Annotated in this window: 12 protein-coding genes (2 of these 12 cut by a window edge); all 12 read right to left on the reverse strand. The window is 45.1% G+C overall.

The features are described from left to right. Positions 1 to 10084 carry the start of an SDR family NAD(P)-dependent oxidoreductase gene (locus tag KIH87_RS10445; RefSeq protein WP_232357836.1) on the reverse strand. It extends 16295 nt beyond the left edge of the window, so the window shows 10084 of its 26379 coding nt (coding positions 1-10084); it begins with the start codon at positions 10082 to 10084; its stop codon lies off the left edge, out of view. A 141-nt stretch (positions 10085 to 10225) separates the two neighbouring features. Next, positions 10226 to 40927 (reverse strand): SDR family NAD(P)-dependent oxidoreductase, encoded by a 30702-nt coding sequence (locus tag KIH87_RS10450; RefSeq protein ID WP_232357837.1) that lies wholly within the window; start codon positions 40925 to 40927, stop codon positions 10226 to 10228. 113 nt (positions 40928 to 41040) lie between these two features. Next, complete coding sequence (locus KIH87_RS10455) at positions 41041 to 43734, reverse strand: thioesterase domain-containing protein (RefSeq protein WP_232357838.1); 2694 nt, start codon at positions 43732 to 43734, stop codon at positions 41041 to 41043. A gap of 247 nt (positions 43735 to 43981) precedes the next feature. Further along, positions 43982 to 44950 carry a hypothetical protein gene (locus tag KIH87_RS10460; RefSeq protein WP_232357839.1) on the reverse strand — a complete coding sequence of 323 codons (969 nt, stop codon included), beginning with the start codon at positions 44948 to 44950 and terminating at the stop codon, positions 43982 to 43984. A 352-nt stretch (positions 44951 to 45302) separates the two neighbouring features. After that, positions 45303 to 46052: a polyketide synthase gene (locus KIH87_RS10465; protein WP_232357840.1), complete on the reverse strand. Its 750-nt coding sequence runs from the start codon at positions 46050 to 46052 to the stop codon at positions 45303 to 45305. A 2-nt stretch (positions 46053 to 46054) separates the two neighbouring features. Then, positions 46055 to 46846 carry an enoyl-CoA hydratase/isomerase gene (locus tag KIH87_RS10470; RefSeq protein ID WP_232357841.1) on the reverse strand — a complete coding sequence of 264 codons (792 nt, stop codon included), beginning with the start codon at positions 46844 to 46846 and terminating at the stop codon, positions 46055 to 46057. Beyond that, complete coding sequence (locus KIH87_RS10475) at positions 46834 to 48093, reverse strand: hydroxymethylglutaryl-CoA synthase family protein (protein ID WP_232357842.1); 1260 nt, start codon at positions 48091 to 48093, stop codon at positions 46834 to 46836. The genes KIH87_RS10470 and KIH87_RS10475 overlap by 13 nt, the downstream gene beginning before the upstream one ends. Before the next feature lie 39 nt (positions 48094 to 48132). Further along, the gene (locus KIH87_RS10480) at positions 48133 to 49572 is read right to left on the reverse strand and encodes a PfaD family polyunsaturated fatty acid/polyketide biosynthesis protein (RefSeq protein ID WP_232357843.1); all 1440 of its coding nucleotides are present in this window, start codon (positions 49570 to 49572) and stop codon (positions 48133 to 48135) included. A gap of 239 nt (positions 49573 to 49811) precedes the next feature. Then, a complete protein-coding gene (fabD, locus tag KIH87_RS10485) occupies positions 49812 to 50987 on the reverse strand; it encodes an ACP S-malonyltransferase (protein WP_232357844.1) in 1176 nt (391 codons plus the stop codon). A gap of 163 nt (positions 50988 to 51150) precedes the next feature. Then, positions 51151 to 51720 (reverse strand): YdeI/OmpD-associated family protein, encoded by a 570-nt coding sequence (locus KIH87_RS10490; RefSeq protein WP_232357845.1) that lies wholly within the window; start codon positions 51718 to 51720, stop codon positions 51151 to 51153. Between the two features lie 1293 nt (positions 51721 to 53013). Further along, complete coding sequence (locus KIH87_RS10495) at positions 53014 to 54684, reverse strand: cyclic peptide export ABC transporter (RefSeq protein WP_232357846.1); 1671 nt, start codon at positions 54682 to 54684, stop codon at positions 53014 to 53016. Continuing rightward, a protein-coding gene (locus tag KIH87_RS10500; protein WP_232357847.1) for a non-ribosomal peptide synthase/polyketide synthase crosses the window boundary here: on the reverse strand, positions 54671 to 57671 show its 3' portion. 29306 nt of this gene lie beyond the right edge of the window; 3001 of the gene's 32307 nt are visible here — the last part of the coding sequence; its start codon lies beyond the right edge, outside the window; the stop codon is at positions 54671 to 54673. Before KIH87_RS10500 ends, KIH87_RS10495 begins: the two co-directional genes overlap by 14 nt.

The following is a 57671-nucleotide window of genomic DNA, read 5'->3' on the forward strand; positions in this document are numbered from 1 at the left end:
CTTTCCAAAGCGGCCAATTGATGGACACAGTGCGCCCTTTACGCAACTCGGTGCTTACTAAATGATTACGGTAATGAGCAAACTGATCCATGAAAGCATTAGCAGCAGCATAATCAGCCTGCCCCACATTGCCCATGGCACTGGTTGACGAAAACAGCACGAAAAAGTCTAGTGGCAAGCCTTTGCTTGCCAGATCAAGGTTAACCACTCCCGCCACCTTCGGCGCGAGTACATGTTTGAATTCCTCTTCCGACTTATTCAGGATAAAGTTGTCGGCGATGACACCTGCACTATGAATAATGCCATTCAAACCGTTGCAGGTTTGTTGAATATGCTTAATCAAGTCGTTGACTTGCTCTGCCTGCGTTACATCAACACAGCGATATTCCACTTCACCATTTTGCGCGTTTAACGCATTGATGAGTGTTTGTTTTTCAGGTGTCAGCGGTGAACGCCCGGTAAGTATCAACTTAACATTGGCGGTATGGCTAAGAATATCGTTAGCCAATAACAACCCTATACCACCTAACCCACCAGTGATCAGATATACGCCGCCATCCTTGCAGGCATGGTTTGATTGCGATGCATCACTCTGAAGCTCTTCCCAGCCTTGCACCAGGCGTGTGTTATTTTGGTATTTCACAACCGAAAGACTGGGCTGCTGAGCACTTTGCTGCAACTGTTCCGCCACCGCTGCCGTGCTCGCTGTAGAATCAATGAGAATAATTTGTCCAAGAATATTCGGATTCTCTAACGCTGCCGCTTTCAATAACCCTGACAATCCTGAGAATATAGCGCCCGTTTGAGTATTCGGAACAAGAATTTGAACCAGCACTTTTGCCTTAGGTTTAGCCTGCATCAAGGCTTTAAGCTGAGCAAAACAGGCCACTGCGTATTCGCTATACTGGGCGGCAACGTCTTCCTCTGATGCCTGCGATAACAAGAGGTGAGACTGAATTAATGATGTTGCATCAGAAGATACCGGCTCTGAAGACAATAAACGTGATAACTCATTGGTGTCTATCGAGTCTATTCCACACAAAACAATGTGTCGCTCTGCGTAAGTTTGCAGCTCAGAAACAGCAGGCGCGGTCTGCCACACGGGTTTGGCGAGCAATGTACTGGTTTGCGTCTCGCCAATGGCATTGTCAAGAACGCGCGACGAGAATCCTCTCATTCGTACGCACACCTGCCCCAACTCATCGCACAAGTCGATATCCAGTTTTTGGACGCGCTTGGATTGTGTCGCTTTTACCGGCTTTGAAGAATCATTTGTAGACGCTAATTCTGCCTTACGTACCCATGCATACATAGTCTGTGTACAGGCCGACATCACCACTAACGAATCCAGTGCAAAAGGCAACCCTACGCCTTTGGTTACGTTGTAGCCAGCGTCTTTGTTCAGGATCAATCCAATGGACGATTGCAGCGCCGAGTCAATCAAAGCCGGATGTAACAGATAATCCTGCTGCGTATTTAGCACCGCTTGTGGCAATGCCAGTTTTGCCAATACCTGCCCTTCGCCCTGATAGACTTCCACTATGCCTCGGTGGCCTTCACCATAGTTCAAGCCCATGGCATCGAACGCCTGATAACAGGTCTCAGCATCCAAAACACCTTGCGTCATGTGCGCTTTAATACTGTCTACATCCAGTGGCGAAAGCGTTTCTTTTCTAGCAAACACCACCTCTCCCTGGGAATGAATGATTTCTTCACCCGCTGGAGTTTCACTGTAAATTTCGTAATGAAGCTGTTCATCAGCGGCTTCACCCAAGCCGATATTGACGGTTTTTGTATCATTAACCACTATGGGCTGTGCCCACACCACATTGTTGAGCGTAATGATGGTGTCTTGAGCAAGTTCACCGACAGATTGCTGAATAGCAGCGCGCGCCATCTCAAGGTAACCCACTCCCGGCAGGACTTTTTCACCTTTAACTCGATGATCCCGTAAGAAGAACTCATTACCGGTAAATATTGAGGTAAAGCGCTGTTCTGATAAGTCGGAGGTGTTCTTATGAAGCAGCGGATGAATATTGTTCTGTTGGCTAACCTGAGTTGTAGTTACTGTACTTGAAACCGGATACTTGTTCTGAATAAACGGATAAACAGGCAAGCTCGGGAGTCGTCTAACACTGCCGGTCTGATAAAGCGACTGGTTCAATGCTTGCCAATCAATGGCTACGCCTTCAACCCATAACTTGCTCAGTGTAATCAGATCTTGCGCGGCAATAGCGCTTTGAACCTGTTCACGGTTGTGATTACTGACAGCACCTGTTGATGTTTTACCTTTACGATACGGGTTGATCTCACCTGTAACAGTGGCATCTGAACTACCACCATTGATGGCAATGTTCAATGCTTCAAGTAATTGCGCCCGGCTTTGAACCACTATCGCCAAGCGGTGCTTCATGGCTTCGCGTCCAACCTGGAAGGTATACAGCAAGTTCGCGAGGTTCACCGTTGGGTGCTGTTCAACGTAGCAATGAATCGCTTCAAGATAGGGCTTTAACTGGCTTTTTGCCTTCGCCGATACCACCAACAACCCTTCTTGTTTCGGCTCATCAAGCAATTCATTGCCCAGGTATTCTTCAATAACTACATGAGCATTAGTGCCACTGCGTCCAAATGCACTGACCGCACCCATTCTTTTTTCGCCAGGATTGCGCTGCCAGTGTTTACTGGATTTGTTGACATAAAATGGGCTTGTCTGCCAATTGATATAATCACTTTCTTCCTGACAATGCAGGCTCGCAGGGATGGTTTTGTGCTTAATGGCACACAGCAAATTGATTACGCTGACTAACCCGGATGCCGCTAAGGTGTGACCCAGGTTGGTTTTGTTACTGGTTAAAGCGCAATATTGTTGTTTACTGGTTTGCCCTTTGAAAACCTCCATCAGGGCATTCACTTCAACCGGATCACCCAGATTAGTACCTGTTCCATGAGTAACAATGTAATCGAGTTGTTCAACATCAATGTTGTTTCTCAGATAAACGTCTTTAATTAACTCCGCTTGTGCTTCGCCATTGGGCGCAGTAACACCGTTGGTTTTACCGTCAAAGTTAATGCCGCTCGCTTTAACAAGGCCATAAACAGGGTCGTTGTTTGCCTCGGCGTCACTACGACGTTTGAGCACCAACACAGCCACCGATTCACCACCCACAATGCCATTAGCCTGATTAGAAAAGGTGTGGCATTTGCCGTCTTCTGACAACATTTTGCCTTGGCTCATCATGACATAGCTGGCTGAGCTTTGTAGCAAAGCAATACCGCCCACTAATGCCACATCGCTTTCTTTGTTTTGTAAGCTGGTGCAGGCTTGATGGAAGGCAACCAAACCCGAAGAACAAGCCGTATTAGTCGCGACTACCGGGCCCCTAAAGTTGAGGAAATAGGACAGGCGAGACGAGATCATAGCGCCGCCAGAGCTCGTTAGAGCAAGCCCGGTAGTACCAGCATCACCTTCGGTTTCATGTTCAAGTCTGGGCTGACCACCCTCTTCCATACCAACAAAAACACCCACTTTTTGCTTGCTCAACGCCGCAGGGTTGATGCCGCCGTCCTCCATGGCATGGTACGCTTCCATCAAGAACAGGCGCTCTTCTGGTGGCATATACTCAGCTTCACGAGGAGAGATTTCAAAGAACAAAGGATCGAATGTATCAATATCGGCAATCATTCCAGCCCATTTTGAATATGACTTATTGGGGTTTTTACCCGTTGCGTCATAGTAATCGCTGAGCCTTCCCCAACGAGATTCCGGAATGTCTTTTACGGCATTGGTTTCTGTTAGCAGAATGTCCCAGAAAGCATCGACTGTACGGGCATCAGGGAATTGACCACTCACGCCGACAATAGCGATATCTTCTTTGCTCCCCGCACCTGCAAAACCTTGTTTTCGGCTTCTTCGATGGGTCTGCGGTAATGCATTTGCTGGCTCTGCAACTCTGGCTGAGGCAGTAGAAACCTGTTGTACCTTAAATGTGGGGGCTTGATATAAATCAGCAAATTGCTCAGCGTAGGTAGCAAGCAGGTGATCACACAATTGACTCAAAGTAGTAAAACTGAAGAACACCGATGGCGTTATTTCTATGCCAAAGTCGCTGCTCATTGCTCGTGAGAATTTGGTCAGTCCGATGGAATCAAAACCAAAATCGGCAAAGTTAATGTCATCTTCAATTTGGTCAACAGGCACTTTTAAGATGCTTTCAACCATCTGTTTAACGTCAAGGCTGACACATTGAGCGATGTCGAGTCCTTTCAGGGCTTGACGCCAACGTTTGCCCGGTGCTTGTTGCGCTTCGACCAAGGTGTTGTTTAATGTGTTTTCGAGGGCTACAGGCGCTGTTTTCAGAGCCTCTGACGCATGTTCAAGCTCATCTTCAAGCTCTTGCCATTCAGGACGGTACTTGCGACTTAAGAAGTCGGCAATGCGAGCTTCATCACCGTTTAACACCAGAGTTTGAGCGTGACCCTTGGCTAAAATCGCTTCGAACGCCGCAATGCCTTGTTCTGTGGTTAACAAAGATTGACCACTGCTTTTTAAGTAGAACTCGGTGGCAGCTTCGTCACTCACTCCCATTCCACCGCTTTGCCACAATGGCCAATTAATGGCAATGTATTGCGGTTGTTCAGCTTGTTCTTGTCCTGTTTGCGCCTGGCGTTGACTTACCGCCATTTGGTAGCGCTTGCCTGCGGCGTAAGAACAACTACCCAAATCTCCTAAAATGGCTGAGGATGAACTGAAATAGCAAATCCATTCGCAGTGTTTAAAGGCCGCATTAATAGCATCAGTGCCTGCGATATTGGCAGATAACACACCGTTAAATTCATCCCAGGTAGCCTCGGTGATTTTTTTCTCAGGTTCAATGCCTGCCGAGTGAATCACACCATTAGGCATCCTGTTATTTTGCTCAAGCTCTATAGCTAAAGCTTGCAGTTTGCCGATATCGGTAATGGCGATGGCTTCATAACGTGCAGACGCCGCGCCTTCTGCTTTTAGGTTTTCTAAAATCTGTTGATGCTCTACAGTGGCGGCAGAGCGTCCTAATAGAATCAAGTTGGCGTGGTAATGTTTGGCTAGATAAGTCGCAAAGATCTTGCCCAAGCCCCCCATGCCGCCAGTGATCACATAAGTACCTTGTTGTTTCAAAGGCACACTGGCTGCCGGCTGGTATTGCACCGGTTTGATAGAAAGCTGCTGATGTTGCTGTTGGTTATAACGAAATACACCAACCCGTCCGATGCACTGGGCAATGGCCTCAGCCGACGGCACATCGTACACAATAGTGAAGCGCAATTTTGGTAATGCCAATGCCATCGAACGTTCAAAGCCGATCCAGGCTTGTTCATAGGCCGATTGACTGCTGCCCACTAAAATCAACTGCGATACGCTGGAGTTGCAAGATTGAATCAGTGTGAAAAGATTTTCTATGGTTTGAATGCTGTCTTTGCTCGAATGGTCTTTATTCGTTTCAGGACGGTAAATAACAGCAATTGAACCTTGTTCTTGCTCTTCACCAAGAGTCTGAAGTTGTTGTAATGCGTGCGACAACTCTTCTGTAGCTTGCCATTGTGTTACTTCCTGAATCATTTTTTCTTGTAATTCGTCTGCAATGGCATCGTTGACACCCACATACAGCACGCGGTCAAAACTCGCAGCAGGCTCTGCAACCGCAATATCTTGCCAATATTCTTGATACAGATTCAGGCTTGCCTCGACGTTGCGCTCACTCACAGGCGAGAAAGAAGGCTTAATGGAAGCTTTGACATGAGAATCATCCAGCCCCTGTTCAATCGCTTTTAGCACCACGGCACGCATCTTCACACATACCAGGCCTTGCTCGTCGGTAAGGTCAATATCGAGCATTGGTACGCTGGTGAGCACATTACCTGCATGAGTCTTATCTACATTAGTCTTGTCAGCATTGGTTTGAGGATTGCTATGACGTATCCACGCGTACATGTTTGAAGTACAAGGTGCGAAAATCTGCAACGACGACATGGCAGCTGGTACGAGTGCTTCACCAAGGGCTATAGCATTGGCCTGAAAGACAGAATCCAATAAACAAGGATGCAACACGTAACAGGATGTATGATTGCCAGCAGATTCAGGTAACGACAACCTGGCTAATATCTGATTATCACCTTGATACAGATCCTGTATGCTTTGGTACTCTGAGCTGTATTCATTGCCCATTTGCTTCAAGGCATGGTAGCAAGCTTCGGCACTCAAGCTGGAATGACGGGCTTGAGACTGAATCTGAGACTGGATCTCATTAATATTCAATACCGTCTGGACATCGGTCACTTTAAGCTGTGCGGAACCACTAAAATGCACCGTGGCATTGTCAGAAGAAGGTTCTGAACAGGTGTAAGTTTCAAACTGAATCTGACCACGTTGATCTTCAAACAACGCAATATGAATGTCTGATGTTTGTTCTTGATTTTTGCTGTTTTTACTCGCATCGGTCAAGACAACAGGTTGACCCCATACAAGGTGGTTCAATTGCATGGCAGCATGAGTTTTGGTCGCAATACCCGTAGCGTTAACAAGAGCTGCATGAGCCATTTCCAAATAGTTCACTTCTGCCATAACTGCCAGGTTGTGTCTCTGAGGGCAAGCCAATAGCGGTTCACTACCTGTAAAGCGAGAGGTATAACGCTGCTCGGTTAAATCCGAGGTGTTTTCATGTAATAACGGATGAAGCTTACTCGCGCCGTTACCAAACATACGACCACGGCTCTGCATTAGCGTTTCGGTTTTAGAAACGTAATAGTTTTCTTTAGCAAACGGATACACCGGCAAGTGAAGGCGCTGAACCGTTGTTTCGCCGTAGAACCCCTGCCAGTTTACTGAATAGCCTTGCATCCATAGCTCTGCGATTTTTTTCAACTTACCCTTTGCAATCCAGCGCGTTATCGCTTCTTGCAAATCGGGATCAGCATCAAACAGATCTGCTCCGCCTGTTTTTAAGTTAACTCGCGCATTCCAAACATTTTGTGTTTTGCCTTTAGCCAACCAGTTTTCTAGCTGTTGAATGGCTTGTTCGACACTGGTGGTAAGTAACATTAAGCGCTCTTCCATCGCCACTCGCCCGGTTTGCATTGTGAAGGCCAATGAACGCAAATCAGTATTTGGAAAGCGTTGTAAATGCGCCAAAAACGTTTGTGCATATTCTCGCAAACGTTCGCTGTTTTTTGCCGAAATAGGCAGTAGAACGGCTTGATTTTCCTGGGCTTTCTGCGCTATTGGCGAAATAGACGAAGAAGCAGACTGAGCAAGATATTCTTCTAAAATAACGTGAGCATTAGAGCCTGTAGCCCCAAAAGAGCTGATGCCAGCCCGTCGCGGTTGCCCGTTTGAGCTATGCCAGTCCTGAGTTTCTGTCTGCACATAAAACGGCGAAGATGGTAAGTCTAAATAAGGATTGATCACTTCTGAATGAAGCGATTTCACCAGGGTTTTATGGTGTAACTGCAAAATAGCTTTGGTTAAGCCACTAATGCCTGCTGCGCCTTCGGCGTGCCCCATATTAGATTTAACCGACCCTAAAGCACAGTATTGTTGCTTGTCGGTGAATTCTCTAAACGCTCTGTTCAATCCCTGAATTTCGATAGGATCGCCCAGTGACGTACCCGTACCATGAGCTTCGATATAACTGATAGTTTCCGGATTAATGCCTGTTTTTCGTAAGCACTCGGCAATCATTTCGCCTTGAGCAACTGGCGAAGGCACGGTAAAGCCACTCACTGTGCCAACATGGTTGATCGAGCTGCCTTTTAATACCGCATAAACCGCATCGCCATCAGCTTCAGCCTGCTGTAGAGGCTTGAGTAATATCACACCGACACCATCGGCAGAAACGTACCCGTCACCACCTGCACCGAAGGTATGGCAGTAGCCATCGCTCGAATGCATGTCGATCATGCCGTAAGACTGGTATTTATTGGGGTGCAGCGATAAGTTAACCCCACCCGCCAAAGCCACCTTGCTTTCGCCTTTAATCAAGCTTTCCATGGCAAGGTGAACGGCATTCAATGAAGAAGAACAAACCGTATCTATAACCAACGAGGGGCCATGAAAATCACAAAAATAAGACACCCGGTTGGCAATGGAGGCATAACTTAGGGTCAGCGGTATTTGATGACCTTCGTATACGGCTTCGTTTTGCAACAATGCATAGTCTTTATGCATGACACCAGCGAAGACTCCAACGGCTTTCCGCTTGTTTTTACCTTGAGGCACAACAAGATTGTTTGGCGTATAACCTGCATCTTCTATTGCCTCCCAGCTTACCTCTAGAAACAGGCGCTCTTGGGGATCCATCCATTCCGCTTCTTGAGGGGAAATTCTGAAAAAACGGGGATCGAAGCTGTAGGCATTATCAATAAAACCACCCCACTTCGATATAGGTTTACCTGACGGCGAGCTAAAGCCGTCAAACTGACGACTATCCCAACGATCCTCAGGTACTTCGGTGATGCAGTCTTTACCCGCTTTTAGATTGTCCCAAAATTCACTTAAATTTGACGCTTGAGGATAACGTCCCGACATACCAATAACAGCGATATCAGAACCTTGCACCTGAGTACCACCATTCACGCCTGCGCCTTGTTTCGCAGTATTAGCAAGGCGTGATGCATAAGGGTTATGTTGTCTGGTCGCGCGAGAAACTGGCGCACTATTTACAGCCTCGGTTTTGACTGGTTCGACTTTTACTGGTTCAGATGCCAGAGATGTTATTGATGCTGGTGCTGAATCTGGCAACGCAAAACATTCTTCCAAATGCTGCGCAAGGGAGGCAATAGTCGTGTATTCAAACAATAATGTGGGTGAAAGCGTTTCGCCCAGCACTGACTCGACGGTTTTCACCACTTCTAATAACATGGGTGAATCCAGCCCCAAGTCATAATAACCGCGATCTACCGCAATATCTTGCTCTTGCCGCCCTAACTTACTTGCAATAATGGACTGCAATAATGCGCTCATAGACTCAAGGGAGATATCGGCCTGCTCAGTTACAACAGATTGTGATGCTGGCTGACCTGCACTAATCAATCCGTCATGACGCACTAACTTGTTCTTAAAGTTCTTGAGTTCCCCAATCTTTTTACCGTCGGAATTAAAAAACTCCATGGTCACGCTGACCAGTTCTTCTTTAACCTGTACCGAATCTTGTTTTATGCGCACATAGCATTCACTGCCGAAGCTTTCGCTGGCGCTGAATGACTCATAAAACAAAGGTAAAAACAAACGCTGCTCGTCCGGTACATATTGCTCTAGCAATCTGCCAGTGCCCACGCCACTACCATCAATTAATGCCGGATGGAACATAAAATCATGAGCATTAAGTTCAGCTTGTTGATCAACGTTAATATGCATCCAGGTGTCGCCCTGTTCAGCAGACACCACACCACAGGCTTTCATTACGCCACTATGAATCAACCCTCGTTTGTGGCTGTTCTCATAGTATTTGGCAAGATCAATGGTTGGTACCTGACTACCAAGTACAGAGTCCAGGTCGATGGATTCTCTAAACGACACAGCCGAGGTAATGTGCATTTGCGCAGAAATATACAAAGCCGATGGAGTTGACTTCTCAACTGCGACTGACGCGTTAGCAATTTGAATATTGAAAACACCTTGTCGGATTTCTTCAGCATGCACTGACAACGTCACGGGCGCGTTGTCTGACACCATCAAGGGACGATATATAGATAGGTTTTTCAACACCATATGATGGTACGCATAACCCGCTTGCTCAAACCATTGATATAGAAAGTCAATCCATGCAAGGCCAGGAAATAATGCCTGCTCGAACACTTGATGCCCCGCTAAAATACGATGCTCGCAACCTAGCGTTAACTGCCAACACCCGGAGGGTTTAAAGGCATGATTCAGGGTTTTCAACACCGGTGCATGATTTTCCGGCGAAGCTCCGCCGTTGTCAGAAAATTGCAAGGTTCGAATGTCTACTCGGCGCATGGTTGGCCGAGACAACGGGGCTCGCTTACTCGTTGAAGGACTATCTGAAGCAGTATTTTTGCTTACCTGTGAACTGAGTTTATTGTTATCCATGTGTCTTTAAACCTGGTAATTTTGTACCACTGTTGACTGTTTTGATTGAGTCATTGGTCAAACGGCTTTCCTGCTGCTGAACGTGGTTTCAGCAACAGAAAAGAGGGTAAATTTAGAGAAAACTAACGTGAAAGACTGACGTTATTTCTGATCGGGTTTGCTCAAAATGACATGAGCGTTAGTGCCGCCATCTGCGAAGCAGTTCAAGCCAGCGTATTGCATGTCCAGAGCTTGTGCTTGCCTTGGGAAAGCAAACCCCGACTCTTCTACCGAATAGTGCTTGAGCGGTTCCTGACCCGACAAGAAAGGAACCAGTTGTTGGTGCTGCAACATCAAGGCAACTTTGATAAAGCTGGCGATGCCTTCGGCACATAATGGATGGCCGATATTGGGTTTCATCGAGCCCAAATACAGAGGTTTAGTCTGCTCTTTGCCGCCATAAACAGAAGCTATCGCTTTAATTTCAAGCAAGTCAGTTACTTCTGAGCCTGAGCCGTTGACATCCAAATAACTGAGATCCTGGCCTGAGCATTGCGTTTGTTTTAATACCGATTGCATTACGCTTGCTTGAGCGTCCATGTTTGGCGTGGCGGGGCCAGCGGTTCTGCCATCATTATTGATACCAATACCTTCAATAATGGCGTAAATGCTGTCGCCGTCCTGTCTGGCCTGTTCAAGGGGCTTCAAGTACACCATGCCGCAACCCTCACCTAGCACCACGCCTGACGCTCTTTGGTCAAGGATGTGGAATTCGCCATTGGGCTGCAACAAATTGCGCTTCTCAAATATTTCATGGGCTCCTGAGCTGGTTAGCAGGCTCACGCCGCCAACCAGAGCAGAATCAATGCTGCCAGCGCGCATTGCTTCCACCGCCATGTTCATACCAACCAGCGAGGAAGAGCAAGCGGTGTCAATCACCAGCGATGGGCCTTTAAGGTTGAAGAATTGCGAAATATTCGCAGCCAGATAGTTTTGCCCTACCGCCATAATGGGGTTACGGCAATGCTCAATGTTTGCCAGATTAGCCCCTTGACTGCGAGCACCTATGTATACGCCCACATTTTTACCTGCCAGTTCATTATGGGTGTAGCCTGCATGGTAGATAACATTCAAGCTTTCTTCTAATAACACCAGGGCTTGTGGATCCATCGCCAATACATCTTCAGGTGGCAGCATGAAAAATTCATGGTCGAATTCATAGGAGTCTTCAATGAGACCAGCGTAATAGTTTTTATCCAATCCCCAACGCTCTTTAGGCACAGCCGTAATAGCACGTCGTCCAGAGGATAATAGCGCCCAATACTCGTCGATATTCGAAGCTCCCGGAAAACGGCACGACATGCCCACGACGGCGATTTGACCAGTACCAACACCACGACGTGACACGCCTTTGGGTACTCTGACTTTTCGCGGCATTGCTTTAATTTCGGGTAAAACATGCTCTTTGGTGAGCGAATCAACCTCACTGGTAACAGATGCTGTTTCACTAGCTACGTTTTTATCCGTTGCCACTGATAACTTTTCAGCAACCAAGCCTGGATGAGTGTTTTGTACCCATTCAGAGAAGGCATATAAGGTGGAGTATTCCAATAATATCGATGGTGATAATTGCACCCCTAACTCTCGGATGAGCCTTTGTACTAACTGCGCAAGCAATATGGAGTCGACACCATAATCGGCAAACGAGATTTTGGCATCCAACTGCCCTGATTTCATTTTGAGCTCTGACTCAAATAATGAACGTAACCATTGCTGTGCAGCCTTTGTGTTTGTGGTAGCTGTTTGAGTAGACGTTGCTTCGTTAGGCTTTATTTGGTTTTTAAGCGTAGACACATGCTGCAATGCCTGCATCTCTTCTGTTCGCATTAATCGTGCAGAATCAAAACGCTCGGTATCAACAACTAAGGGCATAACAACCGGAGTATTGAGATTTGCCAAAACCCGATCTAGTAACGCACACCCTTCTTGATTGGTAATGCTTAATAATCCCGTGTTTTTATAGGCAGAGCCAACCGCTTCCCCCATGCCGGTTTCTTTCCAGCTTGGCCACTGAATGCTCACTACAGGCACAGCGTTGCGAGCACTGTAAGCACTGGCAAAATAGTCCATGTAGCTGTTCGCCATAGCGTAATCACTCTGGCCTACGCTTAAGCCTGGTATTGCCGCCGACACCGAGGAATACAGCAAAACAAACCTCAGCGATGCGCGATCTACCACTTGCATAAGGTTTTGCAAACCGCTGATTTTAGGCGCTAGCACTTTGGCAACGCTGTCAGGGGTTTTGCGAATAAAAGCAGGATTATCGCTGTCTGTAATACCGGCGGAATGGATGATCCCAGTAATTCGGCCGACTTTGGCTTGAATGGCATAGTATTGCTTAGCCAACTCCGGTAAATCGTCTAATGGAAACGGACAAACCTCAACTTGAGCACCCAAACTTTGTAGCTGCTGAATTTGGCTGATTTTATCCTGTATTGATTGCGGTAATTGAGAAATTTGCGCCGCATCATTCCATGTCTCCTGAGCTGGCAGGGTTTCCTTTCCTGTCAGCACCAAACGCTTAACGCCATGCTGTGTGACTAAATGACGAGCAGACAACAAGCCGATACCACGGGTTCCACCGGTTACCAATACGACATCAGCATCGTTAAAACTTACCGATGGCAACGTGTTGTATTGAGTTTCATGCAAATGGCTGACATATCGTTCACCTTGGCGATAACAACTTTCAACATCGTGAGTTTGACTTGAGACCTCTTGCAAAATTTGCTCAACCTGCTCAGCCAAGTTAGCTTCAGGAGAAGACTTAGGCTCCAAATCCACATGCCGAGATGTGATGCCAAGATATTCACTTTGCAGCATGCGGTACAATCCAACACGTTGCGCGCCATTAAGCTGTGTATCGGTCAGTGCAACCGTATCACCAACCAGACTTTCAAGCCCTTGGGTAATGTAGAATAGTTGCACTTTATTGGCTCGATTTTCCTCTATCACGGCCTGTAACAGCGACACCCATTGTGTGTTAGGTTCATGTTGTTCCAAACCAGTGAGATCTATCCAGACTTTGCAGGGCATTGCGACCTGCTTGAATTCGGATGTTGCGAGGTCGCGCTCCTGAATCAAACGGGTTTGTGCGACCTTGCTTTGTATTGCTTCTGCCAAGGCTTTGGTTGCGTTGTTATGTAGCACAAGCATTGGCGAAGGCACAGTTTGAGACGGTGGCAAAGAAGCAAGTCTCCAGTCTTTTTTAACAAAGGTCTGGCGCCTTAGTCCGCTGGCTTTGAATGCACTTTCATCGAATAAATCAAAATTTAAGTGCCTAAGTTTAATACACACATTTCCCTGATAATCACACAGGTCGACATCCAACGTGTAGGTATCTTTCGGGACAGTATTGTCGGAGACATTACGTAGCCAGGCATACATCTCTGCCTCTTTATGAATAGATTCAACAGGCGCGATAATTTCCAGAGAGTCTAAAGCAATAGGCACAACAATTTTCAGTTGTGAACCTTCGCAACTCGCTACCCAACCCCCAATGGCTTGTAACAGAGCTTCCATAAGGTCAGGATACATTGCATGGTCTTGCTCGGCAGTTATTTCAGGCAAAGACAGAACGGCTAGCCCTTGATTGTCATTTTTATAAAGGGCGTTAACCCCAAGCAGTCCAGCCTTCATTTCGACTGCAGTCATGGTTGATTGCAGTGCAGGAATATCCAGTGGCAACGATGCTGTTTGTGGCTGTTGTTCTTTGCCCTCTAAGCGGTTATCAGTAAATAGCGCCATACCTTCAAAGTGGATGATGCTTTCATTGCTACCATCACTGAGACCTTCTCTACCAACCATCTCACTATAAATTTCATAGTGCAGCGAACCATCATCTTGTTCAAACACCGTCGTGTATAGCGGAGTGTCGGCTGCATTGAGTTTAAACGCAGCCCCCCAGTTCATCTGTTTTAAAACAATGGAACGGGTCGGCTGGCGATTGCCTGTAGATTTTTCTAGCGCGATGCGTGCCATTTCAGGGTAGTTCATAGCAAACAGAGCGTTACCCAATGGCGCATTAAAGAAAGATTCAGTGCCATTAAATCGAGATACAAATCGTTGTTCTGATAAATCGGAAATATTCTCATGCAATAGCGGGTGGATCACCGAATGCACAAGCTCTGGTTTGGATGTGCTGGCTGATGTATCAGATGACTGCTCAGTTTTCGATTTAACTTGCGCTTCTATTTTTACATCACTCTGCACGTCGCTCGGTACTTTCGGTAGCCAATAACTCTCTTTGGCAAAGGGGTATGTCGGTAAGCTAATGCGTTTCGGTTTCACTTCACCATAGAGTTTGCGCCAGTCAAACTGAAAACCACGTACCCACAAATCCATGATGTTTGACAATTCACCACGGCTGATCCAATCATCGGTCACGTAGGCCATGTTAGAAAATAACTCCAAAAGCTCGTCGTTTTGCTGTACTTGCCCTTGGCGTACATTCTCGATAGATTCTTCTTTGAGTAGGTATAACTCCAGTTTTGCTAATAGCTGCGACAGGTCTTTTACCGCAAATGCTACTCTGGCATCCATAGCGGTGCGGCCTGTTTGCAAGGTATACGCCAGTTCCATTAACGATACATTCTGATTTCCAGACAAGAAGTCTTTTAATCGCTGCACGTAATCATACAGACGAGCAGTATTTTTCGCAGACACCGGAATGATATAGGTGCTACTGGATTGTACCGAAACCACATTTTGCGCTCTTTGGTGATGCGGGTATTCCTCTAGCACAAGGTGAGCATTCGTACCGCTAAACCCAAATGAACTCACCCCCGCTCTACGTAACGGATGCGAGGTACTTTGCCAGTGTTTTAGCTCGGTATTGACGTAAAACGGCGAGTTTTTGAAGTTAAAATGACTGTTCTCTTTGGTAAAGTGAAGACTCGGTGCTAACTGTTGATATTTCATCGACAACAAGACTTTTTGCACGCTCGCGACGCCCGCTGCGCCAGAGGTATGTCCAAGGTTGCTCTTTACCGATGCTAAGGCACAGTAGTTTTTGTTGTGAGTTTTCTCGCTGAACACCTCAGATAAGGCATCAAGTTCGATGGGATCGCCCAGTTTAGTACCAGTGCCATGAGCTTCGATGTAATTCACTGTGTCTGGGTGAATGTTGTATCGGGTGTAAATGTCTCGTAGCAGCTCCATTTGGCTGTTGGCACTTGGTGCCGTAATACCGTTGGTTTTACCATCCTGGTTAATGCCCGAACCAAGGATCACACCATAGATGTTGTCGCCATCTTTTTCAGCATCGCTCAAACGCTTCAATAATACAGCCCCAACGCCTTCTCCCGGAACAAAGCCATCGGCTGAATCATCAAAGGTTTTACATTGCCCTTCTGGTGACAACATACCCGACTGACACATAGACACATAAGCCTCCGGGATAAGGTATAAGGTCACCCCACCCGCCAATGCCATGTCAATTTCATGGTTGAGCAATGCCTGACTCGCCAGATGAATTGACACTAACGAAGAAGAACACGCCGTATCAACCGGGATCGCAGGCCCTTTTAAATTGAGGTAATAAGAAATTCTCGCCGCAGCAATAGCGTAACTGATCCCGGTTGCAGAGATCCCCATGTTGTGTTTAGGGAACATAAGGGAATATTCACCGCTCATGATCCCAAGGTAAACGCCACAATTCATGTTGTTTAAGGTTTCGCTGGCATAACCCGCATCTTCAAAGGCTTTATAGCTTTCTTGTAAGAACAGGCGTTGCTGAGGATCCATCAGCTCAGCTTCGACCGGAGTAATTTGGAAGAACATAGGGTCGAAGCAGTCGATGTCGTCGAGCATTCCCAACCATTTGCAATACACTTTGCCTTTGGCTGTGGGGTCTGGATCAAAATAGGCGTTTACATCCCAACGAGATGCAGGAATTTCACGTACCGAGTTCTTTCCCTGAGCCAGATTTTCCCAATATTCATCCAGATTTTCTGCTCCCGGATACCTGCCCGACATGCCGATAATCGCCACTTTTTCAGTTTTAACCTGACGTTCACGCACGGGGGCGAGAGAGGATGCAGGTTGTTGAACAGGAACCACTGCCTCAGGCTGATAAGCATGCGCTGGAGCCGATGCTGGTTTCAACGAAGGTGATACTTTGCGCTCAGCCTGTTCTGCTTGTTCATTAACAACCGGGGTTGAAGAACCTGCTTCAGATGGCTTGACCTTGTCAGCCAAAAAGCCCGCCAACTCAACAATGGTGGGATAATCATACAATCTGGTAGCTGCCAACGAGAGTCCGTACTGTTCGTTAATGGCGTTGACCCATTCAATCGCAATAATCGAATCTAAACCCAGATTGATAAAGGCATTGTGATAGCCAATCTCAGATTCATCAACATAAAGGGCATTGGCTAAACTGCGTGCTAATTCTTTTTGCAACATTTCTCGGGAAACAGCGGGAGCGGCTTTTGTAAAAGACGGCGCACCGGCTACTGGTTGCGAACTGGCGGCAGACTGTAAAATAGACACCGGCTTTGATACAACAAGCGTGTCATCGTCTGAGTCAAAGTCTTGTACTTCGCTCGTGTGCGTCGAACGATAACTTGTTGAAGAAGCGCTCAATTTGGGTTGCAAAAATCCTGAAAGCTCCACAATGGTGGGGTAATCATAGAGTCTGGTCGCTGAAATAGATAACCCAAATTCTTCGTTAATCGCCTTTATCCATTCAATAGCCACAATCGAATCCAGGCCTAAATCAATAAAGGCTTTTTCGTTGCCGATTTCAGATTCATCCATATACAGCGCCCTTGCCAAACCCGATTTCAATTGGTCTTGCAGCGCTTTTAACGACATCCCATTGGAACTCTGAGACTTGGCATCATTGTATTCCCGGAAGATAGAGTCAGCCTGGGCAATAAGCTCTGCCGTTTCAGTCATGAGTGGCATAGCAGCATTGACCTGGCTTTGCGCTTGGTGCTTCTCTGCTTCGTTAATTTTTGGTTCTATTTTTGATAGTAGATAAGTCGCTAATTCAGTAATGGTTGGATAGTCATAAATTTTAGTTGCCGACATGGACAGGCCGTAGGTGTCATTGATGGCCTTTACCCACTCGGTTGCCACAATCGAATCCAGCCCCAGGTCGATAAAGGGCTTTTGGTAACTGACTTCCGACTCTTCCATATACAAGGCTTTTGCCAAGCTGCTTCTTAAGGATTTTTGTAGCGTTGAACTTGAAATGCTGCTCTGGCTTTGCGTTGCACCAGGATTTTCACTTTGTACTGTCGCAGCAAGTGGAGTTTCTTGTACCGAGCCCAGGGCCACTGGCTCAGAGTGTGTTTGAACAGGAGCCGGAGCGCTGTTAGCGTTTTGAAGTTTCTGCGCCAGAAAATCCGACAATTCAACAATAGTTGGATAGTCATAAATCCTGGTTGCCATCATGGATAGGCCATAAGTGTCATTGATGGATTTTACCCACTCGGTTGCCACAATCGAATCCAGCCCCAAGTCGATAAAAGGCTTCTGATAACTGATTTCCGACTCTTCCATGTACAACGCTTTGGCCAAACTGCCAGCAAGCTGTTTGCGCAAGCTGGCTCCTGATAAATCAGCCTTAACACCGGACACGAGTTGAGTGTCACGTAGCGAATTGGTGTTCTCTACAACCGGAGGACTAAGTGGCTCCTGCTTTATAGTCGCTCGGATCTCTGTTTGCGTATCAAGCAACAAGGGCAAATCAGATAAGGCTACCAGTTGAATATTGTCAGGCTTGGTTCTTATTCCATAAATGTTAAAGCTTAATGAAGGTTGCCCTAAGACTCTACGCATTTTCTTTCCAGCTACACTAGTGACGCTGCCAATATTTGTAGTGGCAGTATTGATTGAAGATGAGGGTGAACGTTGAGCCGGCAGACTCGGTGTTGAAATATTGGCTGCAGGTTTTGAAATCATTTCATTTCTCAGAGTTTCTGAAATCCAATAGCGTTTTCTGGCAAAGGGATAAGTGGGTAAACTGATTCGCTTAGGTTTAATTTTGGGCTTGGATACAGATAACTCCGGGTCATATAACTTGCCCCAGTCGAAGGTTAAGCCGTTGACCCACATTGATAGCAGCTCTGGTAAACTGTTGTTAACCAAGCACTCCGTGATGACCTTCGACCAGTTTCCATTGGCTTTAAATTCAGACACCCAATGCTTTCCGCTCTCCACTGCACCAATGTAAAACTCATGGTCAATGGTTTGGTTTGAGTCAGTCTGATTATCTTCTAAATAGCCTTGCAGCTTGCTTTCCAGCTCTTGCATACTGCTAACCACAAAGCCAAGGCGTTCTTCCATGGCTTCTCGACCTACCTGTAAGGTATATGCCACCGATTCCAACGACAACGTGCGTACCTGAATACACTGCAATAAATCTTTTGCGCGTTGTTGTAACTGAGGTCTGGTGCGTGCCGACAAGACAATAGCAACCGGTTCGCCTAGCTCTGCACTGCGGTTTGGAGCAACAAGAGTCTGCCCATAGCTTTGATCATAACTTTGATCATAACTTTGCAAAATCACATGAGCATTGGCTCCACCTGCGCCAAAAGATGAAATACCCGCGAATAACGGCTTGGCGTTATTGCCTTCATTTGACTCTTTATCTCTTTTCCCTTTATCCCCAGTCCAGGCACTCAGGCTTTGATTCACCACAAACGGCGTTTTTTCAAAGTTGATATTAGGGTTCAGGGTGGCAGAGTGCAGGCTCGGTACAATTTGCTTGTGTTGCATTTGCAGGATGATTTTTGTCACCCCGGCAATGCCTGCGGCAGCCTCTAAATGACCAATATTGGATTTCACCGAACCTATTTTGCAAAAGCCCGATTCCTGAGTGTCTTTTGCGAAGGCTTGAGACAATCCGGTAATTTCAATGGGGTCGCCCAGTTCAGTTCCGGTTCCGTGCGCTTCGATATAACTAATATCGCGCGCACTAATGCCAGCTTTGTCTAACGTAGAACGGATCAACTCCGCCTGTGCGCCAGGGTGAGGAACCGTGTAGCCATTGGTTTTACCGCCATGATTAATGCCTGTGGCACGCACCACGGCATGAATAACATCGCCACTTTCAATAGCCTGACCAAGCGGTTTTAACAACACCGCCCCGACGCCCTCACCGGGCACAAAGCCATTGCCACCAGCACCAAAACTTTTACATTGGCCATCTTGTGACAACATGCGTTGAGAACATAACCCCACATAGCTAGCCGGATGCAAATAAAGATTCACCCCGCCCGCCAAGGCCAATTCGCAGTCACCACGGCGAATATGCTCACAGGCTTCGTGGATCGCAGTTAACGAGGAGGAACACATGGTGTCCACCGGCATACTTGGGCCTCGGGCATTGAGGAAATACGACAAGCGATTCGCCGCGGAACTAAAAGAGGTATGTGGGAAAAGCTTGTGGTTTTGATCCCACAACGCAGGTCCATACAGGTTAAATTCGGTTTTGGTAATACCCACAAACACACCCAGGCGTTGTTGATATTGCTGTTTTAAAATCGTTCGCGTGTAACCGGCATCTTCAAGGGTATTCCATGCCACCTGCAAAAACAGTCGTTCCTGTGGATCGATGTTCATGGCCTCTCTGGGTGAGATGTTAAAGAACAGCGGGTCGAAGTCAGCAAACTGGTCTATAAACCCACCCCATTTGCTGTAGCTCTTACCTTGTTTTACTGCTTCTTCTTTGTCCGATTGATAAAAACCATCAAGCGACCAACGTTCAACCTCAGTAATAGAGTCCTTACCCGTTTTGAGGTTTTCCCAATATTGCTCCAGATTATCCGCCTGCGGGTAAATACCGCTAAGGCCAATAATGGCAATAGGCTCTTGTTCAGAAAGTGCAGATGGTGGAGCACTCCTTACAGGCATAGGGGTTGATTTCAGTGCAACCGTACCGGGTATGCTTGCACCAATATCGGTATTTGTTTGTGTCGTTGGTTTCGTGGATTGAGACGCTTGATTGAGCTCAGCACTTAAATCTGTCCACTGGTGGCAGATTGCCCCATAGTCGCTAACAAAGTGCTCGGTTAGCTCAGCCAAGGTTTGATATTCAAAAAACAATGTCTTTGAAATATTGCCAAAAATTGCCGCTAATTTCAGGTTAAGCTGCTGAATGATCATCGAATCGATGCCATACACTTCTAGCACTTCATTCTCGTCGATGCTCGACGTTGGCAGTTCTATGGTTTCCCCAAATAGCACTTTGATTTTGTCTAAAGTACGCAGGGTTAATTGCTCTGGGTCAACATCGTTGATGTCACTCAGATCAGGGGCACTTAGGTTTGGCGCAGTGCGTTTTTCGATAATGCTGGCTCTTATTCTCTGAATGTCTCCTTCCATCACCAGAATTTGAGATGGTGTCGCACTCAGGCTGTGATAGAAGGCCAACAACCCCGATTCAGTATTCATGGCAACCATGCCAGTGGTGAAAGTCAGCATTGACTCGGTAGCAGCATCCACTCGCATGCCACCGTCTTTCCAAAGTGGCCAGTTGATCGACAATGTACGCCCATAGCGTTGCTGAGTATCAACCAAATGATTACGGTAATGAGCGAACTGATCCATAAAAGCATTCGCTACGGCGTAGTCACTCTGCCCGGCATTACCAACGGCACTGGCACCTGACGAAAACAGCACGAAGAAGTCCAGGTTCATGCCTTTGCTGGCTTCGTCAAGGTTTACTGCACCAGACACTTTTGGCGCGAGCACTTGTTTGAATTCTTGCTCAGATTTTTTAAGGATGAAGTTATCTGCTACCAAACCAGCACTGTGAATAATGCCGTCCAGCCCTTTATAGTTTTGCTGAATATGCGCAAATAGAGCATTCACTTCCTCACGTTCAGCCACATCCACGGTGAGATATTCCACATCGCCACCTTTCACTTTTAAGGCATCAAGCAAAGCTTGTTTTTCGGGGGATAATGACAAACTCTCCGAGCGCCCTGTCAGTATCAGCCTGGCATTGCGGGTTTTACTGAGAATGTCTTTGGCAAATAGCAAACCTAAGCCACCTAACCCGCCCGTGATCAGGTAAACACCGCCCTCCTTGAATACGCAACGGGCTTGATCATGTGCCTTTTCAAATCCTTGAAGTTCTTCCCAGCCTTGTACCCAAAGCGCATCGTTTTGATACTTGAGTACCGATTCTTGCGGCAACTGCGCACTTTGCTGTAACTGTTCCACCACCGATTCAGGACTCAGCGCTGGGTCAATATAGATAAGTTGCCCTGCTATTTTGGGGTTCTCTTGAGTGGCGCTTTTCAGTAATCCTGAAAGGCCGGCAAATACTGAGCCCGCTGGAGTATTAGGCACAAGGATTTGAACAAGGATTTTTTCCTTTGATTTAGGCTGCGCTTTAGATTGTATAAGTCCCTTAATCCAATCGAAACAGGCTAGCGCATACTCGCTATACTGTTGGTCGATGGTGTCAGCGTTTGATTGTAAAACGCGGCACTGACTTGAAGGGATTGCATTGTAAATCGCCTCAGATTGAATTGTTTCCAACCCACACAGCACAAGGTGATGCTCTGCGTATCCTTGTTGATTTTGCACTGTAAAAACCGGAGCTGGCAGCCAAACCGGTTTTGCCAACAAGGTGGCAACAGAGCGCTCTCCACCGCCAGTTGAACCTTGAAGGTTAGTTAACTCACTATTGGTTTTTGGGTTAATACTCTCTTGCTTATTGGGCTTGGCATCAATCCAATAACGTTCTCTGGCAAAGGGATAACCTGGTAAGTTAATGCGCTTAGGCTTGGTTTCCAAGTACAGTTTGTTCCAATCAAACTCAAATCCTCTCACCCATAAATCAACGAGTTTTGAAGCCTTGTTAGGGCTTGGGTTGGGGCAAATCCAGTTCTCGATTGCGGCAAGCAACTCCTGATCGGTGGTAAAAACAGCCAATGTGGCTTTATTGCTTTTTACTTGCCCCTGAAAAACCCCTTCAACATCTTTCTGTTTTTCAAGATAAGCGCTAAGCCTTGCTTTGAGCTGAGCCGCAGAGCTGGCGATAATCCCCAAACGTTCACCCATCGCTTCACGCCCAACTTGAAGCGTGTAAGCCATAGCTCTCAAATCAACCGATTCATACTTGCTAACAACGTCCAGAAGATCACGAGCACGCTGTTTAAGCTGCTCTTGTGTGTTAGCTGATAGGGGTATGATTACAGGATTAGCCAGAATTTGCGCATTGTTTGAAGCAAGATTGGCGGTTTCGTATTCCTCAATAATCATGTGAACATTCGTGTTGCCCACACCAAAGGTAGACAACGCCGCCATTCTGGGCAGCACTTGCCCGGCAATTTCCGGGCTACGCCAAGTTTGATTTTCTTGCAAAACAAAGAACGGCGTTTGCTCTAATTTCAGAAGAGGATTAACCTCACGCACATGCAAGGTTTTCGGTAATACTTTGTTTTTTAAGCTTAATATTACTTTAATTAAACCTGCCAAGCCCGCTAACGGCTCGGTATGCCCTATGTTGGATTTAATGGAACCCAAACCAATGCGCTTGGTGTCAAATTCAGACAATATGCCCTGTTCTTGATAAGCGGCTTGATAAGCTTCTTTTAAGGCCGTGACTTCAATGGGGTCGCCCAGTGATGTGCCTGTACCGTGACATTCAACCAAACCAATTTGTCTTGGGTCGATATTGGCTTTCTTGATAACGCTGCTGATAAGCTCAAACTGCGCTCTAACATTTGGCGCTGTGAGTGAGTTAGATTTCCCGCCATGATTCACTGAAATCGCCCGGATCACCCCGGCGATAGGGTCGCCATCTTTTTCGGCTTGCGACAACGACTTCAGGAAGATAACACCAACCCCCTCTCCTCGCGCATAGCCATTGGCATCGGCAGAGAAAGTTTTACAACGACCGTCTTCGCAGATCATGCCGGCTTTGTCGTACATGTTATGGTAATCGGGCAATAGCATTAAGTTGGTCGCGCCCACTAATGCCCCTTCACAACCACCATAATTAATCGAATTGATAGCATGGTTAATACTGACGCCAGAGCTGGAACAGGCGGTATCAATTAACTCACAAGGCCCGGTGATACCCAACATGTATGACACCCTGCTTGGTGCAAAAACATGGGCTTGCGCCTGCATGGTGATAGGAGGCGTTTGAACCAGACCTTGCTTAACAATTTTCTGATAATCCACTGTATTCGCAGAGTAATACACACTAATGCGCTTACCTTTTAAGGTCTGCGGGTTGTAACCTGCGTTTTCTATAGCATGGTAGACATTTTGAATATAAAGACGATGTTGCGGATCCATCAATTTCGCTTCAAGCGGCGAAATATGGAAAAAGCCCGGATCAAACACGTCGACATCCTTAATAAAACCACCCCACTTCACTTTGGTGAAGTCACCTGTATTGGGGTCGCCGTAAGTGTCTTGCCACACCCAGCGATCTTCTGGTATTTCCCGAATACAGTCTTTTCCGCTATGGATATTGTCCCAATATTGTTCTAAGTCCACGGCATCCGGGAAAGCGCCGCTCATGCCAATAATAGCGATGTCGCATTGAGTATCCAGCGTGCGAGAAATTTGTTTTTGCACAACAGGTTTAGCCCGAGAACCAGGTCTTTGGCGGGTAAGTTGACGATGAGCAAAGGTGTCCGCAGACTCAACTGACACAGCAAGTTCTTTTAGTGTTGCCGATGACGGAAATGGCGTAGTTGGAGATGTTACCAATGGTGCTGTTTTGACGTTTTGATCAGCTTGAGCTGCTTGAGTATAAAAAAAGCTTTCGTTGACCTTTTTCTCCACCAGCGTGATCAGCTCTGCCAACGAGCTCAACTCGAACAGGCTAACGGCTTCAATAGTAATAGAGAATCGCTCACTGATTTTACGCGCCAGCTCAGAAATCATAATCGAGTCAATGCCATAGCTGCCCAACGGTTCATTGGTTTCCAGCTTGCCACTGTCGATTTTGGTGATCAGTGAAAACAAAGACAATATGTCGTTGCCGAGGCTTTGAGCGTCGATCATCATAGCGGGCGCAACTTCTTGCACCACTTCTGGTAGTGTTGCTGCGCTGGCTGCTACCGTACTGTTCGAGGCACTAGTCGGAGTGGTCAGTGAATGCTTTCCACCTTTGTGTGATCCGTCAGAACCATCGCCATCATAATACTCAAACCAGTAATGCGCCGGATCGAACTTTTGCCACTTCCTGAACTCATTCAACGTACCTGGGAAAATGGCAGCATTTTCGCCTGTGTCGGTCTGATACCAGGAAGAACATCCAGAACCAAACGAGCCATCACGGTTTTTAGTTCGAACGTGATCAACAAACTTGGCCACTTCTTCAGATTTAACTTCGATAGATTTGACGTTATTGGCTTCACAGTATTGGATAATCTCCAACAAGCTCTCGCAGTTACTTTCATAGATTTCCGTTACTGACGTGGAGTTTGTGCCTGAGCTCGGGCCTGCGCCAAAGAACAGGTTCGGGAATTTTGAGAAAGCATTACCCGCGTAAGTTTGCGGGAAACCTTCAAATTGGCTGTTAAGGTCAATGTTATCGCGCCCTGAAATAGGGAAAAAAGGCTTAAATCCATGTAAATCGTAGCCTGTAGCACAGATAATGATATCAAAGTCCTGAGCACCGTCTTCCGTTTCAATTCCTGTAGGTGTAATGCGTGTAATGCGCTTACCTTCCAAGGTGACGTTTTCAGCTCTGATTTGTTGATGGTACGAATGAGATAAACATGGACGACTGCAACCCGGCGTATAGTCAGGTACCATGTCTCGCTCTTCCAGCCATTTATAGAATGAGCGCCACTCATCATCGAGTACGCGATTGAAATATTTTTCAATTTGCGTGTCAGGATGGAACGGATTGATTTTGACCGGATCATTTAAAACATGGAAGAACTCATCAACCCCCGCCAGATATTCAGCACGACACTGTAACCAGTATTCATAATCACTGCTTAAACGCTGCTGTGTTTGTTCTGTGTATACGGCTCTGGGGTACAGGTATTTCGGCGTTCTGGCGTAAACCGTTAATTTATCCACTACAGGCTGAAGAGTTTCAACCAGCTGAACCTGGGTTGTACCGTTACCAATAATCGCAACTTTTTTGTTGTTAAAATCAAGCTCGTCCGCTTTGCATTCAAGCACATGCTTTAGCGTACCGTTGAAATCATCAATACCCGGTACATTTGGCATTTTTTTACTATGGCCTAAACCTTCATTGGCAGCATTAATAAAGTATTTGGTGTTAAGTGTTTCACCGCTGTCCAAAGCCAGTTGCCAATGACCTTGTCTACCTTCGTAAGACGCTTCTAAAATACGGGTATTGAACTCGATATGTTCATACAGCCCATACTTGCTGGCAACACCTTGCAAATACTCTAATATTTGTGGCTGTTTGGCCCACATGTCGCCTTTAAAGTGTTCGAATGAATAGGCATAAGCGAGCATGGGAATATCACAGCCACAGCCCGGCCAGCGATTGACATACCAAACACCGCCAACATCATCGTTTTTCTCGATAATCTTGAATGGGATATTCGCTTTCTTTAAATAAACCCCCATGCAAATACCGAATAGCCCAGCGCCGCCAATTACAACCAATGGCTGGTTTGAGGATGGTTTAGCCATGACGTTTGAGCCTGAGTTCTCGACTTTCGTTGAAGGGTTTGTGGACGCCGATTTAAAGAAACGTTCCTGAGATACCGTATTCATTTGTAGCCCTCTCATCCTGACACAGATATTGCCTTCACTGTCGGTTAGATCGATATCAACCTTGTCATTACCCTCTGTGGAGTAACGGATCCATGCGTACATGTGTGGCGTGCAGGCCGATAGAATGCTGAGCGCATCCATTGTTGTGGGGAGTGTTAAGTAGTGCGACAGGTCGCTGTTGTCTGCCATCATTCCTATGGTGGCTTTTAGCACGGCATCCATTATTGCCGGATGCAACACATAGTCCCCCTGGGTAGATAACAATGCTTCTGGCAAATTCAATTGAGCGAGCCATTGTTGCTCACCTCGATAAAGGGTGATGCCGCTCTGATACGCTCTACCGTAACGAATGCCAAGGTGCTCAAATGCCGAGTGTATTTGATCGGCATTAAAACGACTGGCTTGCATATGAGCCTTTAACTGGGCGATGTTCAGAGCCGTTACAGGCAAATTGGCGATGTATTCGGCCTTGCCCTGACAATAGATCTTTTCTTGTCCAGCTTCGGTACTAAACACTTCGAATCCTAACTGCTCATCGTCATGCCTGAATAGCGCAATAGAAATCTGCATTCCGGGATCAAGTATGAGCTCTCCCCAAGCCACATCGAATAACTCAAGGGCGCTGGATTCATCCGTCTCAGGTAACGCATAGGCCACAGCGGCACGAGCCATTTCCAGGAAGGCAAAAGCAGGTAAGCTTGGTTGCCCCGCAATGCTGTAGTCTTTTAAGAAAAACTCGGTTCCAGTGAAACGAGAGGTAAAACGTTGCTCTTGCAAATCTGAGGTATTCTCGTGTAGCAAAGGATGAATCGTGCGAGTTGAAAGCGCGCTTGATTCGATGTAGGTTTGTTGCTCTTGTTCACTGGAGATCCAGTATCGCTCTTTGGCAAACGGGTAACCTGGTACTTTGATGCGGGCAGGTTTAACTACGCCATACAGTTTATTCCAATCAAGTACCAACCCTTTCACCCACAGCTCAATAAGCTTGGACAGCTTTTTGCGCTCTACCCATTTTTCAATGGCTTCTTGTAGCTCGTCATCGGCGGTGAATATGGACAGGTTTTCTTTATTGCTTTTCACTTGCCCCACATACAGGCCATCAGCCTGTTTATCAGCCAAATAGTGTTGAAGTTTTTCTGCTAACTCCTGCTTTGAAGTCACTAGCAAGCCCAAGCGCTCTTCCATGGCTTCTCTGCCGACTTGCAAGGTGTAAGCCAGAGAACTCAAATTAAAATCGGTAGCGGCATCGAGATAAGTCAGTAAGTCTTCAGCCTTTTGCCTTAACTGCGCTTTGGTTCGTGCTGATAATGGAATGAGCACTTCGTCATCGTGTACTTCATAAGGTGCTGTATTGGGAGCGTTATACTCTTCCAGCACGATGTGTGCATTGGCACCACCAAAACCAAAAGAACTTACCCCTGCACGTCTTGGGATTTCCTGCCCGGTGTCATCTTTTAAACGCTCCCATGGCTTGGTTTCCTGCACTATGTAGAAAGGCGTATTCTGCAAATTGATATAAGGGTTAACCTTCTCGCAATGCAGGGTTTTAACCAGCTTTTGATGTTTAAACTGCAACAAAACCTTGATCACACCTGCCACACCCGCAGCAAGTTCCAAGTGACCGATATTGCTTTTCACCGAGCCAAGGCCGCAATGGGATGTGTCAACGGTAATCCCCGCGTCTTGATATAAATCCTGGAACGCTGATTTGAGGCCGTTAATCTCAATAGGATCGCCTAATTCTGTGCCTGTACCGTGCGCCTCAATATAAGCAATGGTTTTGGGACTAAAGCCCGATTTTTTATAGGCGGTTTTTAGCAGTTCAGCTTGCGCTTTAGGATTTGGTGCGGTTAATGAATTGGCGCGACCACCATGGTTTTCAGCAGTAGCACGGATAACACCGTAAATATGATCCTTGTCGGCTTCGGCTTGTTTCAATTTTTTCAGGAACAGAATACCCACGCCTTCGCCGCGAACATAACCATTGGCAGCAGAAGAGAAGGTCTTGCATCGTCCATCTTCGCTCAACATGCCAGCCTTATTGAAGCTGATGTGCAATTCCGGGTTAACAATCGTGTTTACGCCCCCTACAAATGCAGCATCACAGTTTCCTTCGTTCATGGCCTGAACAGCGCGGTGAATCGCCACTAAAGACGAAGAACAAGCAGTTTCTATGGGCTCACTTGGGCCATGCAAATTGAGGAAAAAGCTCATGCGATTAGGGCCGACGGAATACACGGCCCCGGTAGACGTGAAACCTTCAATGGTTGTGCCTGCTCTGGCGAGCAAACCGCTATAACCACCACTACCTGTTCCAACAAATATTCCCGTATTACTGCCCGACAAACTGCTAGCGTCGTAGTTAGCATCTTCGATAGCGAGATAAATGTGAGTCATAAGCAACCGTTGTTGCGGCTCCATAAGCTCGGCTTCTCGCGGTGAAATGCCAAAAAATAATGGATCAAACTCTGCAACACTGTCGATAAATCCGCCCCACTTAATGTTCGACTTATTAATTTCTTTGTGCGGATCGCCGTAAAGCGCTTGCCAGTCCCAACGATCATTTGGGATCTCGGAAATACTGTGTTTTTCTTCTACGAGGTTATTCCAGAATTGTTCTAAATTCGACGCTCCGGGGAAACTACCGCTGATACCAATAATGGCAACAGGCTCGGCTTCCATTCTGTTAGGGAAAGCGCTATTAGACAAAGCGTGTCTGGCAAAACGAGAACGTCGTTTTGAGGCCGTAGCAGTTTGAACTGGCTGTGCCTGTTTCAATTCGGAAGAAACGGCTTTGTTCTCTTTGGCTTTGTTTTGCGTCTGCGATTTTTTGTCTACTTTAAACAAAGCGGCAAACACGTTCTGGTAGTCATCAACCAGATACTCACCTAAACGCCCCAGAGTTGAATGCTCAAAGAATACAGTGGGGTTTAAATCTAAATCGAACTTGTGGTTAAGTTGGTTGGTAAACTCTGTCAAGCTGATAGAGTCAAAACCGTAGTCGTTCAGTTCTGTTTCCAGGTCAATGTCTGACAACGGTACTTTCAAGTTTTCCGACACCAACCCCATTAACATATTCTGAACTTTTAGCACTAAATCACGGCTATCGTTGTCACTTTGGGAAGTATCTGACACATCTGAAATGCCTACCGCTTCAGATTGTTCAACTTCGTTGCGCTCAATAACAGGCTCAACAAAAAGCGGCTGTTTTAGCTTAGCTAGTCGGCCTTCCATCACCACAAATTGAGGCGCATTGGAACTCAACGCCTGATAAAACGCATTGATACCAGTCTCGGTTGCCATTGGAAGCATACCTGTAGACTCTGCCATCATGGTTTCACTGGCTTGGTCAATGTGCATACCGCCGTCTTTCCAAAGAGGCCAATTAATGGAAACGGTATGCCCGCTACGCTGCTGCAACTTCACCTGTTCATTACGATAAGCAGCAAAGTGATCCATAAATCCATTGGCACAGGCGTAGTCGGCCTGCCCAAAGTTGCCCAATACGCTGGTGCTAGATGAGAACAATACAAAAAAGTCCATCTTGATATGCGCTGTGGCAGTATCCAGATTTAACGTACCCGCCACCTTTGGGCTCAGCACCTGCTTAAATTCATCTAGCGATTTTTTCTGAATGAAGTTATCGGCGATAACGCCGGCACTATGGATAATGCCATTTAATTTGCTGTGCTGGTGTTCTATACCGGCGACGAGCCTGGCAACCTGTTCAGCATCAGAAATATCTATCGCATGGTAAGCAATGTCGACGCCCAAGGCGCTTAACTCTTCAAGTTGTGCCTGTTTTTGCGCTGACAATGCTGATAACTCAGAGCGCCCGGTTAATACTATCTTGGCATTTTCAGTGTGTTTAATGATCTCTTTGGCAAATAGCAATCCAAGTGCACCTAAGCCACCTGTGATCAGGTACACGCCAGCATCGTTGAACAAGCCACCGATATACCCGGCTTCACTTACATTTTGGGCTTGCCAGGTTAAATACTGTCGCTGTGCATGTTCGTATCTAAATACCGAACCGTAAGTTAAACCTGTATTTTCATTGAGCTTGTCTGCCAGACTTTGTGTCGTTTCTTCCGCTCCAATCTGGACAATCTGACCGGTAATTTTGCGGTTTTCCAGAGTAGCGGTTTTCAATAAACCAGACAGCCCTGCCAGCACCGATTTCTCAAGGGTATCAGGCAAAACAATTTGAATAAGCACCTTGCCTTGAACGCCTTTTTCGAACATGCGTTGAATCATTTCGAAGAAATACACCGCGTACTCTTCATAACGCTCAGCAAGGCTTTGCCCTGTAGAATGGATGCCCACACACTGGCTACCGGTCAGTAACGATCCCAACTCTCCAGCTTGAATATCACTCAATTCACACAGCACAACATGATGTTCTGAGTAATTCTGTTGAGGTAACACAGAAGGTGAATCTTTCCAGGCAGGTATTGCTGCCAATGTCCCTATTGTGTGAGTACCTGTAGTTTGATTTTGAGAATATGAAAGTGTTAATTGGCCTTCTAATTTTCGAGAAGAAAACGCAAGCATTCGGACACAGATATTGCCCTGTTCATCACACAGGTCGATATCAAATTTCTGAACTTTTTCTGATCCTGTATTGCTGGTGTTTCGCACCCACGCATACATAGTGCTGGTGCAAGCTGCATATATTTCGATAGCGCCCAAAGCAAAAGGCAGATTCGGTTTGGCATGAGAGTCTTTTGCCAGGTCACCATTCAAGGTTAAAGCGATGGTGCACTGTAAGGCAGAATCCATCAAGCCTGGGTGAAGAACGTAATCTTGCAGCGTATCAGCAATAGAAGAAGGAAGTGACAGCTTTGCCAAGGTTTGCCTGTCACCTTGATAAAGCACATCAATACCTTGATGCCCTGCACCATATTCAAACCCCATGCCTTTAAAGGCTTCATAACACTGCTTAGCGCTTAGGCTGCCCTGTGTCATTTCAGACTGAAGTTGCTCAATATTAAGCCTGGATGGCGTGTCTTTTACACGAAACTCTGCCACACCCTGAGCATGAATAATGCTCTCTGGTTCGTCATCCAGACTCTGATCGAAAGAGTCCGTTAGTTCACTGTAAACTTCGAAATGAATCTTTTGATTTTCGTCATCAAACAGGCTGATGTGGGCGTATTTCAGGGTTTGTTCACTGTCGTCTGTCTCACTCCCATTGATAAAAATAGGCTGCATCCAGACCACATTTTTTAGGGTAATAATGGTATTAGGTGCTAGCTTTCCAGCGGCTTTTTCCAAAGCAGCACGTGCCATTTCCAAATAGCCCACTCCAGGAAAGACTTTTGTTCCCTGAATTCGGTGATCCTGTAAGAAGAACTCATTTCCTGTAAAACCAGAGGTAAAGCGTTGCTCTTGTAAGTCGGAAGTATTTTCGTGCAATAAGGGGTGAAGTCTACGACTAACAAGATTTGATGCTTCTAACGCCTGTTCTTTAGCTTTGTTTTTAGCAACCCAATATTTGTCTTTGGCAAAGGGGTAAGTCGGCACACTAATTCGAACTGGCTTCACTTCGCCATACAGTTTATTCCAATCGAACGACAGACCTTTCACCCACAATTCAACGAGTTTGGACACTTTTTTACGGGCAACCCATTTCTCGATGGCTTCTTGTAGTTCTTCATCGGCAGTAAATATGGCCAAGCTTTCTTTGTTTTGCTTCACTTGCCCAACATAGACACCATCAACAGTCTTGCCTGCCACATAGCTTCGCAGCTTCTCTTCCAATTCCAGCTTTGAAGTCACAAGCAAGCCTAATCGCTCTTCCATGGCATCTCTGCCAATTTGCAAGGTGTACGCCAGTGAACTTAGATTGACCGAGCAAGCAGAGCCAAGATAAGCCAATAAATCAGAGGCTTTCTGGTTTAGCTGTGCTTTGGTTCGTGCAGATAGCGGAATGATCACCGCACTGTCAAGTTGCAGTTCTGGCGCGGGAGCCGTAATCGCCCCTTGGTACTCTTCCAGTACAACGTGAGCATTAGCGCCACCAAAGCCAAATGAACTCACCCCAGCTCGCCTTGGAATGTCTTGCCCGGAATCGTCTTTTAAACGCACCCATGGTTGGGTTTTCTGAACAATATAGAAAGGTGTATTGTGTAAATTAATATAAGGGTTAACTTCATCGCAATGCAGCGTTTTAACTAACGTTTGATGTTTAAACTGCATCAGGACTTTAATCACCCCCGCCACGCCCGCGGCAAGCTCTAAGTGACCAATGTTGGTTTTCACTGAACCTAGCCCACAGTGCAAGGAATCAAGCTTCGCGCCCGCGTCTTGGTATAGGTCGTGGAAGGCCGATTTCAGGCCATTAATTTCAATGGGATCACCCAATTCAGTGCCTGTGCCGTGAGCCTCGATGTAACTGATGGTTTTCGGGCTAAGACCTGATTTCTTGTACACGGTTTTGAGCAATTCAGCTTGCGCCTTGGGGTTTGGCGCGGTTAATGAATTGGCTCGCCCACCATGGTTTTCCGCACTACCGCGGATAACACCGTAGATATGATCTTGATCGGCTTCGGCTTGCCTTAATTTTTTCAGAAACAGAATGCCCACACCTTCGCCACGAACATAACCGTTGGCGGCAGAAGAGAAGGTTTTGCATCGCCCATCTTCACTCAACATACCTGCTTTGTTGAAACTGATGTGCAATTCCGGGTTCACCAGAGTATTTACCCCACCGACAAACGCTGCATCACAACTACCTTCATGCATGGCCTGTACGGCACGATGAATAGCGACCAAAGATGAAGAGCACGCCGTTTCGATAGGTTCACTTGGCCCATGCAGATTGAGGAAATAACTCATTCGATTAGGGCCAACGGAATACACCGCGCCAGTAGAGGTATACCCTTCAATGGCTGCACCATATTTCGATAACAAGCCGCTGTAGCCACCAATACCTGTACCAACGAAAATCCCTGTATTGCTACCAGACAAGCTACTGGCGCTATAATTGGCATCTTCGATAGCTAAATAGATGTGCTTCATTAACAGGCGTTGCTGAGGATCCATTAACTCAGCTTCTCGTGGCGAAATACCAAAGAACAGTGGGTCAAACTCTGCAACACTGTCGATAAATCCACCCCATTTAATGTTGGATTTATTGACTTCTAATTGCGGGTCGCCATACAGCTCCTTCCAGTCCCAGCGCTCGATTGGGATTTCTGAAATACTATCCTTCTCTGCAATAAGATTGTTCCAGAACTGCTCAACATTCTCGGCACCGGGGAAACAGCCACTTATACCAATAATGGCAACAGGCTCTTCTTCCACTCTGGAAAATTCACCTTGGAATGATGCATCAGAGACGGCTTTAGCCACAAAACGCGAACGTCGCTTAGAGACAGCTTGAACCAGTGGCGCTTGATTGGGTTGAACCATGCTGGACGGGTTCTCAATCCGGCTCTCTACTTTGCTCGTGATTGAGCTGGTAACGTTAAAGAAAGATGCAAATACCGCTTCATAGTCTTGTACCAAATATTCGCCTAAACCGCCGAGTGTTGAATATTCAAAGAAGATGGTTGGGTTCAGGTCTAAATCATATTGCTCATTTAGCTGATTGGTGAATGCGGTCAAGCTAATGGAGTCAAAGCCGTAATCGTTAAGTTCGGTATCCAGATCGATATCGCCCAAAGGCACTTTCAAATTTTCTGATACCATACCCATCAACATGCCGTGAACTTTTGTCAAAATAGCGCCGACATTAACGGCTTCTGTTGCAGTGCGATCTGCTACGATATTAGCCGTCGCAGCATTATCTACAACGGTGTTAACCACAGATGTTGATGGTTCTAAGGCTGCAACTGACTCCTGCCCAGCAAAGACTTCCGAATGTTCACTGATGAGAAACTCACTTAGCCCACTAAGGGTGGAATATTCAAAGAAGACCGTGGGGTTAAGGTCTAAATCGTATGTTTCGTTTAATTGGTTAGTAAAAGCGGTCAGACTAATGGAGTCAAAACCATAGTCGTTGAGTTCAGTATCCAGATCGATGTCGGCTAATGGCACTTTTAAATTCTCAGATACCATGCCCATTAATATTTTCTGGACTTTCAAAAGCAGATCACGAGTGCTATCTACCGCCATCGACACAGGTTTAACAACGGTTGCAGATGCCACAACAACAGGCTCAACAGAAACTGGCTCAACAAAAAGCTGCTGCTTGATTTTCTGCACATAGCCTTCCATCACCACAAACTGAGACGCGCCTGAGTTTAATGCCTGATAAAACCCCTCAATACCCGTTTCAGTCGCCATAGGTACCATGCCAGTGGTTTCAATCATCATAGCTTCGCTCGCCTGATCGATATGCATACCACCTTCTTTCCACAACGGCCAATTAATGGAAATGGTATGCCCTCGGCACAGCCCCTGCTTAACCAGTTCGTTGCGGTACGCAGCGAAGTGATCCATAAACCCATTAGCCGCGGCGTAATCTGCCTGCCCCAAATTTCCTAACACACTGGTGCTGGATGAGAACAACACGAAAAAGTCCATCTTCATGTGTTGAGTCGCGCTATTCAGGTTGAGAGTACCGGATACTTTTGGAGACAGCACTCGTTTGAATTCACTAAGTGATTTTTTTTGAATAAAGTTGTCAGATATGATCCCTGCACTATGAATGATGCCATCGAGTCGGTTGTGCTGTTGTTCAATATCTGCGATTAACCTGGCTACTTGCTCAGCGTCGGAAATATCCACTGCGCAGTAGCGAATGTTGCCACCGAGTGCGGTCAATTCGTCTATTTGCTCATGCTTGTGTTGAGGCAAATCTGATAACCGGGAGCGTCCGGTCAGGATGATTTTTGCAGTTTCTGTATGCTTGAGTATTTGTTTGGCAAATAACAGCCCCAGCTCACCCAAGCCACCCGTAATCAGATACACACCTCGTTCTTTGAACACATAATGAGTGTGCTCTGGTGTGATATTTTCATAGGATTGCCATGTTAAATATTGGCGCTGTGTGTGTTCATACCTAAAAACAGAACCATAAGTTAAACCAGTATTTTGCTGTAGTTTGTCTGCCAGGCTTTGTACGGTTTCCTGTGCCCCCACCAGAATAGTCTGGGCTGTAATTTTGCGGTTTTCCAAGGCCGCCGTTTTGAGTAAACCCGATAATCCTGACAACACAGAGTTGTCGATATTGTCAGGCAATAGGAGTTGGATCAGGGTTTTGCCTTGTAAACGCTTTTCCAGCCTCTGTTTGATCATGTCAAAGCAAGACACTGCATACTCTTCATAACGAGCAGCAAGACTTTGCCCCGAGGAGGGTAAACTCACGCACTGGCTGCCTGCGATTAAGGTTTCGAACCCATCGGGTTGAAGGTTGCCCAGCTCACACAGCACAATAATATGTTCGGCATAGCTCTGCTGATGAGAAACCGCAGGTGAATCTTTCCAGATGGGTGTGGCTAATACGGTGTCGATTTTTTGATTTTTTGTTTGCGCAGATAGCTTTTGAGCATTTTGGTTTTGTCCTGCAGACGCGCCAATTTGCCCTTCGAGTGTACGGGAAGTAAACCCACTCATTTTGATGCAAATATTGCCCTGCTCATCGCACAGGTCGATATCAAACTTCTGCACCTTACCTGAAGCAACAACGCTAGTATTTCGAACCCAGGCATACATATTCGCTGTACAAGGCGCATAAATTTCAAGCGCATCTAAAGCGAAAGGCAGGTTGGGCTTAATTTGGACATCTTGTGCTAAATCACCCGTTAACATTAAGGCTATGGAAGCCTGCAAGGCAGAATCCATTAAACTGGGGTGAAGTAGATAATCTGCCTGTGTTTCAACGATGGAAGCGGGAAGAGATAACCTGGCTAAGGCTTGTTTGTCACCTTTGTGAAGTAGCTGTATGCCTTGATGCCCTGCTCCATATTCAAACCCCATTGCCTGGAAAGCTTGATAACATTGAGCGGCAGTTAAACTGCCCTGTGTCATTTGTGTCTGGATTTCATCAACATTAAGCTGACCCGGCGCGCTTTTTTGCTGGAACTCAGCAACACCTTGGGCGTGAAGCGTGTGTTCTTGTTCTACTTCTTCCTGTAATTGCTGATTTAACTCGCTGTAAACCTCAAAATGTATCTTGTGATTGTCTTCACCGAACAAGCTAATGTGTACTTGTTTTAGGCTGTCCCCAGCTTCATCAACCACAATAGGTTGCATCCAGACAACATTTTTTAGGGTAATGGCAGTATTCGATTCTAATTTTCCAGCAGATCGTTCCAAGGCAACACGCGCCATTTCCAGATATCCGACGCCAGGAAAGATTTTAGCTCCCTGAATTTGGTGATCGTTGAGGAAAAACTCAGCGCCAGTGAATCGTGAGGTGAATCGCTGCTCTTGTAAATCGGAGGTGTTTTCATGCAACAAGGGATGAATAACGGAAGCGCCCACCTGATGATTAACCTTGCTCACCCGGTGGTTCGCTTCAATCCAATATTGTTCATTGGCAAAAGGATAAGTCGGCGCAGGGACTTTTTGAGAAAATGCGCCGTATAAACCTTGCCACGACACATCAACGCCAGATGTCCACAAAATGGCTAATTGCCCAAGGTTGCCTTCATTGATTGCGACATCAATGACGTTTTGCCCTACTCCGCCATCAAATAGCACTTCGATTTCAGAACGAGCAACATTGATATTTTTCTGCCAACAAGCAGCGATTTTTTGCTCCCCACGAACCCATTTATCGAGCTTTTCTCGCAAATCGTCGTAGCTACTGACTTTGAGTGCCAAGCGTTCTTGCATAGCGGTGCGACCCGTTTGCAATGTATAGATAAAGTGAGCAAAGGGCGGCAAATTAGCGTGATCAATCCAGGCGATAACACGGGTTACATAATTCTCTAAGCGCGCCATATTTTTTGCAGACAGCACAAATAAGTAATGATCGTGCGTAACGTCTGGAATTTCAGTCCTATGGTACTCACCTAAAACAACATGAGCATTAGCACCGCCAGAACCAAAACTGCTGATCCCGGCATATCTTGGCTGATTATTCACCACGTCCCAATCCTTGTTTTGAGCAACAATATAAAGGGGCGAGTCCTGGATCTCGATTTGAGGATTGAGCGTTGTGAAGTGGTTAGTTTTCGGGAGTATTTTGTTTTGAAAGCATAGAATCGTTTTTAGCATACCGGTAATACCAGCTGCCGCTTCCAAATGACCTAAGTTACTTTTAACAGAAGCAACGCCACATGAAGAAGATGGAGCTGCCGCCCCCTCAGCAAAGCTGGCGAATGCCTTTTGCATACCACGAATTTCAATAGGATCTCCCAGAGAGGTACCGGTTCCATGAGCTTCCAGATAGCTAAGTTGATCTGGAGTTATGCCTGCATTTTTCCATGCCGACTCTAGCAATTCCGCTTGTTTCTGCGGGTTAGGTACAGTGAGCCCGCCGGCGAGTCCACCGTGGTTGGTGGCACTGCCTTTAATGAGTGCGTGAATAAAATCGTGATCGTTAATGGCTTGCTGTAAAGGCTTGAGTAAAAACATCACAGCGCCTTCTGAGCGCACATAACCGTTGGCACTGGCGTCAAAGGTTTTGCAGAGCCCATCAGGAGCAAGCATACCCGCCTTGTAGTAAGCAATGGAGTTGGCAGGATGGCAAATCAGGTTAATACCAGCCACCAGTGCCTGAGAACACTCACCTTTTTGTAAAGACTGAACGGCGCTATGCACGGCAACCAGAGACGAAGAACAGGCTGTATCAATTTGTAAGCTCGGCCCGGACAAGTCAAAGAAATAGGAAATTCGGTTGGCTAATACCGCTAAGGAACTTCCCGTACCGTGATGGGCTTCGACTTCTACACCAATATTATTTCTTAACTGCGCATAATCGGAACCACTGGCGCCAATGAACACGCCCAAATCTCGCTGTGTCAGCTTTTCAGGCAATGTACCTGCATTCTCAAAACACTCCCAGGCCAATTGCAACAATATCCTTTGCTGCGGATCCATGATCTCGGCTTCTTTAGGCGATATTCTGAAAAACGCAGGATCGAAACCAGCAATGTTATGCACAAAGCCACCCCGGGCAATGCCCAAGTGGCTTGTTAATGGATCGATGCCATCAGGCCAGTCGAATCGCCCTTCTGGCAATTGCCCAATGGCGCTTGAACCGTTGAGTAATCTTTGCCATAAATCATCCGCGCTTTCGATGCCATCAGGAAGCTTGCAAGCCATACCGATAATGGCGATGTCTGTGTTGTTTGAATGGTTTTGAGCCTCGACTTGTGATGCCGATGCTGCAGTGGCACTGTTTAACTGTTGTGGAGCATGATCAAGAGTCTGCAAAAGGTACTCAACGACCTTACCTGGCGTGTTGTATTCAAAGAAAAATGCGGACTCAAGAGATATGCCGTAATACTGGGAAATCTGCTCTTGTAATTCCAACAGCTCAGCAGAATCCAGACCAATCTCCATCAAAGGTCGCGCAAGGTCAAAATGCTCTTTATCTTCCCCCAAAAGCGACTCAATGATGCTCTGCACAAATTGAGTTATTTCTTGTTTTCGTTGTTTGTCTTTGCTTGTTTTATTTAAATCTTCGATTCTAAGCTCGCCAGAGTTTTGCTGCTCTGCAAAAGATGCGACTTGTGCATTGTCTGCGCCAAGTGCAGAAACCAGGTATTCAATTACCTGTTTGGGCGTGTTGTATTCAAAGAAAAACTCGGGGGCTAATATAACCCCAAAATGCTGTGCAATGGTTTCCTGCAGGTCTAGTAAGTTCACTGAGCTGAGCCCAGTTTCCATCAACGGACGATCCATGCCAAAGTCGGCTTTATTTTCTTCTAAAATCGCTTCAATGGAGTCCTGGATAAAGGTTGTAATATGTTGTCTGGAGTGAGCCTTGTGTGAGTCCTTGGGAGCGGTGGTCACAGGCTGGATTGAATGATGCACCAGCTTTTGCAGACTACGAGGCACTCGATAATGGATATTGTACCTAACCAAAACACCATAGCCTTCATTCACAGTATCGGATGGACGATAGCCCGGCATCTCTTTTTCGATATTAGCGCCGTGTGACTCATGAAATGACAAGACAGGATCTTTAACTCGCCCTCTGGCATCTCTTAAATGAATATAGTCACTAAATGTATAGCCTTTCTCTGCATGGTAGTTTTTCGTTAGTGTTACCCCTACCACTGTTTTCACACCATCGACCACGGCACAACGCTGGAGCATAAATTCGAGAAGCTGATCGCCTAAATTGAGGTTTTGGAACGCAGGATCGACATTGACCGCTAACAACTGCACCACGGTTCCTAAAGGATCATGGCATTGATGTACTGTTGCAGCAGTTTCCCCCTCAAGTCTTTCAACACTTTCAATTCTCTGACTATAAACAACGCCAACAACTTCGCCTTTTCTTTGCAGTACAAATTGCCCTTCCGGATAAGTTTCAATTCGAGCGCGGATCGTGGCATCGGGGGATTTAATTTCATTCTTCCAGCACAGTCTTTCTAACTGATAAAGTTTGGGTAAATCGTCGAAGGTGGCATGACGAATAATGTAATCCCGCTTTTCAAAATGATTCAGAGTAACTTGACAGAAATTAGCGCTTGTTGGATAGCGCTTGGGTGGGAATTTGCCAAACAAGCCAACCTGCGCAGCCAATAGCATGAACGACTCAGCATGAAGACAATAGTTGCGTGACAAGCGATGCAGAATGTCGAGATATACAGCGCCACTCTCATTAGATTCTATTTGTAACGGCTCGCCGCTCAGTTGATGCGGTTCCAGCAAGATCAGGTTACTGTATTCAATCGCCTCAACGAAACCCGTCAGGTACTTTTTCCAGGCGCTGAAAACCTGTAGAGAAGAGAGTAGCACTCCTTGAGAATTAACATACTGGCTCTGGTAAGTTCTGACCAAAATGTCCAAAGCACTATCAATGGCAATTGCCTGATTATCTTTCAGGCTGGCACTAATAGGAAAGTGGTGCCCGGTTAATCCGAAAAGCGACCCAATATATAACACCTGACTTGAGTCTTTATATCCTAAACCAGAGACGGTTTTATGAAGAGTCGCTGGATCACTACAATCGGCCTCAATCGTTTGATACGGCAATGCCTGCAGGATGCTTTCAGCCTGGTTTAATACATCTCGGTCATGATCAATGACAAGCAAGGTTAACGGATATTGTTCGAGTATTTTCCCTCGTTCACTTTGGGTCACAATCGAGTGATAAAGATGCGCTAACAGTGAAACTTCAGCGCCAATTCCTGCCAATACCACAGGTTGCCTGTTGTAAGGTGCTTGATTGAATACCCTTAATACCAATGCCTCAATATCTTTAACAGACTGACTGTGTTGCTTTTCTTCAGGTAAACGACCTTCATCAAGCAGGAAATTGACACTGCGACGATAAAGGTTTATTTCAGGTTTATCTGCCTCTAAAGCATGGTCTAACTGCCCAAATATACGTTGTTCCATATTAAACAACATCGAGCGATAGGCATCGACAACACCTAAGACTTCTATTTCGCTCACGCTTTGTTTTGCAGAATCGGTAAGCTGCCATACTTCGCTTGAATCAGTAAGCCATTGTGTATGTTTAAAAAACGTTTCAATGTTTTGATGAAGTGACTTGGGAAGGTGTTTTAACGTTTCTCCGTTCACTTCACCTGAATCCAGTGCTCCTAATCGCTTCAAACCAAGCAGAAGAAGAACACATAGCGCATCTTGCGCAACGCTGATAAAGCTTTCTTCAAGCTCCTCGGCTGGCTGTAATACTTGAGTAAGCTTTTCATTTAAGGCTTTTTGCCAGTCTTTTTCAGTCAATAAACGCTCAGGGGAAACTTCGTACAACCGGGTTAGGTTAATGGCATTTGCAGCAACATGGGCTTTTCTGCTAAGACGATAGGCATCTTGATTATTTTCCTCAAGCCAACCCAATGCACAAAGAGCCTGTAAGACGAGAGTGAAATCCCCCTCATTGGCTTTAAACTGTTTAATGAGATCAGAACGGCTGTGGAATTCCTTTACATCCAACAGTTCAAACAATCCTTGCTTTGCACACGCCTCAATAAGAGGAACAGCAACAAAGCCACGGCAATACCGATTCAATACAGAAAGCATTTTTCAAAAACTCCGTGAATGTCCCTCGCTACCGAAAAGCCATTTACCTGAGAAAGCCTCCAGGCAAGGTGTTTTTGGCGACGATTATTGGAAAAGGTAGAAAGGGGTAATCTTTAATTTGGGTTAGTTGCTACTTTTTTTCTCGACTTGAAAATATTGGGTACAAAGCGAGAAATGAAGCTTGAATTTGAGGAAACCAAATTCTCGGGATTTAAAACACCATGTTTATTCTTCAAGTTTTCTTTGAAGGACGTTAAAAATGCATTGCTTACGCCTTCTTCTGAATACAAACCTTTAGAAAATTCAGCGATAGCCTTATACACTTTTGGCACCAGGAGTAGATCCATATGATTAGGCGCATCAACATCCAGAATTTCAAAATTAGGAATATACTTCTGCCATACAGACCAGTAGTTAGTGTGATCAACATAATTCTCAGCGCTGGAAATACTGAAATAAGGCTCTAATTCACCAAAAAACATTCCGTTCTTATTACGGAAGTAATAGCACTTAACCGAATCGGGATACAGAAGTGGGCGCAACCCGTAACGATGAACCTCGAATTCACGGTAATCATTGCTCATTTGTTCGATTCTTTCGTCAAATGCTTCCTCGGTCACACTACCTCGGGTTACCGCTAAATCGATCAACTGTCTTTTGAAGAGCTTTAGTTTCAGAGAAGTGTCAACTTCATTCCTGTTGATTAAGGTTTTAGTCAAGTCTTGAGGAGCCTGAATAATTGTTCCAGCCAGCGCCCAGTTCACAGATATCAATAACCCACTCTTCGGTGTTGTTTTAAGTTTCTTTAATCCATTCGTATCCAGAGTATCCAACATCACAATGGAGGATACCTGTTCACCCATTTCCTGTATTTGACGAGTGATTTCGTAGCATATCAGTCCCCCTAGCGAGTAGCCGCCCAGATCATATGGCCCCTCTGGCTGCACTGATTTCATGATACTAATGTAATAAGACGCTATCGCCCGGATCCCCTTGCAGGATGCGGGTCTGTAGCCTTTTGACTGGATGCCATAGAAGGGTCTCTGCAAACCTTCCGCAATATTGTAGTAAGGGTACACGCCCCCAACACCACCATGTATCCAGAACACCGGACGTCCTTCTGTGGCGCTGTTAAGATGAATAAGTTCTGAGTATTTATTGGATTCTTTCCGTACACGTTCTTTGTCTTTTAACACAACTGGGACATCGACTTTTTTACGTGCCGTGGGAGCTGGGTTCTGTTGGGGCCTTTTGGCGACAGGAAGATCAATCAACTGAGGTGCAGATCCACTGTACAAAGCTTGCCAATCTACCGTTCCACCACCAACCCAGGCTTGAGCAAGTTGTGCCACATCTTCGCCAGATGCGCCTTGCGCAACGCGTTGTTGCAAGGCTTGAATAGATTCGTTTTGCGCAGAGGCCATCTGGTTTGCTGATACCCGTCCATGCCAAATATTGGATGTCGCTTTGCGTTTTTGGAAATTGGCAAGTTTTTGCTGGATATCGGCATTCATCAGCTCACTTGGCGCCTTTAAGAAATGCAATACGTGCCATAATGAATCCGCCACCTGGTTGTCTTCGATGGCCAACTCCCAAAGCTCGTTCATTAATACGGTTCTATCTTCTATCTCTTTCTTTAATTGAGGATTATCGTCTGCTGCGTCGGTTAAGCGAATATCATCCAAACTTCCACGTTGCCAGGTTTGATTGTTTACTTGCGCTAACCGCTTTTGGAACTTCTCTGCCAAGCCAATCAATTCGCCTTTCTGTCTGGTGAAAACTTCACCTAACGTTACCGCAGAGAGAATAGCGGCGGTCATACCTTGACCATAGACGGGATTATAGGTACAGACAGCATCTCCCAACGTCACAAAGCACTCAGGGCGCGCGCTCATTTTCTCAAAATGAAACACTCGACTTACGGTTTTATTACGGCTGTGAATTGATGAAAGCGGCTTGGCATCCTTTATGGCGTCGTAGATATCCGGCTCAGGTAAGCTACGTGCAAACTCAAGAAACTCAGCATCAGTTCTTGATGAGATATCACCAGCCCCGGAAAGGGTCACCATCCAACGATTGTTTTCCACCGGATAGATACAACCGCCCAGAGAATTCTTGGTTTCGTCAGGGTATATGGCCAACATTTTCCAGTCAGCCTGGAAGTTTTTCGGCTTATCATACAAACGACAGTTGTAAACCAGCGGTGGCTGAATCGCTGTTTCTTCAGGCTTTTCAAAGCCCATGTCTGCAAGCCAATCCCTCGCTTTAGAGCCTCGCCCCGCGACATCAACCACGAAATCAGCCGACAAATCCGATAAACCGTCCTTCTGTTGTAAAGTGATACCTGTCACTCTATTTTTCTCGGCGTCATATTGCAGAGAACGAACCATACCTCTTTCAATAAACTGGATTTTGTCGTTGGCGACTAATTGCTTATGAATATGCCACTCTAACAGGGGACGACTACAACCATATATCCAAATATCAGAATCGTATTTTGGGACTTTTCCTTGTGGCAGTATTGCTTCCAGATCTGCACCAATATTAATTTTAACTGCGCCGTCAGACTCTAGAGATGAGAGTAACTTTGGAAATAATCCATCAAGTATTCTTAAACTTTTGGCCAATAATATATGCAGATAGTGACCTTGAGGCACGCTTCTTCTTGGCTCAGGCTGCATTGGAAGAGCATCTCTTTCTACTACAGTTACTTTAGAAAAGTGATCGCAAAGTATACGGGCGCTAACCATTCCCCCTATACCGCCACCGATCACAATAGCATGTTCTCTGCCAGAGTAATTGTTCATATTCAAAGTCTCTTAGTTAATCTTTAAAGTCGCCAGACACATTTCTATGAGTGCATACTCAATCAAGCACATCAGGCATCGCCTTGAATCACAACAGGGAATACTTTTGAGCACATAAGGCTCGTTCAACCCGGTCATGAATGGGCTTATAGATTTCTTTTAAATAGGTGAATGAGTCGGTCTTTAATAGCAATTTCCAGCGTTTAAAGACCTGTAATAACGTCTGATTGCAAGCTCAAGAGAGCGGCTATGATTCTTGTGCCTGTGCTTTTTTTCTGGCTTCTTGAGCGTTGTATTTTCTTATCAGTTGCTGATACCAGATGAATTTAGGGTTGTTCCATTGAAACCCCGTTAATATTTCATCCAGGCGATAGGCTTCTTTTTCACGCTCGGTCATTTTCTCAAATTTCGCTTTTTCCTTTTCAGGCAATATATGCATGAGCGATGCTAAGTTGAACGGTAAGCCATAAGGTTCCAGGTTGCCGTGGTGATGAATAGCGTGCTGCGTCCTCTCTGCGGCTTTGGGATAAATACCCGGTATATATTGATGTCCAGTCACATTTTCCCAAACCTTAATGGTGTAGTAGATGCTTGCCATAAGTGGATTGAATAATGCGATGGGTCTGCCAAGGGCTTGACGTACAACGCCCTCTAAAAACCCACTTTCATCAGCCGCCAATAATGCGCTAGGTATGGCATCATGATGGGCTCCATGAAGATAAACAAAATCCAACTCAGCATTATGACCTAACCAGTGATCGCGATAATACCAACGTAAAATCCCACCAAGACTATGGGAAAACACGAAATAGTTGGCGATACAAATAATGGGTAAAAAGAGCACTGAAAAATTCAGGTAACTAACAACCAGATACCAGGGTATAAGCATCATTAAATGCGCTAACAACCCGGTAAAATAGCTATGGAAAATCTCTAAAGTGACACCTGTTTTTTTGGTCACTGTTCTTTTCCAAAGCGTTTCTATCAAAACATCTCGTACCAGTTCTTTCTTAATCAAATGGGCAACGAGTATCACTGTACGGTAAGCAGTAATTATCGCAAAGTGTATATAGATCAGATAGAAAGCCACTTCACGCACAAGTTCTGTATTGTGTGGAAGTTGAGGTGTCAAACTAATAAGGACATTTTCAACCAATAAAATGCCCGCCGCGATTAGCATCACTGGCTCAATGTTAACCAGACGGTAAATCACCATGTACCAAAATTCCTGCGGCCTGCGGAATATAATGGGTACCGTAAATTTAACGCCGTGCCTCAAAGGAAAAACCACGAGCATTATGGCGCAAAGTATTAGCCCGGTTTTTGCCATTACATTTTCAAATCCATATGAAAAAAACAAAGCCAATGCACACATAACTATCATGATTACATAATCAAGAAAGTCACTTTTAAGGTAGGTAAATCGTTTCTTTTGCACCCCAAGCAAATGGTGGTAACGGTTCGCCTCTTCCTGGTTCATGTCGTTTTCCTTATTAAGAATTATTTATCAAAATGATTACGCTGAGGTACATCGCTATCACAATCAGAAAACTTAGCGCTGTGGATTTTCACCTTCCAAATGAAGCTTCTATGCGCTCTTTCACTTCAGGCTTATGAAAAGTCAGGTCGTGCATTTTGACCTCAAGTTCAATGGCTTTTGGCAGTTCTTTACGAAGGTCTCCAATCAGGTGATCCTTCAATACAACAAGCGATTCCCTTGGTTTCTCCGCAATGGTTTTAGCCAGATTCATAGCGTAATCCATAACGTCTTTTCGAGGCAGAACAGGGAAAGGAACACCACGACCTTGTAATTCCTCACCATAATAAGTCTTGGCAGAAATCATCATTTCTTCAGATAAACTCAGCCCTAGCTTCTTTGGCAGAATAAAGGTTGACCCCATGCCAGGAGTAAAGCCATATTTCATAAAGTTAGCCGTATAAATACTCTCCCTGCTCAGGATCACAAAGTCAGAAAACATGCCCATAACAAAGCCACCGCCGATCCCGTGTCCTTGCATGGCAGAAATAACCGGAATAGGACAGTTCAGCGCCAGGCTATACAATGCCGCATCTGTAAATTTTCCTTTTCCTTCCGAAAGAGAAAACAACGCTTCTTGTGTTCCGCCACTAGAAAAATAACTGTCATAGCCCGTAAAAATGACAACCTTGTATTGGGTCATGTTTTTAATGGTTTCAAATGACTGAATTAATCCATCAATCATTGGTTCAGTGAAGGTATTCTTATGCACTTTGTCCTGCATTTTAAGTTGCAGAATACCCTCTCCAACCTCTTTCAATTCAACAACCTGATCAGACATAATCAATCATCCTCCCAAGGGAATTTCCCTGTGCGCGCATACCGTGCAATCAGGTGCAAATTATCAGGGTCAGAGAACACTTCTTTGTTCGCAGCAAGCGCATCAAACTTCCTTACGGTAAGCGTATCATCAAGCTTATTCATGTAACGCTTATAGCGAGCAATCCCTGATTTGGATAATCGTCTCAATCGCAACAAATGCCGTCTAAGTAAATTTTCACTATTCTCTTCAACAGCATCCACCAAGCCCCATTCATGTGCTTGTTTAGCGGAAATAGGCTGTGTCATTAACGTCATGTAGTTGGATTTTGAAAAGCCCATACGACGAATAAGAAAAGGTAAGACGCAAGCAGGCATCAAACCAAAAAGCAGTTCAGATAAACTAAACACCGCTTTTTCTTCACATAGAACCAGATCACAGGCAGCAACAAAGCCAATGCCCCCTGCGTTGGCTTTACCTCGAACATGGGCAACAGTAACACAAGGACAAGAGGCTAATTGCAACCACAGGTTGTACAAGGTTTCGGGGTCTTGTTCCTCATGCTGCTCTGGATTTTCCACCCCTTCCTGAATCTCTTTAAAATCAGCACCAAAGCAAAACACCTCTGGCAACCCTTCCAATACAACCACTTTCACAGACTCAACGCATAAGTTAAGCACTTCAGTGATCTCATGAATGAGATGGTTATTAATGGTGTTATTCGATTCGGGACGATGAATCTGAATAGTACATACATCGTCTCTGAGGCTGACTCGAATCGTTTCGTAGGCTTTAGCTGGATTTAAGATACCCATTCATACTCCCTATGAAATTCTTTTATCTGCTTTAAGAACAACACTTCTTTTCCGAGGGCGCTTCGGGAACGCGTCATAAAGCTGCTGTCTAACACCATGTTGCGCGTACCAAACTTAATAGAGTGACTTCTGGCAAGAAGCTCTTCATATTCTTCCATGGAAAGCTCGGCTCTATTATCCAGGTCTTCTTTTAACCTTTGTTCACGAAGACGAGCCTGCCCTTCTGGTCTCACAACCCCGCTAAAGAACTCTGAACAACAACCGGAACCATATGAAAATACTCCGATACGTTGTGGGCTATCTAACTTAGCGTTGTATATGGTGCTAGCCAGAGAGAACATCGCAGTTGCTCCCATGATGTTCCCTACCCGTTGACAAAAAGTAAGGCCCGGGGTTACACGACGCTGAAAATCGGCTTCTATGACATCAGGTTTTGCCTTAACCATTTTTCGCATCATGTTTCGGTGTGCCCCTTTGATCATGCCGCCAAACGGGGTATGAAAAGCGAGATAACCAAAGCTGTCGACATAATCAACGCCTTCAACGCGCTTTTTATATTGCAAAAACGCATTTTCACAGCAATCCAGGTAGGACAATAATGATAGATCTGCGTCACCCGCTTCTGCGTCAGGGGAAGGTCTACAGGTATCCATTACCTCGTAACCATAATAGCCATTAGCACCGACATCGACCTGAAAGATATGTGGCTTGTCACTGATCAACATGGCCACAGCCCCGGAACCACCTGTAGGTTCAGCAAACGACCAATCTTCACTCAAGGCGTCACCACCTTCTTCAACCATGAAACGAGAAATATCCGTCGCGATAACTAATGCTTTAGCGCCTGGAGAAGCTTGTGACAGAATAAAGTTAACGCCAGTTTGAAATCCGGCAGCGCCAGAATAACAAGCGTTTTTTAATTCGAATAAGCGACAGTTTCGATTTAACCCCAAAAGGTCATGGCAGTAGGTGCTCATTGATTTACCGAAATCAATACCTGATTCAGTACAGGTAATGACCATTTCAATACTGTCTTTTTCTTCAGGGGTTAAAGCATCAATGATAGGTTTCGCTGCATTCACTGCGAACGAGATCGGATCTTCGTAAGGAAGCGCAATACTTTTTTGCTTCATGAGTAAGTTTTCAAAACGACTCATATCCAAATTACGGTATCGTGCCAGCTTTTCTACATCTAAACATGTCGTGCCAGCAAAAAAGTTCATTGCTTCAATTCCAACTAAACTCATATTCTTGTTCCAGGGTATTAAATGATTGATTTAAGATATTTAGCGCTTGATCAAGTTGATAATTTGGCTATTCAGTAACTCAGCCGTTTCACGCATCAGTTTTTCGGCAATTTGATCAACGTGTCGGTTACGCCACGATTCCAAATGAGTGTTCTTAACCCACTGATTAAAAGCACCCAGCGCAGGGCCTGTATGCACTTGAAAATCAACTTGGTTTTTTTCATCTCCAGTGAAAGCTAGCTGATTGGCATAGGCAAAATACCAACGAAAAACTAACGCCATTTTATGCTTGCTGTTCTTGGCCGCTTTTTCCAAAGTTGCGTGCTGATTTTTACGTTGATGATGGGATTGAACTTCTTGCCAAACTTGATCAAAAGATTTCTGAAAATATTTATTTTCCACCTGATGCCTGATTTTTTCAGGTATTTCATCCCAACTGTTGTAATGACTGTAAAGTGAAAATAGTTTGTTCGCTCTTGAAGGGAAAAATATCCCTTTCTTAAGTACCTGGATTTTTGCCCCTACTTCAAACATGTCTCCCGCAGGCGCATAATCCGTGTCTTGTACATTGATATCTTGCAGTAGATTCTTAACATAATCGCTGGTTCCCGCCTCTACCGTACACTGATTAATGGAACCAGTAAGAATAAAGTCAGCCCCCATCATGAAGGCTGCGACAGCCGCTTGCGGTGTGCCGATACCGCCAGCTAACCCGATATGGATTTTGTGAGCCGATTGTCGTTCCTGCTCGATTTCTTTTCTTAAGCTTTGCATAGAGGGAAGCAACACAGAGGCAATTCCCTGATCAGTGTGCCCACCCGAATCAGCTTCAACACAAATATCATCACTCATGGATATGTGCTTAGCCATGTCAGCTTGTTGCTGCGTGATTTTGCCTTCTTTAAGTAACTTGAGGACTAACCTCTCTGGTGGTGGACTCAAAAATGCACGGGCGACTTCAGGACGAGATATTTTTGCAATAATCCTGTTGCGACATTCTATTGTTGAATCGCTTTTTTGATGAAGCCCACTTAAGCGGTAATAAATCAACGCTGGTGTCATTTGCATAAAAGAAGCAGCTTCTATGCAAGTTATCCCATATTTGAGATAGAGGTTTACAGTATCCATTTCGACCTCAGGGTGATCTAAATGGGAATGTAAATTCATTCCATAACTGTGCTCAGAACCAAGCTCTTGCTGAATAAACTGAATTTCCTTTTCTATTCTCTCAAGGCTCATACCGGCAGTACCTAAAAAGCCCATAAGGCCAGCTTTAGCTACGGCAATGACCAGCTCTTTAGACGCAATTCCTTTATACATAGCTCCTGTAAGGTATGCATATTTAATGTTGTAGCGTTCACGAAAACTATTTGCACCCAAATCCTCGGGATGAACGGCAATATCATGTTCCTCAGGACTATATGTTTTATGTTCTGCATTTAATCCTGTTGTTTGTATCGGCATAATTTTTCTTTGCATTGGTTTGCTATTTGATGATGCAGATTGCCCTTGGTTGAAAAGGGAAAAGAATAATAATTGTGATAATTACCCCGTGCTCGGGTTAATTAACAAGCGCTCAGCATCTAAAATGGATTAAGAGTATTTTTCTAGCAACCTCCCCACCAACCATCAACAATACGTGATATGTCTTTAAACTAAATAGTTGGGGAGGCTTATGGGTGACTGAAGTGTAAAGATGTTACTTAGTTTTCAAACACTTACACCAATGTGATTTCATCAAGATCAAAATAACCACGATACCCTTTCATATAAATCGCCGCTCTATGACCAAATAAAACTACGGCATGGCTTTTGGTTTCCAACTCACCAAATTGATCAAAATTGGACTTAACCTTTACTCCCACCGGATTGTTACGGTTCCACTCGTCAACTTTCTGTTGTGCAAACGTCAGTTGATCAATCGGCGTATTGCTATAGCCCGTAGAAGCTGCATTTATAACCTTACTGTTAACAGCATAAGCATTTGTCTTCACCAGCGTTTCCTTGGCGTCGTCCTGGGCAGAATCGACCTTGGGTAGCTCTCGCAAAATTGAAAGATAGATTTTTGTCAGTACATCACCACTCCCTATCTCTACAAACTCCATCTCATCAGAGGCACTTTTAGCATGATTGATGAGATACTGAATACTATCAGACCAGCGTACCCCAGAGGCTAATTGTGCAGACATGTTTTTAACCACATCTTCGTTATTATAAGGTCTCGCCGTCACATTGGAGATAACCGGAATTTTAAGCTCTGAAAACTCAAATTGTTTTAGGTACTCAGAAAACTGTTCTTTTATAGGCTCCATAAATCGAGAATGAAAAGCACCACTGGTATTGAGGGGATAATATGCCATTCCAGCTTCTTGAAAACAGGCCTGTGCCTGAGCAATTTCTTTCTTTGCTCCAGAAATGACGATCTGAGACGGCGTATTATAATTAGCCAGATCGATATTATGTAAACCGTTCTTCTCCAAAACTGACTCTATTTGTTCTTTAGAGCCACGTAAAATGGCAGCCATAGCACCTTCCGGGGCCTGGCTCATTAATTCTCCTCTTTTCTTTACGAGCTTTAGTCCAGTCTCGAAATCAAAGCCCCCAGCGGCAAGCAAGGCGTTAAACTCGCCAAGGCTATGCCCGGCAACAAAATCCGGCTCCACACCCGTATCTTGCAACGCTTTGTAATATGAAAGTGCATTGACAACATAAAGTGCAGGTTGGGTAAATTGTGTTTCATTAATCTTTTTACCCGGATCTTCAAGGCATAACTCTTTAATGGAAAAGCCAAGGATATTATCTGCTTTCTTTGTTAACTCAGCAAATCGCTCAAACAACCCTTCTCCCATCCCCTTCGACTGAGAACCTTGACCAGGAAACATATATGTTTTCATTAATCATCTCCTTCAAAATACATTTGTGGTGCATTTCAAAATCTATTTATTCAAATATATGAATACGGGGACAGGAACATTGTGAGATATAAAGAAAAATAATAGCCTTGAAAACACAAGACTCTTTTTCTTACCAAAGCAACCAATCTCTGTGAGTGATAGGCTATTTACCACCAAGGAATGGGATTTTTTTCCCTTCTTCCGATGATGTAATGAGAACATCCAAACGGCGAAGACGAGTATCTTCTCTTTTGGCACTCATTACCCACCATATAGTGTCTCGTTTGTATGATGGTGCAAGATCAGAAAAATACTGCCATGCTTTTGGATTCTCCCTGAGCTTTTGTTCATATTCGTCATCAAGCTCTAAATTTCTCTTGTCAGAAGAGTAACCTTCGGAGTCTGTCCGGCTATTGAATAGCTTCAAGCCTTCCGGCTTCATCTTTCCAAGCTTTATCAATTCCTCGACTTTCTTAACATTGACCGCACTCCAGACACTATCCGACTTTCGTGGCGTAAAACGAATTTTATAACTCTGTTCATCAATGCTTTTTCGTAATCCATCAATCCATCCAAAGCAAAGCGCAACATCAACAGACTCAGACCATGTTTGGCAAACTTTTCCTGATTCTTTTTTATAAAAACCAACCCAGACTTCACTTGCCTTTCTATGATTTTGCTCTAACCATTCGCTAAACTCTTCTGACTCTTTGAAAAAGAGTATATCTAACACCCTAAAGCCTCCAATTAGATTAAATTATTTCTACCGTTCAATATAGCTGCTTTATAGGATACAAATAATTCACCTTAGAAAGAAGTCTATTCCGTATTCATTACGTGAAATGGAGTCTTATTGTTGAAGAAATAAGCTAAACTGTTTTTACATCAAAGATTTATTTTAAATGTCGCATGCACTGCCGAATCATACTTTAATTGACTCCAACTGATATTTGAGAGTTTAAGTATAACCGTATGAATATTATCCATTACTTTAGAGTGTCTCAGGATATGGGGATTACTGGTTTGATTCATTCAGACATGCTACCGCCCTTGAGTCCACCCAATATAATCAACAACTACAACTAGTGATAAGGGGTATCAAAAAATCCATAAGAAAATGATTAATCATTAAACATTTTCAAATCATTACTTATTGATACTTTTCTTCCTTTTTTGACTTCGCATATATCTCTCTATTACATACAAAGCCTTCAAATCTATTTTTATTTACAGCAATACATACAACATAAAGAGCTTCAGCTCTTAAGGATTTTGAATTTAGAGATGAACTTAAAATATCCTTATCACTAATTTGCTTTTAAAAAAGCCAGCTGTATTAACAACACTATATTTTGGCAATTAAAAAATAAGCAGCATTAAAAAACACCACTTCAGAACCAGCCAAACCTCACCAACCAAAGCTGAGAAGGCATCAAAGCCGATTATTTACTTACCTTTACTTTAAGAGCGAATATCTGAAAAAAGCCAAATAATCATTCACTTTTTTTCGATATAAGAAAAAATCGCGCTTATGTTAACCAAAAAAAAATTAACCATCAAGGGCAATAAAGTATCAAATAATGACTAAATTAAAATCAAACACAATTATTTGATTCCAATCAATAAAGAAACTTAACATTATTTTAACACTTGATGATTTCTTGGGCGATGTAACCAGTAGAGGAATGAGGCGAGAATTATTGCAATCCTATGATTATTACTCATGCATAGAAGTCAAAATATAATTATTAAATTCACCTGAATATAAATGGAAAACTATTAAATACGTCATTGACTGAAACAAAGGGATATTTTAGCTACCGGATTTAACAGGTTAATTTTGAGGGCTTTGGCTCTTTCTCTCAAAGCGTTGGCGAATGTGCTGCGGTAGAACACCAATGGAAACATTAACTGATGGAAAACGGGTTTGGGCTGAAAAGAATTTAGCTCAAATCTAATCTGACAACGGCACCAGAAAAACTGGGTAACTGTCAGATCAAGTCTGAGCTAGTACAATTAAAACAAGTTAAACCTGCTCTATTTCAGCGACAGCCGACTCCATCACCTCAACATGATTATTCACAATCACACTTTCAATTTGCCCGTACTCCAGTTTTACAATTTTGTCTGCAACATTGAAGTAGCGGTCATCATGGCTGATAACCAGTACGGTTTTACCTTTATTTTTCAATTCAGGAATGATCTGGCTGTAAAACGTATCTCTGAACACAGGATCTTGTTCTGCCGCCCATTCATCGAAAAAGAAAATGTCGTTGTTACTGATATAGGCCTGCATCAGCGCCAGGCGTTTACGTTGCCCAGTAGACAAATTGGCGTTTTGAATCACGCCATTTTCCACTTCAATGAAATTGCCCAGTTGCAGTAATTTAATCGCTTCTTCAATATCCTGCTCAGATGCTCTTTTCCCTTCAGCATTCAATACATCGTTGAACAAGAAATAATCGCAGAATACACCACCAAATAAATTACGATAAGCAAGTACGTCGTAGTCAATGGCTTTGCCATCCAGTTTCACTTGCCCAGATTCCGGCTTAAGCAAACCAGTCAGTAGTAATAGAAGCGTGGTTTTCCCGCTGCCATTCCCGCCAGTAAAAAACACTACATCACCTTTATTGATCTCCAGGTTGTAAGCCCCTAATTTAACTCTTTCCTCTTCATCACCTGGGTAACGATATTCCACGTCACATAACGCAAGTTGCTGCCAATTCGGAGATGTTTGTTCCTGTTCGTCAGTTTTATCTCTGGCTTTTAAACTCTCATTTAAGTTCAAGCCAATTTTTTCCAGATGTGACAAGCTGCTCAAACCAGAGTTAATTGCCGCGCCAATGTGCGCCAGGAAGTTGGTGGGTTTGATAATAAACATGGAACCGAGAACAAAGGATGCAATGACCCCTGACGGCAACTGAAGAACCGCATTGCCGACGTACACCAGGGAGAATACCGCAACAAGTAAAAACGCAGCCGAAACGGATTCAAATACGCCCCAAATACTGCCGTATTTGACCGTTAGTTCTTTCACCGACAACAAACTGGGTTCAAGATTTTCATCAATAAAATGACTTTTTCTTTTTGGGTGAAGATGTAGCTCCTTTTTGCCTTCACTGATCGCACGGAAATAAGCAAACAACTTATCTTCCTCTTCCCTTAGCAAATTGGTTAATGACAAAGATGAGCGTTGCACAAGAACCCCCACTACCACCAATACCGCAATAGCAATCCCTAATACACCAAACAGCGCTGGAGACAGGCTGATAAGGTACGCTGACAGCAACACCAACAGCAGTACGTTATAAATGGCATCCGGTAATAAAAAGATCATGGGAATGATCCGTTGTACGTCTTCTATCAATGCGGCAGACACCGTATGCTGCTTGTTCAGCATATTCTCGTAGTTAATATTTAAAAAGCTGTGCGTGATATCTCTACGAATATTATGAACCAGCTCTCCACCCACCCATGCCAGTATCATTTTTGTCGCAATACTCATGATAATTAACGCAACCGCCAAACCAGCACCTTTTGCCAGGATCATGGCTGCGTCATCAGCAGTCCACTGCGTAGCGGAAGTATTGATATGATCAATCATACCCGTTGTTAACAAAGCCCCCCCAGCAGATAAAAGGGTAATAAAGGTAAAAATTGCCCAATGTTTTTTAGCATACTCAATTATGTACATGTGTATTCTCTTCCCACCATTTGTAAAGTTGTGTTGCATAAGGTGTTTTTAAAATGGAGAAGTGATCTCCCGGCCCATAATAAACCTCAATATTCGGAGCCATTTGTCGCCATTCGTATTCCATTTTCTCTTTCTGCAATGCGTTATCAGACTCATTCAACTTACGCTCATCCAGCAGCATCAAGTTAATTCTCCCCAGATAACTTTCTGATGGCTGATATATCGTTGTGCGTGAGATAGCAAACGCAGTTAACGGGCCTTTTAACAAGTCATATCCCGTGTTTGATGACATCAGCCCTTTTGCAACCATTTGACCATGCAATTGCTGTAAAAACTGCTCATAAGAAGATTTCTCAATGACTTCTGGAGAAATATCCAAATTGACATCCATGCTTCCCTCAATGCTTTCAGTAAACTCCGCAAACACCTTGCTCTGATGGCAATCGCTATCCAGTGTAGTTTGAGGCGATTCACTATCAATCAGGGTTAAGGAAGCGATTTCCTTGCCCTGTTTAGATAGCATCTGAGCCATTTCAAAGGCAATTAATCCTCCATGAGAATGACCAATCAAATGAACAGGAAATACCATCTCGGTTTGTTCAAGTAACGCACAGAAATAGCGTGCGCTAGCAACGATCGAAGTATGAGGCATGTCCTGATTTAAGATCCCTCTTGGCTGCAAACCATAAACCGAGTACCGCTTATCAAACAATGCCGCCAGTTGGATAAAGGAAGTTATGCTGTCTCCAGCCCCCGGAATAAAGATCACATTGTCTGCGCCTTTATTTCCTATAGACAAAGGCTGCAAGGCACTGTTATCGAGCTCGGTCTCAGCATATTTGGTATGCCGTGTTGCAACCATATTTGCCAATGTATTAGCAAGTTCCTGTTGTTGCGCCTCTTCCTCAACCATGGAAATATGATTTCCAGGCATTGAAACAACTTCAATCAACCCAGGGTCTGCCCCCTGTTCCAGCAAGTATTCTGACAACATCTGAATGTGATTATTCTGGATATATTGCTCGTCCGTTTTCTCAGTGGCATTCAATGCGTATATAGTAAAATCAGGCACAACCGGGATATATCTGGCGAATAACTCACTGGCCTGAAAGATATGTTTCCCTGTTTTACCAAAGAAGGTAATCGCTTCATCACTTTCCCCTTCCTGACGCAAAATATCAGCAAAGCGTTCACACAATTCCAGATAAGAGTATTGTCTACCCAATTCCTCCAAGCGTTTGATAGTATCTGGGCTAACTGAAAATTGCTCGACACAATAAGCCAGCAACTCTTCAAGCCCATATAATTGTCGCTCATCGTGGTTATGTAACGGCTGTGTATGCACATCAATCAAAGCAACAAACTCAATCGGTTTATCCAAACCTCTTAAATGTTGAGCAATGGCATAAGCCAATATTCCCCCGGAAGAATATCCCACCAAACGATAAGGCCCTTCCGGTTGAATATGACTAATATCCTCAGCCATGAGCGCTGCCAATCTCTCTAGTGATTTTGGCAAATCGTTCTGACCATCTATGTGGTTATCTATATGACTACCTGTATGCCAAGGCAGCGCATACACGTTAAAATCATCCGGTAATTTGTCACTCAATGACTTCACATAGGTAATGTCACCTAATCCAGAAGGAACAAAGAAGACGTTCTCATCAGACTCGTTTTCCTGAAAGGCAACGGCATGATACACCCGATTGCTGGACGCCAGTTCTCTGGCTAATTCAGCCACGGTTGGGTTCGCCAGAACATCATGTATTTCGATATCCAGGCCATGCTGCTCACACACACTCATCAGTTTCATCACTGACAAGGAATGCCCACCAATATCAAAGAAGTTGTCATGGCGCCCTACTTTTTCCACGTCCAGAACCTGCGCCCAAATTCGAGCCAATAGTTTCTCGACTTTGCCCTGTGGCGCTTCATACTCCTCTTTAGCTAATGCACTGCCATCAAGCGCAGGCAAGGCTTTTCTATTCAGTTTGCCATTAGCGGTAAGCGGCAGGTTATCCATGATGACAAAGGCCGACGGAACCATATAATCAGGCAGTCGTTGATCGGCATAATCAGCCAATTGTTTGATTAACGTCTTCTTCAATTCCTCCTGTTCCAGAATGTGCGAATTCTCAGGCACCACATAAGCAACCAGACGCTTATGATCACCAATTCCTTGCGCTACTACTACCGACGCTCGTACTTGCTCCAGAGCATCCAGCAAGGCTTCAATCTCACCGGGTTCAATGCGGAAACCGCGAACTTTCACCTGAACATCATTTCTACCCAGATACGCAATATTGCCATCTGGCAAATAGCGCCCTAAATCCCCGGTTTTGTAGATTCGAGCAGGACGTCCACGACCATCGCATGGCTTAAAAGGATTAAGCAGGAAGCGTTCACTCGTCGATTCAGGATCGTTAAGGTAACCTCGCGCAACCCCGTCACCCGCAATGTAAATCTCACCCACTGCGCCTTTCGGTACAGGCTGCATGTGCTTATCCAGCAAATAAATTTGGGTGTTTGCGATAGGGCGACCAATGCTCTGCACAAAATCATCAATGCGCTCGACCGAATAACAGGTTGAGTATGTCGTGCTTTCCGACGGAGCATAAAGGTTACAGAGCCTTTGCACCTGAGTTTGTTGGAAAAGCGATTCCGCCAAAGTTCGCGACAACGGTTCCCCAGCCAGGTTAATCACACCCGTAGAACCTTTCACATGATCCCGCTCCAACATTCCCTTCATTACAGATGGAACCGTATTCACCAAGGTGGTTCCCAAGGCGCCTTCTTCCAACGCATTGTGCACCAGATTCAACGTGCCGCCCTGAGCCAAGGTAGCAAAACATTCAAACACAGATAAATCAAAACTCAGTGACGTAGCGAATAAGGTCATGCCCAGTTCCTGAGCTTGATAAGCAGTTTTTGACCATGAGATCAGGTTTACAGCATTACCATGCTCAATCATCACAGCTTTAGGT

It is taken from the genome of Paraneptunicella aestuarii, from assembly GCF_019900845.1.
Taxonomy (GTDB): Bacteria; Pseudomonadota; Gammaproteobacteria; order Enterobacterales; family Alteromonadaceae; genus Paraneptunicella; species Paraneptunicella aestuarii.

Excerpts from the sequence above, each read along its gene's own strand:
- KIH87_RS10450 (WP_232357837.1), bottom strand. The coding sequence starts at position 40,927 with ATGCTTTCTGTATTGAATCGGTATTGCCGTGGCTTTGTTGCTGTTCCT.
- KIH87_RS10455 (WP_232357838.1), bottom strand. The coding sequence starts at position 43,734 with ATGAACAATTACTCTGGCAGAGAACATGCTATTGTGATCGGTGGCGGT.
- KIH87_RS10460 (WP_232357839.1), bottom strand. The coding sequence starts at position 44,950 with ATGGTGATTTACCGTCTGGTTAACATTGAGCCAGTGATGCTAATCGCG.
- KIH87_RS10465 (WP_232357840.1), bottom strand. The coding sequence starts at position 46,052 with ATGTCTGATCAGGTTGTTGAATTGAAAGAGGTTGGAGAGGGTATTCTG.
- KIH87_RS10470 (WP_232357841.1), bottom strand. The coding sequence starts at position 46,846 with ATGGGTATCTTAAATCCAGCTAAAGCCTACGAAACGATTCGAGTCAGC.
- KIH87_RS10475 (WP_232357842.1), bottom strand. The coding sequence starts at position 48,093 with ATGAGTTTAGTTGGAATTGAAGCAATGAACTTTTTTGCTGGCACGACA.
- KIH87_RS10480 (WP_232357843.1), bottom strand. The coding sequence starts at position 49,572 with ATGCAAAGAAAAATTATGCCGATACAAACAACAGGATTAAATGCAGAA.
- fabD (WP_232357844.1), bottom strand. The coding sequence starts at position 50,987 with ATGAAAACATATATGTTTCCTGGTCAAGGTTCTCAGTCGAAGGGGATG.
- KIH87_RS10495 (WP_232357846.1), bottom strand. The coding sequence starts at position 54,684 with ATGTACATAATTGAGTATGCTAAAAAACATTGGGCAATTTTTACCTTT.